Below are 56,697 nucleotides of genomic sequence, written 5' to 3' on the forward strand. Positions count from 1 at the left end.
GCCGCCGGCATCTGGCACAACTGGACCACCGGCGCCAAGATCAAACGATCCCTGATCGCCTTCGACCACTGAGAACATCGGACTCATTCATCTAGTTGACGCATGCGCGGATTCGGGTCGTCGGCGTAGCGCAGGAGGTCACGGCGGGGGAAGTTCGGGTGGCTGTGGGGACGGTCGGGGAAGCTGAAGCTGCCGGTCCACCATTGCCAGACCTCGAGCAGCATCTCGGCGGGCGCGTCGTCGCAGGATTCGGCGAGGAAGAGCTGTACGACACGGTCTTCGTCCCGGGCGAGGCGTTCAACGACGTCGGGCGGGAGGTGCCGGGCGCGGGCGACGCTTCTGCGCACGAGGGGGTGGGAGGAGGCAGCCAGGCGGCGCATGGCGTCGGGATCGTCGTGCAGCGCCATGACCCACCGGAGCGGGGAGCGGTGGCCGTGCGGGTCGATGTTGATACGGATGCCTGCCCGCTGTTCCTCGGTGAGGTCGGGCCTGGTAGCCACTACGGAGCGGACGTCCTCGTCGGGATCCTGAGCAAGGCGCTCGACCACGGCCGGGTCCAAATAGGGGTTACCGGCAAGCGAGCGGCGCTGGGCCGGCTCACCGTGGCGTGCCAGGTCTTCGGCGAGCCCGCGCTCCAGGCGGCAGGTCTCCAGGGCGCATTCTTCGAGATTCTCGGAGTCGAAGACCGCGGGGGGCATCGGGTGGTCCCGATGGTGCTGAAGCAGTGCCTCGGCCCGGACCTTGTCGTGGGGGTCGTTCAGGAGCTTGCGCCGGGCCGGGCCGCCCAAGCGAGGCCAGGCCCTCGGGCAGGCCGCTGCCCGCACGGCCGGGTCAGGGTCGGCGGCCAGGGCGGTCATCATTCGTGCGGGTAGTCCGGGGAGACGAGCGGCCTCTTCGCGAACCTGAGTGGAGGCGTCGGCGGCGAGCTGTTCGTAGGCGGTCTCGGTGAGTTCGGCCTGCCGGTCCGCCGCGAGCATCGTGAGGATCCATCGATGGCGGGAGTCGTGCTCGCCGAGGATCAGGCGAGTCCATTGCTCAGCTGTGAGGTTCGGCTGAGCCTCGGCCAGTACCCCCCGCACTTTCCACTCCGGGTGGATTATCGCCGCCTCCACGACGGCCGTAGGCAACGGGTGCCACACCACGAAATGTGACAGGCCCAGCAGGCCGGCGCGTAGGCCATCGGGCATGGACGGGTTTCGCGCAAGCCCATGCGACCACAATTCGCGCAACCTTCTCGTGGGACCCGGCCCTTGAAGCAGAGATGTCCAGGCTGCGGCCCGCTCCTCGGGGGACTCCTGAGCCTTTGCCCGCGCGGCGGCTTCCTGCCGTTCCCTGATCCGGTCCACTGCGATGAGCCAGACCTCGTATTCCTCGACAGTCGCCCCGAGCAGGGTGCTCCCGTCCGTCGAGAGCGTGACGAACTCCGGCTGGCCGGGCCGCTCCCCCAGTACGCCCGCGAGGTCCCATTGAGTGGCGAGCCGGACCCGCGTCCAGGCCCTGGGCGCGCAGCCCGTCCAGTTGCCGGCGACATCGATGAGGAACACGCCGTCCTTGCCGATGATCCCGGTCTTGACCGCGAGTCGGTGCCACTGGTCGTTCAACTCGGCGACCAGGTCCGGCCGGTCACAGTGCACGGCCACGGTCGGCTCGGCCTCGAAGGACACCAGCGGGCGCCACGCGGCCCAGGGCCGCAGCACCTCTTCGGTCGGCGCGTCCCCCACGATTTCCAACCCGGCACGCTGCAGCAGCTCCGCGAGCTCGTCTCTCCCACCCGTCATGGAACCCCATCCTGCCTGAGCTGCTTCCCGTCTCTCCGGGGCCCCGGTCCTTCGCCTCCTGCCCCATTTTCGCCCTTCGGGGTGATAGCAGCGGCATGGTTTCTCCGCAACGATGCTGGTGGATCGCCACCGAACGGGAGTCCGCTGCCGTGCTCGTCGCGAACACGATCCGCAGGGGCGCCGCCCTCGCGGCCCCCTCCTTCTTCCTCACCGCACCCGCCGGAGTTGCCGTGCCGAAGCCTGATGCCGACGCCTTCGAGCACTTCTGCCTGTATTCGCGCGAGCAGCAGGAGGGCGCCAGGGCCTCCTATACGAAGGGCACCCGGCGCTGCAGAACCCTGCCAAGGGCGGATGGCCCGCGTGGAATCGCACCAGCGAGTACTGGTGTCTTTGGACCAGGCCCGGCTACAAGGACAGCAAGCATTGGCTGAACTCCGGCAAGAAGTTCGGATTCCAACCGCCGATCAGGGCACTTCTGCCGTCGAGCGACTTTCGCTGCTGAGCCGCGGACGGCATGCTGCGGCGTCAGCGGCGCAAGAGTGGTTCAGCAACTGGCGCAGGGCGGTCCCACCGGCGCCGGCCAGAGACGAGTGAGAGACCCGGCCGTGATGCCACCGAAGTGCGTCGGGCATACCGTCCTCAACCACAAAGCAGACCCCCTCCGACCACTTCACCGTGGTGTACTCCCGCTCCACCATTGATTACCCCGACGACTGGACCGGCCACCCCGAAAACGCCGTGTGGTTCTGCGCCGAACACCTCACCCTGGCCGAGGACCTGACCCACCCCACAGCCCTCGAAGCAATCGACCGGATCCGCGCTCAGCAGTCCCACGGCTCCCCTACAGCTTCAGGCCGTACCGGGTGAGGTACCAATTGTGGAACGCGAACAGCCCGCCGAGCATCACCAGCCAGAGCACGGTGCTGGTGAGCGGGAAGGCGTCCAGCGGGATCGTGTACACCAGCACCACCCGCAGCAGCGCGTCGAGCAGGAAGACCGCTCCCCACACCGCCGTGACCAGTCGCAGGTGGTGACGGAACGTCGGCTCCTCGTCCCACCGCGCTTCCCAGGCGGCCAGTCCGGCCTCGCCGACCTTGGCGATGACGATGCCGCGCGAGGCCGTCATGATGAACGGGCGCCGGGTGAGCAGTGTGCCGAGCACCCAGAGCCCGATCGCGGCGGTCAGCCAGCTGTCCCGGATCATCAGCACCCGCGGGCTGCCGGTGATCAGCGACAGCAGTGTGCCGACCACCACCAGGCTCAGCGTGAACACCGCCATCGCCTCGACGCGCCGCTGCCGGACGATGCCGTAGCCGATCCACGGCAGGAGCAGCACACCGCCGATGACCATCGAGAGCCACTGGCCTGCGCCGGCCGCCCGCAGTCCGTAGTAGGAGCCGAGCGGGAGAACGAGCTCGAAGAGCAGTTGCGCGGCGAGCCGCCGGCGCAGCGCCGTCGTGCGACCTCGGGCGGTCGCCTCGGCGGACCCGTCCGTATCGGTCTGCGGTGCCTGGTGCGTTGCCATGGTGTGTGCCCCCGTGTCCGCTGTGGTCATGACGTGTTCCTGGTGGCGCGGTCGAACAGGTCCGCCAGCTCCCGGCCGGCGGCCCGCACATCGAGATCGGGATCGTGGGTGGCGCGGCGCACCACGTCATCGATGGCGGCGCGGATCGCCCGCATCATCACCCAGGGGTCGAAGTCGCAGAACTCGCCCGCGCGCTGCGCCTTGCGGATCTGCTCCACCTGGACGGCGAGGTTCGCCTCCGTCGAGTCGAGGAAGGCGACCATGCCGGGGTCGCCGCCGCGGAGGTTGGCAAGGATCTCGGCGATCGCCGCGAGGTGCTTGGGGTACTCGGCGAACAGGTCGAGGTTGCCCTCGATGGAGGCGCGCAGGCGGGCCGCATAGCTCTCGTGGGCCTCGATGCGGGGGCGGAGGTACCCCTCCGCGAGCCGCATCACCTCGGCGACGACCTCGCGCATCAGGTCGTCCCGCCCGTCGAAGTGGTAGGAGATCATCCCCGTGCTGCTCAGCCCGGCGCGCTCCGCGATCTTCGCGAACGAGGCCCGGTGGTACCCGACATCGGCGATGACATCGATCGCCGCGGCGACGATCTGAGCGCGGCGGCCCGTCTCGGTGAAGGAGGGCTTGGTCTTGCGTGCCGCCTTTTGCTTGGCCGTACTGTCCCTTGCTTGCATGAGCAAGAAGCTAGCAAGGTTTGCTCACCCGAGCAAGGTGGTGGCGGTGGCGCGATTGCCCGCGGGACGGGGCGGTATGGCGCCCGCGGTGCGAATCTCCGCGGTACGGCTCAGCGCTGCCCTCGTTGCTGTTCGGCCTGGGCGCCGGCGTGGCGTTCACACCCCTCACCGTGGCGGCCACCAGCGGCATCGACCCCTCGATGACCGGGCTCGCCTCGGGCCTGCTCAACACGACCCGACGGGTGGCCACGGCACTCGGCATCGCCGTGCTCACCACCCTCGCCGAGGCCCGCGGTGGAGCCCCCTGCTTTGCCCTGGCCTTCGCGGTGGCCGCGGCGCTGTCCCTCCTCGCCTCCCTCGCCGCCGCGGTGTGGATGCCGCCCCGCGTCGCACCTGCGCGTTCCCCGGCCGCTTGAGCCCGGTCGCCCCTGCGGACGCGGACAGGGCGGCGCCGGGCCGGTCTCCCACCCTGCGTCGCGCGGAATGCGCACCTCGGTCAGCTGTTTCAGGCGCGGGCCGGGGAGTCCGGGCCCTGCGCCAGGTGAGCGGCACCTTCGACACGCTGGTCGGGCCGCTCTACCAGGCCGGCTTCCACCTCGCCGACAGGGATGACGACGGCCTGGTCGGCAGGGAGGACTTCGTCACGGTCCTCGCCGCCACCGGGGTCCGGGCGCCGGAGGCCGGGGCGGCCTTCGACCGGCTCACCGACCAGAGCGGACAGCCGGCGAAGGACCGGTTGATGACCGCCGCCACCCATTACCCGTCCGTACTTCCGAGGAGCCCCGTGTCCCTCCTTCCGGGGAGCACCGCCGGCCATGAGCGGTGCGTCCGCCGGTGCCCGCCCAGCGGACGGCGCGTCAGCCGAGGTCCAGCAACTGTTCGTAGAAGCCGCCGATTTCCCGCTCCGTGTCGATGAGGTGGACCTCCAGGATCCAGTGGCAGCGCCGGCCTGCCCTGTCGATGCGCCGCATCGGGGTGTCGTTGGCCGGGGTGATGTAGGACTCGGTGTCGGCACCGTCGATCTTCTCGTGCGGGAATTCTCCGACCAGATGGCCCGCGTGCCACCCTCCCAGGGCCCAGCCGGCTTCCATGGCAAGGTCCTCGACCCGCTCGTACAGCTGCCGGCCGGTGATGTCCGGGGCGGCCTCGAAGGCCTGGCGTCCGGCCGCGAAGATCTTGGGCAGGTCGTCCCGCAGGCGGTGTTTGACGGGGTCGTCGCCCAGGACGTAGGTGCGGCCGAAGTCGGCTTCGTACTCCTCGAAGATCGGGCCGAAGTCGGCGAAGGCGATGTCGTCGGCGCCGATGGTGCGGTCCGGTGGGTTCTCCCGGTACGGGTGGAGGGTGTGGGGCCCGGAGCGGATGATCCGTTTGTGCCAGTGGCGGGTGGTGCCGAACATCTCGTTTGCCAGGTCGCGGACGCGGTCGCTGACCGCACGCTCGCTCTCGCCGGGGGCCACCAGGCCGCGGGCCGCGATCTCGTGGAACAGCGTCTCGGCCTTGGCCTGGGCTTCCAGCAGCCGTTCGGCGCGTACGGATTCATTCGCCATACGACAAAACCCTAAGCGCTGTGCCGTCGTCCCTGGTGGAGCGGCGCACGGCGCCGGACCGCCCTCGGGGCGCGCAATTGGCTGCGCATGCTGCCGGGCGCCCCGCGACGCACGCAGTACATGCCCGTAGCTGCCTGCCCGGCGGCGAGGTGCGGTGGTGGGCCGAGCGCGAGCCGTCAGCGGCGTCGGCCGGCGTTGAGCCGGGCGGCCTGGCGCGTCAGGTGGTCGCGCTCGGCGAGGTTGGGTGCCTTCCGGGCCGCCTCGGCATACAGCCGTGCCGCCGTCGCCAGGTCGCCGTTGCGCTCGTGGAGGTACGCCGCGACCGCGGCGTACCGGGGCACGCGGTACCCCTTGCCCGAAGAGCTGCGGGAGGAGTCGTCCAGCTCCGCGAGTGCCGCAAGGCCCGCGCGCGGTCCGTCGGCCTCGCCGACGGCCACCGCGCGGTTGAGCCGGACGACCGGGCTGTCGGTCAGGCGCGCGAGCTCGTCGTACCACTCGACGATCTGCACCCAGTCGGTCTCCTCGGCCGTGGGCGCGTCGGCGTGGAGTGCCGCGATGGCGGCCTGGGCCTGGAACTCGCCCAGCCGGTCGCGGGCGAGGGCCGCCTGCAGGATCCCGATGCCCTCGGCGATCAACCCGGTGTCCCACCGGCCCCGGTCCTGCTCGGCGAGCGGCACCAGGCTGCCGCCGGGCGCGGTCCGGGCGTCGCGCCGGGCGTGGTGGAGCAGCATGAGGGCGAGGAGCCCCGCCACCTCGGGATGGTCGACCTGCGCCGCGAGCTGCCGGGTGAGCCGGATGGCTTCGGCGGCGAGGTCGACGTCGCCGGAGTAGCCCTCGTTGAAGACCAGGTAGAGAACGCGGAGCACGGTGGCGACGTCGCCGGGCCGGTGGAATGGCGCGCCGGAGACGGTGCGCTTGGCCCGGCTGATGCGCTGCGCCATGGTCGCCTCGGGCACCAGGTAGGCCTGCGCGATCTGGCGGGTGGTCAGCCCGCCGACGGCGCGCAGGGTGAGGGCTACCGCGGATGACGGCGTCAGTGACGGGTGGGCACACAGGAAGTAGAGCTGGAGCGTGTCGTCCACCGCGGGCACGGGGCCGGGCGCCGGCTCCTCCTCGACGCGGTCCTCCCGCCGGCGGCGGGCGGCGTCCGCGCGGGTCGCGTCGAGGAACCGGCGCCAGGCCACGGTGACGAGCCAGCCCTTCGGGTCCCGGGGTGGTTCGGCCGGCCAGGCGCGGACCGCCTCGACCAGCGCGTCCTGCACGGCGTCCTCGGCCGCCGCGAAGTCGGCTCCGCGGCGGACGAGGATCCCGAGCACGCTCGGTGTGAGGCTCCGGAGCAGGACCTCGTTCATCTCAAGGGTCACTCCGTGATGGTGGGGGGCGCGGTCAGGAACGGGCGCAGTTCGAGCCACTCGTGGATCGCCTTGCCGCCCGCCCCGGGGGCGGCCGATAGCTCGCCGGCCAGCTCGACGGCGCGCTCGTAGCTGTCGACGTCGATCACCATCCAGCCGGCGATGAGGTCCTTGGTCTCCGCGAACGGACCGTCGGTGACCGGCGGGCGCCCCTCGCCGTCGTACCGGACCCACGTCCCCTCGGGGGCGAGCGCCTGACCGTCGACGAACTCGCCGGTCTTCTCCAGCCGGGCCGCGAAGTCGTTCATGTACTGCACGTGCGCCGAGATCTCTTCCGGCTTCCACTGGTCCATGGGCACGTCGTTCACCGCAGCCGGTGCGCCGCGGTAGTGCTTGAGCAGCAGGTACTTGGCCATCGTGTTTCTCCTCGGTGCTGGTGCGGCCCATTGTGGTCGCGTTCACTGCGGGGACGGAGCCGGTCACGGGTTCTCGACATCACCGGCCACATTTTTTTCGCTCTCGTAGAGGAGCCTGGATGAGCCGTCCAGGGGGGTGTCTCCGCGATCTCTCCGTGGATCAGCCTGCGGCGCCTGGTGTCACGCCGGTCACCGGCTCTGCCGAGCGACCCATCCGATCACCGTTACGATGATCCCCGCTGCGGCGTCATGTCAGGGGCATGGCGTCCCTTCGGCGTACCGCGTCGGGGCGGGCAGCGCGGAACGAACACACGGGGGATCGATGGCCGGCAATTCCGGATACCACGTCCAGCAGGGCGGCATGGACGCCGAGGCGAAGAAGCTCGACTCGGCGGGAGACGATACCGGCGACATCAAGGCCGCCATAGCCGACGCCGTCTGCTTCGACGACGACGTGCTCGGCGGCTCCGATTCCGGCCCCGCCTACCGGTCGTTCTCCACCGCCTGGCAGGACGAGGCGAAGACCCTGGAGAGCGCGCTCCACGAACTCGCCGACAAGGTCCGGGCGTCCAAGGGCAATTACGACCAGGCCGATCACGAGGTCATCTCCCAGGTCGGCGGAGCGGCCGGCGCGGGGAACCCGTCATGGACGACCCGGCCGGCCCCCGTGACCGACCGGTCCCCCTTCGGCTGAGCCGGGGCCGCGACGGTCCGCCCGGTCCGCACTCTTCTGCCCGACGACACCGCACACAAAGGTCTTTTCATTCTCGATGGCTGAGCAGGGATCCACCACCGAGCGCCGCGCCGCGCTGGAGGCGTGCTACAAGCAGCTCCTCGACTGTGACGACAAGAACGAGATGATCAACCTGATCAACTCCGCCCTCGCGGTCCCGGCCCCGGTCGGCTCCGCCGGGACGCTGGAACTGCTGGGCAAGCGCTACCGCACCCAGTCCAAGAACGCCGATGAGGTCGCCCACAAGGTCGACCAGGTGGCCGGCTCCGGCCTGCCGGAGGTCTGGGTGGGCAAGGCCAGCGTGGGGGCGACCGAGGTCGTCCAGGCCGCCGCCCGGGCGGCCGCGCAGATGGGCGAGGCCCTGCGGAAGGGCGGCAATGCCCTGCTGACCCTGAGTGACGCGGTCAAGGACGCCCAGAAACTGGACGGTACCGGCCGCGGCCAGTTGCACGAGGCGCTGTCCATCCTCGGGCCCGCGGACGGCTTCTTCGACGACATGGTGGACACCGACGAGGAGGACGACGCGATCTTCCGGGCAGGCACGGCGGCCTCCGCCGGCGTCGAGAAGATGCGCTCCGCGGCCCGGTCCGCCGACGACGCGGCCCGCGCGGCCGCCCGCGACCTCAACAAGTTCGCCTCCGAGGCGCGGTCCGGCAAGATGCACACCAGCGGCCTCTCCGCCGCCGACAAGCTCGTCCTCGCCGACACCGCCGGCGTCTACGGCCCGGCGGAGATGAACGAACTGCTCAGTGCGAACGACCTGGAGCGCTCGGGCCGGTACATGGAGAAGATGAACGCCCATGACCGCGCCGAGTTCGACAAGATGCTCGCCCAGTCCAAGTCGCCCCAGGAACGCGCCTACTTGGTGAAGGCCCTGGCCGCGGGCTACGACCTGGATGGGGTGTCGGACTTCCGGGAGAAGATCCACGGCAAGGACCCGGGATGGCTCCAGCGGCACCTCACGCCGGTGTCCACCGCCGCCGACAGCATGGACGACGAGGGACGCGCCAAGGACGGCAGGAACAACAACACCGACGACCAGGCCTTCGGCGACGAACGGTGGTCGCAGGACGGGAACACCTGCGTTCCGTCCTCCACCGTCAGCGCCCGGGCCATGGTCGACCCCGTCTACGCCCTCGGACTGACCGGCGGTCCGTCCGGCCAGGAGGACGACCCCGACGCCTTCCGCGACCGCTTGGGCGCCGAGCAGCAGCGGGTGCACGACGAGGGCGACGGGGACTACGACTACGACTTCCCGTTCTCCCGGCACCCCGACGGCATGGACAACGACGGCAAGACCACCGTGGTCAACAAGGAGATCAGCCCGCACACCGGTGCGTCGTACGACTTCCAGGAGACCAGGAGCGCCGATGCCCGGCGCGATGTGCTGCCGGACATCGAGAAGTCCGTGGCCGACGGCAAGCCGGTGCCGATCGGCGTCGAGGGGTACAAGGACGGTGACCGCAGCGGCCACGCGATGATGATCATCGGCCAGGAGGGCGACAAGCTCCAGGTCTACAACCCCTGGGGCACCACCACCTGGGTCAGTGAGGACGACTTCGTCAACGGCCACATGGACAAGGCCTCCGACAACCGCATGCCCGACGCCTACGCCGTCCACCTGCCCGCCGACTGAAGCGATCCATGATGCGCCCACACCTCCCGAAAGCCGCCCTTCGCCGGGGACTCGTACCGGCACTCACCGCTCTCAGCGCCCTCGCCGCGCTCACCGGATGCGGTCTCCTCGGTCCTGCCACCTACGACCGGGACGAGACCGCCATCGAGGCCGACCCCGGCGAGGAGTTCACCCTGTCCGTGCCCTCCAACGCCTCGCTCGGCGAACGCTGGTACGTGGCCGAACCGAAGCCCGCCGCCGGTGTGCTGCGTGCGACAGGCGAGGAGCAGAAGAACTCGGGGAGCGACGCGGACGGGGCGGACGGCGGCAGCCAGCTCTTCCGCTTCAAGGCCGTCAGCCGGGGAACCACCAAGGTCCGGCTGATCCACTGCCCCGTGCACGCCTGCGTCGACAAGGGCGAGGACTCCGCCACGGCTTCCCCGCCGCCGCCCGCCGGCTCCACGGCCCCGCCGGCATCGAGCCGTCCGACCTACCACACCTACACCGTCACCGTGAAGTGACCGATTCCGAGACAGGTATGCATCCCACCCCTCCCCCAGGCAAGACCGACGACGAACTCGCCACGCTCGATGTCGCGGCACTGCTGCGCTACGGCATCGGATTCGGCGGCTCGCACCGCACCACGCTCTTCGGGGACGGTGCGGTGGGCGCCGCCGTCGTACTCGACCGGCAGGGCGTCCTTCCGCGCGCGGTCGCCTTCCTCGCCGAAGTCGTCCGCAGCGGCGGGACCGGCTACGCCGCGGCGCTCCCCGAGCCGGTGCCGGGCGACGCCGCGGCGCAACTGGTGCGTGGCTGGCTGCAGTCGGCCGCGTCCGTGGTGCGTACCGTCGAGGGCGACCAGGACGTCGCCCGGTGGCTGGAGTCCGTAGCCGCCCTCATGGCGCTCCGGCTCACGTACCGGGCCAGGACCGCGGGACCCGGCACCGGCTGAGACGGCGACGGCCGCCTAGCTTTCGGACTCCACCGGGACGACGGGCTGCGCGGCGACCCGGCTCCGGGGCGCGGCTTCCGGGGCCGGGGCATGCGGCTTCCGCCGCATCCGCGACACCGCGACGCCGGACAGGCACAGGAGGCCGCCGAGGAGCGTCAGCAGGCCGGGGACCTCGCCGAGGAACAGCCACGACAGGAAGACGACGAGCACCGGTACCGCGTAGGTCGTGGTGCCCATCTTCCCGACGGTCGTCCGCGACACCGCGTAGGCCCACGTGGTGAACGCCAGGGCCGTCGGGAAGATGCCCAGGTACACGATCTGCATCGTCGCCGCCACAGGAGCCCGGCTCACCTGTGACACCAGCTGCCCGGCGAACGGCAGGCATGCCACCGTTCCGAAGAGCGCACCGAACGTCGTCACCTGCATCGGTGTGGCGTGCTTCAACGTCGGCTTCTGCAGCACCACGCCCACCGCGTTCGCCAGCGCCGCGCACAGGCACAGCAGTACGCCGATGAGAGAGGACTGTCCTCCGCCGGACAGGGACAGCCCGACCACCACGGCCCCGGTGAACGACACCGCCATGCCCGCCATCAGCTTGCGCGGGAAGCCCTCGTTGAGCAGCCATCCACCCAACAGCGCCATCAGAATCGGCCCGACGTTGATGATCAGGGCAGCCGTTCCGGCGTCCACGCGCTGCTCACCCGAGTTCAACGCCACCATGTACGCGCCGAACCACAGGACTCCCGAGGTGGCGATGCCGGGCCAGGCCTCGCGCGGCGGGAATCCACCACCCCGGACGAGCAGGAGGACGCTCAGCACGACAGACGCCACCAGCAGCCTGCCCAGGGCAAGCGCGCCCGGCCCGAAATACGCAGCGGAGTTGCGGATCACGATGAACGCCGATGCCCACAGCAGCACGGTGACCAGGGCCGCGGCGACCGCGCGGCCGTCCAGCCGGCCCGTGGAGCCGGCCTCGCCGTCCGCTGTCGTTGTTCCCGCCTGTCGGCTCACGACAATGCCCTCCCACAGTCTCTTCCGTGCGCCCTGAGCACGCACGTGACCTGCACGTTTGCAACAATTGACGGTCTTGATGACATACGGGGTGAACCCTCCCCGGGTTCGATGGACTCACGGGCCTCGGCGAGGCGTTGCGAGAGCGGCCGTTCGTCCGATTTCGAGTGGCATCGGCTTCGTCCTGCGGCGCAGCATTCCGACCGCGATACCGAAGACGACAAGAGCTGCGGCACAGAATGTCACCGCGGTCATGCGCTCGCCCTGGGATATCCAGGCGGATGCCAAGCCGAATACCGGCACGAGCAACGAGAACGGCGCAACGGTCGGCGCGTCATAAATCCGCAGGAGATACCCCCAGGTGGCGAATCCGAACAGCGTTGCTCCCCACGCCACATAGAGTGCGGCGCCCAGCCCGCTGAGGTTCACCTGCTGCAGCGCCCGCAGGTCCGCCCTCCCGCCCTCGAAGAGCACGGAGAGGAGCGCGAGCGGGACGGGCGGCACGACACTCACCCAGACCATGAACCGGAAGGCATCCGGCGAACCCGCTCTCCGCATCGCGATGTTCGACAGACCCCAGCACGCCGCGGCGCCCACGACCAGCAGAAATCCGGCAAGCGTGCCGGCCGTCGAGTCCAGCCCCGCCAGCACGATGCCCACCGAGGCGATGGCCGTGCCGACGATCTGCGCCCGCCGGGCGCGCTCCTTCAGCAACACCGCGGCGAACAGCACGGTGAACACCGCCTGTCCCTGGAGGACCAGGGAAGCCAGTCCCGGAGGCAGTCCCGCATGCATGCCGAGGAACAGCATGCCGAATTTCATGATGCCGAGCGTGACCCCGACCGTAATCACCCAGCGCCAGGCGACTCGGGGACGCCCGACGAAGAAAACCGCGGGGAGCGCGGCCAGGAGAAAACGCACGGCGGAGAAGAGAAGTGGCGGAAAATCCCGCAGCCCCACGTCGATCACCACGAAGTTCGCACCCCATACGGCGGCAACTGCCACCGCTAACACAACGTGTACGGGCTTCATTTCCATTGCTCCTGGGGACGCGCTTCTTCGGGATGTCCCATCACAACAGCCGCCGTGCGAAAGGGCCAGCGAAGGTTTCTGAAGGTGGGGTATTAGCATCGCTTCATGTTCGACCTCAATCGCCTGCGTGCCCTGCGTGCCGTGGCCACCCACGGCTCGGTGACGCGTGCGGCCGCCGCGCTGGGCTACACGCCGTCCGCCGTCTCCCAGCAGATCGCCAAGCTGGAGCGCGAGACCGGTTCACCCCTGCTCGACCGGCAGGGCGGCAAGGTCGGGCTCACGCCCGCGGCCTGGCTGCTCGCGGAGGCGACGGACGAGGTCACCGCCGTGCTGGAGCGGACCCGTTCGCGACTGGAGGAACAGCGCGACCAGCCCACCGGTCAGTTGGTGCTCGCCACGTTCCCCACCGCCTGCCGGGGCTTCGTCGCGGCCTCGCTCGCCGATCTCGCCGGGCGCCACCGCGCCCTGGACTGCCGGCTGGTGGAGTGTGACCCCCACCTCGCCATGAGCCTCGTGGTACGGGGTGAGGCGGATCTTGCGGTCGTGCACGACTGGCACAACACCCCGCTGACACTTCCCGGCTCGCTGTCCGTCGCCGAGCTGGGTGAGGACCTCGCCGACATGATCCTGCCCGAAGGGCATCCGCTCGCCGACCGGGACATGGTGACCCCGTACGACCTGCGAGGGGAACGCTGGATCGGGCACGGCCCCGGGGCCATGTGCCATGAGTGGCTGGTGCGTTCCTTCTCCGATCTCGGCATCGAACCGGACCTTGCCTACAAGATCGGGGAGTTCGAGTCCCAAATGGCCTTGCTGGCGGCGGGTCTGGGCGTCGCCATGCTGCCCCGGCTCGGCCGCGGCGCCCTGCCGTCCACCGTCCGTGTCGTCCCGATGCAGCCCGCGCCCTCCCGTCAGGTGTCGGCCGTCTGGCGCTCCCAGGCCGACCGCAGGCCTGCTGTTCACGCCGCCCTGGCATCACTGCGCGGGTGCTGGCCGGGCGCGGGTGCCGACCCCGCGCGGGCCTGATGCGGGAGCGCAAACCAGCACCTGCCGCTTCTTTGCGCACATCGGTCACACCCGAGGTCTCACGCCCGATGACTCACGCCCGATGACTCACGCCCGATGACTCATTCCCGAGGTCTCGCGTCTGAGGACTCTCACGCCCGAGGTCTCCCCTCCGCTGCCCTCACGGACGGCGGTGTGCCTCGTCGGCGCGGCCACCGGCGCCCAGGAGTCCGGTCGCCTCGAAGGGGGTGCGGGCAGCCAGCCGAGGAAGCTCCCGCCGTGAGAGCCGGGTGACGACGGCCGGCAGGGCGGCCCGCACCACCTGTGCCGCACGGAGCCAGGCCGGGACGTAGACGGCAACGGCACGGCGTTCCACGGCGGTGACCATCCGGGCGGCGACCCACTCGGCCGAGTGGACCTTCCTCGCGGGCGGGGGCATGTGGGCACGGAGTTCGCGCAGCACAGGGTGCTGGTCCACGTCCCGGATCATGTCGGTGTCGGTCCAGTTCAGATAGGCGATTCCGACGTCCACGCACTGAGGGGCGAATTCGGCACGCAGCGAGTGCGCGAAGGATTCCACCCCGGCCTTGGAAGCGCAGTAGGCACTCATCAGGGGCGCGGCTCCGATGGAGGCCGTTGAGGCGATCTGCAGGAAGTATCCGTGTGCGGCGAGCAGGTCCGGCAGGAAGGAGCGCGCGGTGATCGCACTGCCGGTCAGGTTGACCTCGATCACCCGGCGCCAGGTTGCCGGATCGGACTCGGCGAAGGGCCCGCCCTCGGCGATCCCGGCGTTCGCCACGACGACGGACACCGGTCCCAGGCGGTCGCTGACCTCCTCCGCCACCTGCCGCATGGCCTCGTCGTCGGTGACATCGACCGCCCAGCAGCAGCACGCTGTTGCCGGAAGGGACGACGCCACTCGGCGCAGTGCCGCTTCCTCCCGCCCCAGCAGTGCCACCCGCGCCCCTCGCCGGGCCAGCTCGCGGGCGATTTCCCTTCCCAGACCGCGGGCCGCTCCGGTCACCACCGCGGTGCGTCCGTGCAGAGCGTGCGGTCGCCGCGAGCCGGCCCTCGCACGCGGTCGCGGTGAGCGCGGTGAGCGCGGTGAGCAGGACATCGAGATCTCCCCACTCCGGACGACGAACGGTCGGGCTCCTTTCACGGTAGGCGCGGCGGGGCACCGGCGCGCGCCAGGCAGCGGGCTGGCCGCGGTGCTCGGGCCGCACCTCCGCCGGGCATCCCGTCCGGCTGCTCCGCCTGGCATCCCGTCCGGCTGCTCGACCAGGTATCCCGTCCGGCTGCTCCACCAGGCATCCCGTCCGGCTCCACCGGGAGGGCCGTCCGGCTCCGCAGGCACGCACTCGGTTCCGCACCATGGTCGTCCCGTCCGGCGGACCGCTTTTCGGTACCTTGCACGAACGGGTGGCACGTTGTGCGTACGCATGCCAACCTTCTGTAATCAGTCGGCGGCTGCCGTTGCCGTCGCCGGCATCACAGCGACTGTCATCCAGTCGCCGGCTGCACAGTCGCCGCCTGCAGATCCGCTGTCTGCACCGTCGCTGTCTTCACGGGGGGCCGAACAGCGTGAAGGAACGTCCGTTGGGGATACAGGGCATCGAGGCCCTGTACGAGGAGTGCCGGACTCGGCTGCAGGACGGCAAAACCGCTGCCGGCGGGCGCGGGCTTCCGACCGTCGTCCTCGCCGGACCGCGTGGCAGCGGCAAGACCACCACACTGAACTGGCTCGGCTACCTCGGATCACGACGCCCGCACGCGTACTTCGACTTCGGCTCCGCCACGCCCCGCAGGCCCCATGAGGTCGCCGGCCGCCTGGCGTACGGGCTGTCGCACCGCTTTCCCCGGCAGACCCCCCTGGTCTTCCCGCGGCTGACCCTGGGCCTGGCCGTGGTGGCCCCCGAGCTGTCGCTGGACGCGACGGACCCCGAGCGGGCCAAGAAGCAGTTGCGCCAGGCGCTGCGCGGCCCCCAGGAGCCCAACGCCGCAGGCGACCGGGTCGCCGCGGTGGCCGGGTTGCTGCAGGACCTCAACCTGGTCCGGATCCCCGGCGTCAGCCTGCTGGCCAGCCTCATCCGGCAGCCGCCCAGCATGCCGCTGCGGGTGACCCGGCACACCGGATTCGCCTGGTACGCCGGTCCGTTGGCCGCCCTGGACGCGCTTGTCGAACTCAACCAGCTGAGCAAGAGCGAGGAGCCGGCGGACCGGGCCGCGGTGGACCGGCGGCTGTGCGAGGCGTTCCTGGCCGATCTGCGCGGCGAGTACGCGCGCCGCCAGCGCGACCGCAACTGCGTCGTGCTGCTGGACAACATCGATGCTCCCGGCGGGCGCGAATTCCTGGACCTGCTCATGGAACTCCGGGACGCCGGCGGGCAACCGGATCCGCTCCTGACCGTGGCCGCGGCGTCGAACGTCGGCCGGGTGCCGGCGATGTTCGCCGCAGGCCCGGCAGGGGTACGGCTCCGCTCCCCCGAGCAGGCCTGCTACGCCGACTGGGAACAGGCCATCCCTGACCCGCCGCCGGACCGGTCCTGGCGCTGGTACTGCGTCCAACTGCGCGGCCTGACCGCCGGCGAGACCGCCCAGCTCGGCACCAACATCGCCGCTCGGCTGCCGGAGGCGCCACTGCTCGCCCACCGGCTGACCGACGGCCATCCGTGGAGCGTCCGGCAACTGCTCACCGCCTCGGCACGCCTCGTGGGCCGCGAGGATCCCGAGAAGCTGCTGCGCGCGGTGCTCTCCGGCACCGCGCCGTCCGCGGAAGGCGCCGACGAGGGACCGCTGCTGGAAGAGGAGGCGCGGCAGTACCTGCTGCGCGACCTGACCGACGACCAGCACCGTGCGCTCGTCGAGTGCTGTGCCGCCCGCGAGTTCGATGCCGCCTGCGACGCGGGACTCCTCGACCGCTTCCAGTTGCACACCCGCGATTCGCTGGCCCGGGTGGTCGCGACCAGGTTATGGCTGACCGATCCGGTGCCCCAGGATGCCGAGGCCCGCGGCGGCCGGGGCGGCGGATATCTGGAAGGCGTCCATCCGCACCCGTTGCGCGGCAGCTCCGTCCTGCATCCGTGGCTGCGCCTGCTGCTGTTGCAGGAGCTGGCCGCACGCCCGGACCGCTGGACGGCCGTCCACGGACAGTTGCGCACCTGGCACGCCCACCACGGCCATCCGCTGGAAGTGCTGTACCACTCCCTGGCGCTGCACCGGGTGGACGACGTCATCGAACATCTCGCCCGGCGTCTGGCCGAACTCTCCGACACGGACATCTGGTTGTACGAGCTGTACACGATCACCGCCGCACCCCTTCGTGAACCGGTGCTGCCGGAACAGCCGGCCACGCTGCGTCTGGAGCAGTTGGCCGCCGACCTCGCGCCCCGCTCGTTCGCCGAGCACACGCCCCTGACCCTGCTGGTGGTCGGGCTGTGGCTGGCGTCCGATCCACGCAACCGGCTGCCCGGCACGAATCCCGAGCTCAACCGGACCATCAACGCGATGCTCCAGGACCTTGCCATGCGCTCCGTCCCCCGCCGGATCGGGCTCATGCACGAGGCCGCGAAGTACGTGTGAGGCCACCGCAGCACCCCGTCCCTAGGAGCCGGCACCATGCATCTGCCCCCGCAACCCGCCGACGCACTCCCCCCGTGGTGGAAGGGGTGGCGAGGAATCGCCGCCCTCGTACTCGCACTGGCGCTGATAGCCGGCGGGCTCTGGTTCCTGTGGCCGGCGAAGGAGGACACCAGCTGCGCCGCGGACCAGCCGGGGCTGCACTGGGACGGCACCGGCCCGCAGCGGGAGTGCGTCGGCATCACGGAGGAGAAGGCCTTCGCTTTCGACCCCCGCCTCAAGGGGATCACCGACCGGATCGCCCAGGAGAACCGACGCGTCCGCGCCCAGTGGGAGAAGCCCGCCTCCGGAAACAGCCGTCTGCCCTACGTCAGGGTCGGCGTTCTGATGCCGATGACGGAGAGCGACACCAGCGCGCTGCCCCTCGCGGAGATCCGCGCGAGCCTGGAGGGCGCCTTCATCGCGCAGTGCCGGGCGAACGCCTGCCCCGAACTGTCCACGACCAGCTCCACCGGCATCCAGGGCAAGACGCCGCTGATCCAGCTCGTCCTGGCCCATGAGGGCCGCAATGAGACGCATTGGAGGCCGGTGGTACGGCAGTTGGCCGACCTGGTCGACGACGAGCACCCCCTGGTCGCCGTCACCGGCATGGGCGTCAGCATCCCGGAGACCCAGGCAGCGGCCACCGAACTCAGCCGGCTGAAGATCCCCGCGATCGGTGCGGTCCTGACCGCCACCGACCTCAACTCACCACGTCTGTTCAAGGTGTCGCCGTCCAACGTCGACTACGCCAAGGCGCTCCGCCGGTACCTGGACCACTCTCCGCTGTCGGGGCGCCGCGGCTACCTCGTCTTCGACAGCAGGGACGACAACTACGTCAAGACCATGCGCAAGGCGTTCGACGAGGAATTCAGAGACTACGTCGGCCGGCGGCGCGCCTCGTTCGTCGGCACGACCGGCCACAACCCCGCGGGCCTCCCCCGGCTCTTCTACAACGCCGTCAACAACATCTGCCTGACCAAGGCGCAAGTGATCTTCTACGCCGGGCGCGACCGCGATCTCGCCGATCTCATCCGTGCCCTGTCCACCCGCAGTCAGTGCGGTCACGACGCGCCGATCACGGTGATGACCGGGGCCACCGGGGCGTTCGCACAGGGGAAGCAGGTACAGAGCCTGCTCAGGGACAACAAGATCACCATTCTGGACGTCTCGGCGACGAGTCCCGCCCAGTGGGTCCGTGGCGTCCACGCCCCGTCCGGCTTCAAACCGTTCCACCAGGCCCTGCGGGACCTGCAGTTCCCCGACTCGGTGATGGATGACGGATACGCGATCATGCACCACGACGCCGTGCTGACCGCGATCTGGGCCACCCGAAATGTCACCGGCCAGACCGGCAAGGAAGCGCCCGACGTTCAGGACGTATACAACGAAATCACCAATCTGCATGACGCGAGCACCGTTCCCGCGGCCGGCGGAGAGCTCAGCTTCGACGACGCCTCCCACGGCTGGCCACACAACAAACCGGTTCCCGTGATCCGGCTGCCCGAGCCCCTCAAGGATCCCGGTCCGCCCTACCTGGTGCCCTGACGTGGGTCTGGGTCTGGGTCTGGGTCTGGGTGTGGGTCTGGGCCTGGGCCTGGGTCTGGACAGTCCTTGATCCGTACGTACCCGAACTGCCGTACGTACCCGAGTCTCCGTACGCATCCAGGCCTCCGTACGTCACCAAGTCTCCGTATGCATCCACGTCTCCCTACGCACCCGAACCATCTCAGCCAAGGGGAAGGCCGCCGTGTCGTTGATGCTGCCGGACGCACTTGAGTGGGTCCTGGAAATGCTGGGGTTCAACTGGCCCACGGCGGACGAAGACGGGAGAAGTTCGCTGGCGGCTCGGGCTACTGCGCCGACGCCCGTAGTGCCGCGAACGTCATCGCCACCGCTCTCGACGCCACGGCCATCGCGGCTCAAGCAGCGGCACCCTTCACCTTCGGGGGGTCCGAGGCAGCGGCCGTGGCGGCGACCGCCGCGACCCGGGCGATCGTGCGGGAGATCATCAAGGAGGCCGCCAAGCAACTGCTCGACGCGACCCTAAAGACGGCGAAGGAACCCGCCGTCTCGGCGCTGCAGGCCGTGATCTCGGACGTCATCGCGCAGTCCGTGAACATGAACCTCGATGCGCAGAACGGCTTCGACGTCGGCCGTACGGTGCACAAGGGCGCCGGGGAAGGCGCTGGTTCTCGACCCGCATCAGGCCGACGGCACCCGGCCGACGGCACCCGGCCGACGGCACCGGGGTGGCGGCACCGGGCCGACGGCCGGCCGTCGAAGTGCTCGGCCGGGGTGGCGGCACCGGAGTCGCGATCCGTTCCACGCCGCCCGGGCCCTCAGATGTCCAGCGCGCCCCTGAACCTGCCGTGTCCGACGTCCGGGCTGGTCACAGCGAGCCAGCCATGGCCCACCCGGTCGAGCACTTCGACGGCCGTCGGCTGGATGGCGATCCACGACGCCGCCTCCTCCGGATCGCGGACACCTTCGGCGTACTCCTCGGCCTCTTCCGGGTCGTACGGTTCGTCGTCCTCGTCCTGCATGAGGTCCCGCTCGAACTCCATGGGCTCGCCAACCCATTCGGGATCGCCGTACGTGCGGTAGCCACGCTTGTCCTGCCCGTTCTCCGCGACCCACCACACCCGTGCGCCGTTGTGGTCATCCACTGCGTAGAAATGAGCTTCCCGGCACCGGGCGCTGAGCCTTTCGACGGCCTGTGCCCAGTTGTCGTTGAGATAGTCGGAACCGTAGACGAGCCGCCAGCCGTCGAATTCGGGCGTGATGAACACGCGGTATTCCGTGGTGGTGGTGCCGTCAGCGCAACGATGGTCGAGTGAATTCTCCTCGTGGACGGCGGCGGACACACCCAGAGCCGTGGTGACGGGGCGCGCGTCGCACAGCCCCAACGCCCGGACGATGTGCGGCACTTCCGCCCGTGGCACCGCGAGCCAGGCCCCGGCCGGAAGGTCGCCGGGCGTTTCGTCCAGCAGCTTGATCCGTACGAGTCGCTCGACGGCCGCCCGGTCGGCGGGGGCCAGGGCATCGGCGCCGCCGACACTCGCGAGCAGGCGGAGTGCGGCCGGCCGCAGGCGGCCGGGACCTTCGCTGCGCACCCTCCTCAGGGGCTCGATCGCCACGGTGCCAAGGCGCTCCATGCACGCCTCCGCGGCCGATCGCCGGGTCCCTTCACCGTCGACGATCAGCGGCAGAAGGTGCACCACGGCCGGGGCACCGACCGCGACCAGCCGGTCCGTCGCCGCCCTGCGCTCGTCCCGTGCCACGACGCCCAGTTGACGTACCAGCGCGGCGATGTCCTCACTCATGGGAACGACCCTAGCCGAGCAGGTAATGCCCGGCCGATCAGATGCCGCCCGGCCGAGCAGGTAATGCCTGGGCTGAACGGTAGTGCCCCCGGCTGAACAGGGAGCGGGCACTCCGGGGCCGGGGCGGCTCCCGGAGTGCGCAGCGGCGCGATTTCATGAAAAGCGAGCGCTACCCACTGCGGGAGAGATAGTTTCTCTAGGTCACCCTGCGGCTTTCCTGACCCTGACGCCAATGCCTCGCACGCGATCATCGCAATGTGCCAGGCGGCGGGCGCCGCGCAGAGGGAGGCTCCCGATTTCCCTAATGCACCCGGTCAAGTACCGGGCGCTCAGTGCTGCGAAAAGCTTGTCCCGGCCGAGCCTTTCCCGTGGACTCGAACTTTCCTATGTTCCCCCGGGGACCGCCGTACCCCGACCACCGCACACCGCACACCGGATACCCGCCGCCGGTCACCGCTCACCGACCACCGACCACCGACCACCGACCACCTCAGCATCCCTCCCGGAGGACCGCACCTTGCACAGCAACACCACCGTGAACTCCACGCAGGCCATCAGCCCCGCTCACACAGCCAACTCCACACAAGCAGGGAATTCCACACAAGCCGGGAACTCAGCACAAGCCGGGAACTGCACCGACTCCACGGATTTTCCAAGCCAGTTCGCCCGCAGCCGCCGCTTCTCCCTCGGAGTGCCGCGGCATTTCACCCTCTCCCCCGACGGCAGCCGGGTGCTCTTCGTCCGCACGCTCTCGGGCACCGATCCCGTCGGCCGACTGTGGCAGTACGAGGACGGGGCAGAACGGCTGCTCGCCGATCCGGCACTCCTGGTGGGGGCCGGTGCCGGGGTGGTCCCCGAGGAGGAGCGGCTGCGCCGGGAGCGCGCCCGTGAGCGGTCCGTGGGCGTGGTGTCCTATGCGACCGACAGCGCCGCCCGCCTCGTGGCGTTCGCGCTGTCCGGAGCCCTGTGGGCGGTGCGCACCGACGGTGGCGCACCGTTCTCCGTCCCGGCAGCAGGTCCGGTCGTCGACCCACGCCCCTCCCCCGACGGGCAGCACATCGCCTATGTGAGCCGCCGTTGCTTCCACGTCGTCGATCTGAGCGGCGCCGACCGCCGACTGGCCGCCGCGGAAGGCCCGGACGTCTCCTACGGGCTCGCCGAATACGTGGCTGCCGAGTCCATGAACCGGATGCGCGGCTACTGGTGGGCACCGGACAGCCGCCACGTCCTGGTGGCCAGGGTCGACACCAGCCTCGTGGAGCGGCGTTATATCGGTGACCCGGCTGATCCGACGAAGCCGCCGCGGGCGATTCCGTACCCGGCGGCCGGTACGCCCAATGCTGAGGTCACCCTGCGGATCCTCTCCCTGGAGGGGGCTTGGGTCGACGTGGAGTGGGACCACGCGGCGTACGAGTACCTTGTGGACGCCGGCTGGGATGCCCACGGTCCGTACCTTGCCGTCCAGAGCCGCGACCAGCGGATCGTGCGCACGCTCTCGGTCGATCCGGCGACCGGTGCCACCACCGTGCTGCATGAGCGGACCGATCCGGCATGGGTGGAGCTCGTTGACGGCACCCCGGCCCGTACGGCATCGGGTGCCCTGGTGCTCGCCGAGGACGACGGCGACACCCGGTATCTGACCGTCGGCGGCCACCGGGCCACCCCCGAGGGGCTGCAGCTGTGCGCGGTCCTCGGGGTCGAGGGCGAGCGGGTGCTGTTCACCGCGAGCGAGGACCCGCTGGAGACCCATGTGTGGTCCCGTGATCCCGACCACGGCTGCCGCCGGCTGAGCCGCGGCCCCGGCCGGTACACCGGTGTGGGACGGGCTGACACGGTCGTCCTGGCGGGAGTGACACCGCGGGGCAATGAAGTCGGTGTGCTGCGGGGAACGGGAGCGGCGCCGGGAACGGGCGCGGGGAAGGTACCGGGAACGGGTACCGGCACAGAGGCGGCAACGGTACCGGCGCCGATACCGGGGACGGTGACGGACACGAGCACTGGGACTGCGACCGGGACCGGAACCGGGACTGAGACCGGGACCGGAACCGGAACCGGGACTGAGACCGGGACCGGAACCGGAACCGGGACTGAGACCGGGACCGGGACCGGGACCGGGACGCACAACGACGCGTCCCCTCAGGTCATCGCCTCGCTCGCCGAAGAGCCTTCGGTCACTCCGCGCCCTCTCCATCTCCTCCTCGGGGAACGGCAGTTGCGTGGCGCGCTCTTCCTGCCTTCGTGGCACGAGGAGGGAGCCGGGAAGCTGCCGGTGCTCCTCGACCCGTACGGGGGCCCCGGCATGCAGCAGGTGGGACGGGCCCGCGAGTGGCCCAGCTGTGTGTCGCAGTGGTTCGCCGAGCAGGGGTTCGCGGTGCTGGTGGTCGACGGGCGCGGGACACCGAACCGCGGCCCGGCCTGGGAAAAGGCCATCCTCGGCGACCAGCTCACGCCCGCGCTGGAGGACCAGGTGGAAGCGCTGCGGGCGGCCGGGGCGCGCTTCGAAGACCTGGACCTGACGCGGGTGGCGATCCGCGGCTGGTCGTTCGGCGGCTTCCTGGCCGCGGCCGCGGTGCTGCATCATCCCGAGGTATTCCACGCGGCGGTCGCCGGCGCCCCGCCCACCGACCATCGCCTGTACGACACCCACTGGAAGGAACGGTACCTGGGCCACCCGGAGGAGCACCCGGAGAACTACGAGCGCTCCTCACTGGCCGGCCACGGCCATCTGTTGCGCCGTCCCCTGCTGCTGATCCACGGGCTCGCGGACGACAATGTGGCCGCCGCGCACACCCTGCGTTTCTCGACGGAACTGCTCGCGGCGGGCAAACCGCACAGTGTGCTCCCGCTCCCCGGCGCCACCCATATGCCGGCCGACGACACGGTCAACGCGCAGTTGCTGCACTTCCAGCGGGACTTCCTGCTGGATGCGCTGGCGGCGCGCGTCAACGGGGACTGAGGGGCCCTTCGAGTTCGGCTCGGTAGTCACTCAGCTCGACGGTCGCTCGGCTCGGTGGACGCTCGGCTCGGTGGACGCTCGGCCGAACGGCGGTGGATCGGCTCGGCGGTTCCCTCAGGTACAGGGCATATCGACGGTTCCCTCAGCCGGGTCCTCCAGGGGGTTCCCTTCAAGAATCAAGTCCCCTTCGAGGGCCCCTCCGGGCCTCACCTTCTGACCTCCTGCCCGGCCGCCCGGCCTCCTGGCCGCCTGGCCGCCCGGCCACCCGGCCGCCCGGCCTGGAGGTTCCCCCTCACCCCCGCACTTCCGCAAAGGGATCACGCCCCGCATTGAACACGCCGGGCGGCCCCTCCGTATGGACCTTGTGCAACGTCCATGGAGCACGGAGCACGGAGCACAACGCGCACCGCAGGCACCCCCCTGAACCGGAGGCACACGATGGCTCGACAGGCAGCGTCGCAGCAGACGGAGACCGAAGCGACGACCGCGGAGGAGGAGACCGGACAGGCGACGGCAGGTCGCGGGGCGGCGCGGCGAACCGTCGTCGCGGCGGTCGGCGCAGCCGGGCTGACGGCGGCGCTCGCGGCCTGCGGAGGCAGCATGGAAGACGCGGGCAGCGGCGATTCCAAGGCCGAGGGCGGCGGCCAGGCCGGCAGCTCGGGGGCGAGCGGTGGGGGCGACGGCGCGGCGGGTGGTGACGCCGCCGGTGGGGGCGGCGGCACCATCCTCGCCAAGACCTCGGAGATCCCCAAGGGCGGCGGCAAGATCTTCAAAGCCGACAAGGTCGTCGTCACTCAGCCGCAGGACGGCGACATCAAGGCGTTCTCCGCGATCTGCACCCACGCGGGCTGCGTCGTCGGCGAGGTCTCCGGCGGCACCATCAACTGCATGTGCCATGGCAGCAAGTTCGACATCACCGATGGCAGCGTGAAGAAGGGCCCCGCCACCAAGGGGCTGGCACCGGCCAAGGTGAACGTCAAGGGCGGTTCGGTCGCACTCGGCTGACAGCACGCACGTGACACCGGCCCGCCGCGGCTGCAGTCCCGGCGGGCCGGTGTCACGTGCGCCGCTCCAGCCCTGATGTCCCGGGCCGGCCATGGCAGCGGGGCCGGCCCGGGGCGCCCGGGGCCGGCTCAGCAGGTCAGCGGCCACCACGCAGTCGTCGCCATATGGCCAGGACATCATCGGTGGTGGTGACGGTGGCTACCAGAGCGAGGGTGTTGCGGACCATCGCGGTGGTGTAGTCGGCGGGCACTCCCGCGATGGCGTCCGCGGGCACCACGGCCGTGTAGCCGAGATTGACCGCATCGAACACGGCGTTGGGGATGGCCACGTTCGCCGACACCCCGGTGACGACGAGCGTCCGGCATCCGAAGTTACGCAGCAGCGCATCCACTTCGGTGCCGGCGACCGGCGAAAGGCCGTGCAGTCTGCGCACCACCAGATCGTCCTCCGAGACGGGGATCGGATCGGCGATGCGTACTGCGGCGGATCCGGTGAGCTGCTGGACGGACAGCCGCTCGGCCGCCCGGAAGAGGCGGGCATTGTGGCTGGCGCCGCGGCCGTCGGGACGGCGTTCGGCCACGGCATGCAGCACCTGGACGCCGGTGTCGTGGGCGGCCGCCACCAGCCGGGCCACCCGCGCCAGCACGCCCGACTTGTGGGCCGCGTCCGCCAGTTCGGGCAGCGCGCCGTCCGGGCCGACCACGCCGCGCTGGCACTCGACGGTGAGCAGCACCGCCGAGGCCGGGTCCAGTTGCTCGATGAGCTGTGCAGCGCCCGAAGACATGGCATTCCCCTCTGACGGACGTGTTTCCCTGCCGACCTGACTCCGTCCTGCCTTCCCCCCTGGCTCCGGCCGGACGGACCTGGCGCCTGAGCCGCACGGACCTGACCTGACACCTGCCGGACCCGGCCACTGCTCCGATCCGGCTTCAGCCGGGCCCGACGCCCGCCGGGCCGATGCCCGCCGGACCGATGCCTGGCGGACCTGGTTCGTCCCCCTGCCCGGGCCGGGCGAGGGTACCGGGCATTGCGTACGCCAGGAAGAGCTCGCATGATTTCTGACACCTCGTCAGGTAGTTACGAGGCCGGTTCCGGGCAAGCGGGTCAGTTCAGTGCCGCCCCATGAGCGGGGGCACACGGCGGAGGGCGATGAGGGATGGCCGACACACAGCGGCGCGGGCGCCGGATCATGATGACGCGGGGCGAGCTCGACGCGTTCCTCGCGGCGCAGCGCACCTGCCGGGTCGCGACGGTTAGCGGCGACGGCGCGCCGCACGTCGGAGCGCTCTGGTTCGTCTGGGACGGTGCGGCGCTGTGGCTGTATTCGATCACCCGCAGCAAGCGGTGGGCACAGCTGCGCAGGGACCCGCGGCTCGCGGTGGTCGTCGACGACGGGCACGAGTACGGCGAGCTGCGCGGGGCCGAGCTGACGGGTCGCGCGGTCTTCGTCGGCGAGTCGCCACGCACCGGTGAGCCGTGTCCCGGGCTCGCCGCCCCGGAGCGGCTTTTCGCGGAGAAATACTTCGGGATGTCCGTGATGCCGCACGACGGCCGCCATGCGTGGCTGCGCCTGACGCCGGAGTCGGTCGCGTCGTGGGACTTCCGCAAGATCCCGGGGTGAGCGGGTCAGGGCACAGGCGGGTTGTGCGGGTTGGGGTGGGGCTGTCTGGGGTGGCATGGGGTCGAGCACCGCGCACGGAGGGGATCGGGCCCCGGGATCTGATCGCGTTGTCAGTGGTCTCTGCGAGAGTGGTAGGGGTCAGCCCGCTTCGGTACCGGCAGGTGCGGGAGCGGGACGGTCCGGCCGGGACGGCCGGGCGCCGACGAGGACGAAGGAGATCCGGTGAACGTGCTCTTCCCCGCGCTGCGCGACGCTCCGCCCACACCCGCGCTGCGCTTCGGTGACCGTACCCTCAGCTACCGCCAATTGGCTTCGGTGGCGGGCGCGGTCGCCGAGCGGATCGCCGGTGAGACCCGTATCGCCGTGTGGGCGACGCCGACGCTGGAGACCTCGGTCGGTGTGGTGGGCGCGCTGCTCGCCGGAGTGGCCGTGGTGCCGCTGAATCCGAAGGTCGGCGAATACGAGCTGACGCATATCGTGACGGACAGTGCGCCGTCGCTCGTCCTTGCCGAACCGGGCGCCGAACTGCCGGGCCCGCTCGCCGCGCTGCCCCGTGTCGACATCGAGGCGGCCCAGCCGCCCGAGGACGCCGAGCCGGGCCCGCTGCCGACCGAACCGGGCGACGAGGCACCGGCCCTGATCGTCTACACCTCCGGCACGACCGGCCCGCCCAAGGGCGTGGTCCTCCCCCGGCGCGCCATTGCGCACACCCTCGACGCCCTGGAGGACGCCTGGCAGTGGACCGCCGACGACGTCCTCGTCCACGCCCTGCCGCTCTTCCATGTTCACGGCCTGATTCTCGGCATCCTCGGACCACTGCGCCGCGGTGGCTGTGTCCACCACCTGGGGCGCTTCAGCACCGACGCGGTGGCCCGTGAGCTCTCCGCGGACGGCACCATGCTGTTCGGCGTGCCGACGATGTATCACCGCCTGGCCACCGAGGCCGGCCGTGACCCCGCACTCGCCAAGGCGCTCTCCCGCGCCCGGCTGCTGGTCTCCGGCTCGGCCGCACTGCCGCTGACCGATCATGAGCGGATCGCGGCGGCCTCAGGCCGACGGGTGATCGAGCGCTACGGCATGACGGAAACGCTGATGAACACCAGCGTGCGGGCGGACGGCCCCGATGCCACGGGCACGGTGGGCGTGCCGCTGCCGGGGGTGTACGTCCGGCTCGTCGACGACGCGGGCCGGGCCATCGAGGAGAACGACGGCGAGACGGTGGGCGAGATCCAGGTCCGCGGCCCGAACCTCTTCGTCGAATACCTCAACCGCCCCGATGCCACCGCCGCCGCCTTCGACGGGGGATGGTTCCGCACCGGCGACATGGCGATCCGGGACGGCGCAGGGAATTACCGCATCGTGGGCCGCAAGGCCACCGACCTGATCAAAAGCGGTGGCTACAAAATCGGGGCGGGCGAGATCGAGAATGCGCTGCTGGCGCACCCCGGGGTCGCCGAGGCCGCCGTGACCGGCGCGCCGGACGAAGACCTCGGCGAGCGGATCGTCGCCTGGGTCGTGGCGGAGACCGGTGCGGACGCCGGCCCGGCACCCTCGGGCCAGGAGCTCGCCGATCATGTCGCCCGCCAGCTCGCGCCGCACAAGCGCCCGCGCACCGTGCACTTCCTGGACGCCCTGCCGCGCAATGACATGGGCAAGATCCTCAAGCGTGAGCTCCGTGCGTAACGACGGCAGGGACGCGGCTGGGGCCAGGGCAGGGGCCGAAGGCAGGACGGGGGCCGGGACCGGAGACGGACGCCGCGGCGCGGACGACGACCGGGGCGCGAGGGGCGCGGACGCGGGCCACGAGTCAGCGGACGACAACCGGACACCGACCGCCCCCACCACTGCTGGCACGACTGCCACGACTGCCACGACTGCCACAACCAAGCCATGCGCCCGGCTGACGGCGCGTCAAGCCATAGCAGCGGTGGCGGATACGTACACCGAGACGACCGTGACGGCCGTTCCCGCCGGCCACGAAACGCCGGCTGCGCCATCGGTCCCACCGGACGGCCCGCTCGGCTGGCGCGGGTACGACGATGCCCGGGCCCTGGCGCGCGCTCGGACCGGCGAGGAGGAGTCCGTGGTCACCGCCCTGGCCACGATAGGCGGCACGGAGAGTGTCGTGCTCTCCTTCGAGTTCCGCTATCTGGGCGGCTCCCTCGGCGAACGCACCGGCGACCGTCTGGAGGCCGCCTATGCGCACGCCCGCGAGCACGGTCTGCCGGTCGTGTCGCTGATCGCCACGGGCGGCAGCCGGATGCAGGAGGGGATGCGGGCGCTGACCCAACTCCAGCGGGTGGCCCGGCAGTCGGCGCTGAACCGCGCCGCGGGGCTGCCGCAGATCGCTGTGCTGCGCGATCCGACGACCGGCGGCGGCTGGGCCACCCTCGGCGCGGCTGCCGATGTGATCCTCGCGCTTCCCGGGGCACAGGTCGGCTTCGCGGGCTCGCGGGTGCGCCCCTCGGATGCCGACCCGTTCGCCTACTCCGCCGAGGGGCAGCTCGCCTCCGGCCAGATCGATGCCGTTGTGCCGCCGGACCAGCTGCGGGGCACGCTCCAGCGGTGGATGCGCCTGCTGTGCCCACCCCCGGAGTCCCGCACACGCACCGTGGAGCCCGCGCCTCCGCCGTACGCCCTCGGGGCTTCCGGGCTGCCGGAGACCGGCTGGGGTGCGGTGGTCCGCGCCCGCGAGCCCGGGCGGCCGCGTGCCGAGGCCTATCTGCGCGCGTACTTCGATGACCGCGAGGAGATCAGCGGCGACCGCTGTGGCGGCGTCGACCCAGGGATACGGTGCGGTTTCGGCCGTCGTGAGGGGCGCACGGTCGCCTTCGCCGCCCAATGCGGCACGGCCACCCGCCCGGCCGGATTCCGTACCGCCGCGCGTCTGGTCCGGCTCGCCGGCCGGCTGGGCATCCCGGTCCTCACCCTCGTGGACACCCCGGGCGCCGCCAACGATGCCGCGGCCGAGCGGGCGGGTGCCGGCGCGGCCATCGCCGATGCCTTCACGGCGCTCGCCACGGCCGAGGTACCGGTCACCTCCCTGCTCATCGGTGAGGGCGGTTCGGGCGGTGCACTGGCCCTCGCCGCACCGGGCAGGCTGTGGGCCACCCCGGACAGCTACTTCTCCGTGATCGCCCCGGAGCTGGCCGCAGCCATCCTCAAACGCGAGGAAACGCAGATCCACGACACCGCTGACCAACTGCGCATCCGCCCGCAGGACTTGCTGGAACTGGGCGTCATCCACGGCATCGTCCCCCCGCTCTGAGCGGAGCGGGGCGGGAGGCAGGAGGCGGCCGACGGCAGGCGACCGGCGACAGTCTGCAGACGACCGGCGACCGGCGACCGGCGACCGGCGACCGGCGACAGATAACAGGCGGCAGGCGGCAGGCGGCGAACAGCCCGCGGCAGGCTCCGGTCTCAGCGGGTCTCCACGTCCTTCCCGGCCGCGCGGAGCGCCCCCACAGCAGCACGGATCGAGGGCCTGCGGTCAGCGTCCGCGCGCCAGATGGCATAGACATGACGGCGCATCGAATGGCGCACGGGCACCACACTCACCCCCTCCGGTACCGGCCCACGGCCGAGGCGGGGAGCCACCGCGACGCCCAGCCCGGATGCGATCAGGGCCAGCTGGGTGTGGTGCTCCTCGGCCATGTGCGCGATACGCGGTTCGATGCCGTTGCTGCGCAGCGTGAACATCAGCCACTCATTGCAGAACTCCCCCTGTGGCCAGGAGATCCACTCATCGTCCGCGAATTCCTCCAGCTCCACGGACCGCCGTCCGGCGAGCGGATGGGTGGACGGCATCGCCAGATCGGCCGGATCGTCCAGGAGCGGGGCCTTCGCCAGCCCTTCGGGCAGCGACAGCGGCCGGTTGTACCAGTCGAGGACGACAGCCAGATCGATATCGCCGCGCACCACGCCGCGTACCGCTTCGCCCGGTTCCATTTCCGTCAGCCGCGCCCGTAGCTGCGGGTGTTCGGCCCGGAGGGCGACCAGCGCGGCGGGGAAGAGCCCCCGTGCCGCGGTGGGAAACGCGCCCAGCCGCAGCTCGCCCACCGCCTGGCCGCGATGCGCTTCCAGTTCGGCCTGGGCCAGCTCGACCTGGGAGAGGATGCGCATCGCATGGTCGGCGAGCAGCCGCCCGGCGTCGGTCAGCCGGACCCCGCGCCCGTTCTTCGCCAGCAGTTGCTGTCCGGTCTCCCGCTCGAGCTTGGCGATCTGCTGCGAGACGGCAGAGGTCGTCACATGCAGTCCGTCGGCGGCCGCGCTCACCGAGCCGTGCCGGGCAACCGCGCTCAGCGTCCGTAGGCGATCAAGGTTCAACATATAAGCAATGCTAAGCGATACCGGCCACGAATTCTCGCTTGTGCTACGAAGTTGTACGCCGCATCGTGGTCGTCATGAGCACCACCACCGGCGCAGCCACCACCTCCTCCGCCACCACCACGAACCCTTCGACCACGAACGCGCCCCGCGCTACCGACGCGCACACCCCGGCAGGCGCGACCGCCCCAGCTCGCTCCGGCGAATTTCGGGGCCGCGGGGCCGGTGAGACCCCGAAGTCCCCCGGCCGGGCCCTCGGTTGGCCGCTCCGCTTCGCGGTCCTCTCCCTGATCTGGGGCTTCAGCTTCCTCTTCATCAAGGTGGGCACCCAGGGCTTCGCCCCACTGCAGTTCACGCTGGGCCGGGTGGCGTTCGGGGCGCTGGTGCTGCTGATCATCGTCGTGCTCAAGCGGGAGCGCCTTCCCCGCTCCCCCCGTATCTGGGCCCACCTCACCGTCGCCGCGTTCTTCCTCAACGCGCTGCCGTTCTCCCTCTTCGCCTACGCCGAGCTGACCATCCCCTCCACACTGGCCGGCATCTGCAATGCCACCTCCCCGCTGTGGGGCATGGCGCTGTCGGTCATCGCCCTCGCCGAGGACCGCCCCAGCCGGCGCCGGGTCGCGGGGCTCGGGCTCGGATTCCTGGGTGTGCTCACCGTGCTCGGCGCCTGGCAGGGCTTCGCCGGCACGGATCTCGCAGGCACCGCGATGGCGCTGGGCGGCTCGCTCAGCTACGCCATCGGCTGGACCTATGTGCGCCGCACCCTGGCGGGCGTCCCGCACTCCCACCTGTCCATGTCCAGTGCCCAGCTACTGCTGGCAACCGTCCAACTGGTGGTGGTGACACCCCTGTTCACCACAGCACCGACCGGCTACCCGGTCATCCCGCTGCTCGCCGTCTTCGCCCTCGGCGCCCTGGGCACCGGCCTCGCCTTCCTGATCCAGTACGGGCTGGTCGCCGAGATCGGTCCCACCACCGCACAGATGGTCACCTATGTCGTCCCCGTGATCGCCACCGCGGCCGGAGTGGCCCTCCTGCACGAACAGCTGAGCTGGAACACACCCGTCGGCGCCCTTGTCGTCCTGGCCGGCGCCGCCCTCACACAGAGCAAGCCCCGCCCGAGCACCCCCTCACTACCCCGGCCCGGTTCCACCACCGGCTGAGGCACCGTCCGGGCATCGAGCCCAGGCTCCTGAGCCCCGCTCCCGGTCCCCGCGCTCCCGAACCCTCGCGCCCCGAGCCCCCGCGCCCCGGCGCGGGGGCTTCCACACCTCCACGCGAGGGCACCCCGCACTCGGCTCGGTGGCTCCGGCACCTCGGCCGGGCCCCCTCACTCGTACCGCCGCGCCTCCCCCACGCCCCGTGCCGCGGCAACGGCGTCCGCCACAGGGGCGATGTCGTCATCGGTCAGGGCGGAGACGGTGATGCGGACGCCGGGCGGGGAGTGCAACCGGAAGCGGGCACCGGGCGCCACCGCCCAGCCGGAGTGCAGGAGCCGGGCCACCGCACCGGTCTCATCCGGGACCGGCACCCACACGTTCATTCCGCTGCGCCCCCGGGCGAGGACTCCGCGCTCCGCCAGGGCCCGTATCAGCGCATCCCGCCGCCGTCCGTACGCTCCGGCCACCGCCTTCGGGTCGACCGCGGACGTCCGCCAGAGGTGGACGACCGCGTCCTGGAGCAGATGGCTGATCCAGCCCGGGCCGAGGCCCTGGCGGCCCCGCACCCGGTCGACGGTCAGCGCGTCTCCGGTGAGCACCGCCAGGCGCAGATCGGGGCCGTATGCCTTGGCCGTCGAGCGGACCAGGACCCAGTGGTCGGTGACGCCGGAGAGCGGATGAAGCGGGAGGTCGACGATGCCGTGGCCGTGGTCGTCCTCGATGAGCAGGACACCGGGGTGAGCGGCCAGGAGGGTGCGGAGCTCAGTGGCGCGGGCGCGACTGACCGCGGCTCCGGTGGGATTCTGCGCCCGGTCGGTGACGACAACGGCACGGGCGCCGTCCCGGAGCGCGCCTGCCAGCTGCTCCGGCAGCGGGCCTTCGTCGTCCACCCCGACCGGGGCGGGGCGCAGCCCGAGCGCCGGGATGAGATCCAGCAGGCTGCCCCACCCCGGGTCCTCCACCGCCACGGTGTCGCCGGGCCGCAGATGGGCGGCCAGCACCCGTTCGATGGCGTCCAGTGCGCCACTGGTGACGGCTACGGGGCCGGCCGGCACGCCGTCGCCGTCGAACGCCGCACGGGCGAGGGCCGCAAGGTCGTCGTCCACCGCCGGCGTGCCGTAGAGCACGGGGCGCCGCGCGCTGCGCGCCGCGGCCTGTGCCAGCGCCCGTTCGAGCGGGGGCAGCAGGGCCGGGTCGGGGTTCCCGTCGGAGGCGTCACGGACGCCGGGCGGGACCTCCACCCGCAGCGCCTCCCGGGGCGTGCTCGCCGGACGGGGGCGCACCCGGCTGCCCCGCCGGCCCGCCGTTTCGATCACCCCGCGGTCGCGGAGCGTGCGGTACGCGGCCGCGACCGTATTCGGATTGACTTCGAGATAGACAGCCAACTCCCGTAGCGGGGGCAGGACTTCGCCCGGTAGGAGCTCACCGGCACCGACGGCTCGCTCGACACTGGCGGCAATCTCCGATGCGCGCCGCCCTTCAATCCGATACTCTCCTAGCACAAACATGATTATGCACTAGTGCAATGGAGTTGGCAATGCCCCGAGGCGAGGCGTACGAACCCACCACACGCACGACCCCCACCCGCGCCCGTGACCGCGCCGCCTACGACCACGAAACGGTGCACGCCATCCTCGACTCGGGATACGTCTGCCATCTGGGCTTCGTGCGCGACGGCTCCCCCGTCGTCCTGCCGACCCTCTACGGCCGCGTCGGCGACCGCCTCTATCTGCACGGATCGTCCGGTTCCCGTCCGCTGCGGATGGCAGGTGAAGCACCGAACCCCGGCCTGGAGGTGTGTGTCACGGTCACCCACGTCGACGGTCTGGTGCTGGCCAGGTCCGCGTTCCACCACTCCATCAACTACCGCTGCGTCGTGGTCCACGGCACGGCGCACGAAGTCACCGACCCGGAGGAGAAGAAGGCCGCCCTCGACGCGCTCGTCGATCATGTGGTGCCGGGACGTGCCGCGGACTCCCGGCCGGGCAATGCCAAGGAACTGGCCGCGACCGCCGTGATCCGTCTCGACCTGCGCGAGGTCTCCGCCAAGATCCGCAGCGGCGGCCCCAACGACGAGCCGGAGGACCTGGCGCTGCCGTACTGGAGCGGCGTCCTCCCCGTGGCACCCGCGTACGGCGCGCCCATACCCTCCGACGATCTCGCGCCCGGCACGCCCGAGCCGGCGTACCTCTCCGCCCGCTGAGGAGCGACCGTGCTGATCCATCCCTGGGACGCCCCCACCGACGATGCCGAATGGCAACAGTGGCTCGCGCTGCACGACTTCGGCCAGCTGGCCGCCAACGGACGCTCCGGTGAGCCTCCGATGCTGCAACCGCTGCACTTCGCCTACGCCCCCTCCCGCCGCGAGGCCGTCACCCATCTCGCCCGCCCCAACCCCCTCTGGGACGCGCTGGAGGACCGGCCGACGGTGCTGCTGAGCGTGGTGGACGACTACACCTTCATCCCCGGCCCCTGGCAGGCGGCCGAGGACCAGCCGCCCGAGCACGGCGTGCCCACCAGCTTCTACACCGCGGTCCAGCTGACCTGCACCGCCCATGTGGTGGACGATCCGGAGGAGAAAGCCGAGCTGCTGCAGCGGCAGATGGGCCACTTCCAGCCGGACGGCGGCTCGGCCCCCGTCGCCGCGGGCGCGGCTCCGTACGGACGGATGCTGTCCGGCATCCGCGGTCTGCGTCTCGAAGTGCACGAGGTCCGTGCCAAGTTCAAGTACGGAGGCAAGCGGAGCGAAGCCGTCCAGCAGCGCATCTCGGAACGCCTCACCGAACGGGACGGCCCCGGGGACGCGGCGGCCCGCACCCACCAGCAGCGGCGGCTGGCAGCACTCGGCACACCCGCCGGTCCCGCCTCCCTCCCCTCCTGAACGGCGCCCCTGACCCGCCGCGGGACAGCCCCTAAGAGGTCGGGGATGCCGAGGTCGGGGATGCCGGGGAGACACCGCTTCCCGGCACGCCGGCCCCCGCCCCGTCCTCCACTCCCGTGCCCGGCCCGGCGCCGGCGCCTGCCACCCGCACGGTCTCCGTCGCCTTCGGCTTGGCCGACTGCGCGATGAAGGCGCCGGCCAGCACCACCACTCCACCGAGGATCTGCGGCACGGAGAGGTGTTCGCCGAGCAGGACCCAGGCAAGGACCGTCGCGATGACCGCCTCCAGGCAGGCAACCACCCCGGCCACCTGCGGCGAGAGCCGGCGGATCGAGATCACTCCGGTGAGGTACGCGGCCACCGTCGCGATCAGCACGATCCAGGCGAGCAGCAGGACAGCGGGCACCCGGGTGCCGTTCATCTCCGCGCCGCCGCCGAGCACCGACCAGTCCATGCCCCAGGGCCGGGCAATCACGGTGAGGACGACGGCGCCGGTCAGGAGGCCGTGGGCGATCACGCCGAGCGGGTCCACCGTGTCGTCGCCGTCGGTGCCGTGATCGGAGAGCACGAAGTAGCCGACCTGGCAGCAGGCCGCGCCGAGCGCGAGAGCGATCCCGAGGGCGTCGAAGCTCAGCCCGGACCAGACCTCGACGACGCAGGCCAGGCCGCCGACGGCCAGCACCACACCGACCGCGGCGGCACGGGTGACCGGCCGTTTCTGAACGAACCGCACCCAGCCCAGCACAAGGGCGGGCGCCAGATATTCGATGAGCAGCGCCACACCGACGGGGATTCGGGAGAGCGCGGCGAAGTAACAGGCCTGCACCCCCGCGACGGCGAACAGTCCGTAGCCCGCGAGCAGCGCGGGGCGGCGGCGCGGCAGGTCCCGGTGGCGCCAGGCGAGGGGCAGCATGACCAGCGCGGCACCGGCGACCCGCAGCCAGGTGACGTGCAGCGGTTCGAGACCGGCGGATATCAGCGGCTTGGCGGCAACGCCCGAACCGCCGAAGGCGAGGGCGGACAGCAAGGCGATCCCGAGGCCGGCGCCGCGCCCTCGGGGCGAGGCGCCACGACTCGCCCCAGGAGCGGGTGGTGACGGCTGGGCCTCCCAGGACCCGGACATTCCCTGGCCCGGACCGGTCGATGGACCTGCCGGGCTCCCCGATGACGCGTGCATCGGGTCATCATGGCAGCCGCCGTCAGCAGTGACACCCCCGATGCCCCTGTCCTTGACGTGCGGGGCGTTCCCCGTCAGTCGCAGCCCGCGCGCTCCCCGTCCAGACGGGAGGCGAGACGGCCGGTGTCGACGGAGGCCCGGCGCAGCACTTCGACGGCCCGGGATTCGGGGTCGTCCACCAAAGCGGCGAGCAGGTCGAGGCAGTCCGCACGGGTGGCGTAGCGGGCGTGGGCACGGTCCAGGGCGCCGTCCATGGCAGCGGCCGCGGCCGGTGACCAGCCGGGAACCCCGCCCTCGGCCACCAGGGGGACCGCGCCGGAGTCCTCGATGGTGCCGTGCCATTGGAGTCCGTAGCCGATGCTGCGCTGGACGAGGTAGCCCAGCAGCCGGGCGATCTGCGGGGCACCGTCGAAGGCGTCGCGTACGGCGGGGTCCGATTCCAGGAGGCCGTGCAGCAGATGGGCGGTGTCGACCTGCCGGTCGCCGTCGCGGGTGGCCCGCCTGCGGGCGGCGGAGACGACCGTCGCGAGTTCGACGGTGAGCGAGTTGTCGAGCTCCTCCTGGGCGAGCCCGTCGCCACCACTGTACGCAGTACGGTTTTGCACACCACCCACCCCACCAGCCCCCGAGCGCCGGGGCATCCCCGGCGAGAAGCATTTACGCATCCCACGATGGTTGGGCACGGCCGCACACCATCTCATCCTTACGGAGGAGATGTGCGGAAATCGTGGAGGCCGGACATCCGAGCCCGGGGCGGCCGCCGTTACATCGCGGCCGCCCCGGACGGCCCCCTCCCCGATTACTGACGCCCCATCAGCAAAAGCCTTCATCGGTATTGAACCTTCACCCCCGTGCGGCTACGTTCCGCGGCATCAGCCAGGGACCGTCACCGAAGGGGTGATCGCATGGCCGAAGTGTCCGCGCAGGCCCGTATCGAAGCGCCGGCCGAGAAGCTCTGGGACCGGCTCACCGACTTCGACTCGTACGGGGAATGGAACGCCACCCACACCGCCTTCCCCAAAGGCGGGCCGGAATCGCTCGAGGTCGGCGCGGGCTACGAGGAGAACATGAAGCTGATGGGCTTCCCCGCCGAAGTCGTGTGGACCGTACGGGAACTGGAGCCCGGCCGCCTCCTCGACATCCAGGGCAAGGGCCCGATGGGGGTCAGCCTGGAGATGCGCTACGAGCTCGTTCCGGACGGCGGGGCGACGGCCGTGCGGATCGACGGGGCGTTCACCGGCGCCGCGGTCTCGCTGATGGCCGGCAAACTCAGGGACTCGGCGGGCGCCGCGCTGAACGAGTCACTGCGCAGGCTCACCGGCCTGGTCACCTGAACTCCGGGAGCCGCCCACGCGCTCCGGCCCCCGAAGCCCCCGCCGCCCGCAGCGACCGCCACGCGCCGCTCAGTCCTCCTCGGCGAGGATCAGGTACAGCTCCTTGCGTGCCCTGTTGACCACCGCCATCGCCTTCTCCCGCTGAGCGGGGCTGCCCGTGGCCCACACCTGGCGGAAGGCCTCGACCAGGCCGCTGCCGGCCTTGCGGATCTCGTTCATCGCCTCCCAGTCGACGCCGCGGCCGGCGTCCTCCCAGGGGGCGTCCGAGCCGCTGTCGGCCTCGGTGCGCCCCGCGTCGGTCAGCGAGAACAGCTTCTTGCCGCCCTCACTGGCACTGGTGATCAGCCCCTCGTCCTCCAGGAGCTGCAGCGTCGGGTAGACCGAGCCGGGGCTGGGCTTCCACGCCCCGCCGCTGCGCTCGGCGATCTCCTGGATCATTTCGTAGCCGTGCATCGGGCGGTCCTTGAGCAGCGCCAGTATCGAGGCACGCACATCGCCGCGCCGCGCCCGGCCGCGCGGTCCGCCGCGCCCCCGTCCACCCATGGGCGGCCCACCGAAGGGCGGGCCCCCGAACGGCGGGCCGAACGGGCCGAAGGGGGAACGCCTCCGCTCCCCGCCACCCCCGAAGTCGCCACGGCCGCCGTGGCGTCCGGGGCCGCAGTGCTCATGTCCGTGCTCGTGTCCGTGGGAACGCATGATGGCGTCCTCCCTTTCTCTCGTTGATCGGTCGCGATACCTCAACGATATATCGGGACTGTTCGTAGAAGCAAGCCCCCGAGTGGAGTAGGCGGATGTACGTCTTGTGCCGGCCGTGCGCCACGGGCAGCCGTGACCGGCCCGGCGCCCCATGGCCAATTCCCTCGAATTGGCCTTGGCCTGGGGCTTTGCGGCACCTCTACGCTCGCGACCATGAGGATTCGTATCGTCGACGCCTTCAGTGCGCGTCCGTTCGCCGGAAACCCCGCGGGAGTCGTGCTCCTCGACTCCGCCGCCTTCCCCGACACGGCCTGGCTGCAGCAGGTCGCCACCGAGGTCAACCTCTCCGAGACCGCCTTTGCGCACCCGCTGCCCGAGGGCGAGGACGCCGACTGGGCGCTGCGCTGGCTGACCCCGGCCGCCGAGGTGAACATGTGCGGGCACGCCACACTGGCCACCGCACATGTGCTGCACACCACCGGGACGGCCACCGGGACGGTCCGCTTCCGCACCCGGAGCGGGGTGCTGACCACGACGGCCGGCTCCGGCGGGGCGATCACCATGGACTTCCCGACCGCCCCGCTCACGCCCGTCGAGGTGCCGCCGCTCGTCGCGGGCGCCCTGGGCACCGAGATCCGCTCGGTGCACGAGACCGGCCCCGCTGTCGGGGATCTCCTGGTGGAGCTGGCCGACGAGAAGTCCGTACGGGCGCTCGCCCCGGATCTCAAGGCGCTGGCCGGACACGGCGGCCGCGGCGTGATCACCACGGCGCGCGCCGAAAACCCCGGCGGCGGCTATGACTTCGTCTCGCGCTGCTTCTTCCCCGGAGTGGGTATCGACGAGGACCCGGTCACGGGCAGCGCGCACACCGCGCTCGCCCCGTTCTGGTCGGCACGCCTGGGCCGTGACGCGCTCGTCGGCCTGCAGGGCGCCGCCCGCACCGGCTTCGTACGCACCGAGCTGCGCGGCGACCGTACGCTGCTGACCGGCTCGGCGGTCACGGTCATCGACGGGGAGCTGCTGGTCACCGGCTGAGCCGGACCGCGCAACAGCAGCTTCCGAACGCTGTCCCGAAACCCCTGGCGGGCGCAGGGGTTACGGGACGGCCCTCAGGGGTGGGCGGCCGGCCCGGCGCCGCCCCACGCCTCATCCGTCTCACGCCGTCGGCAGCCAGCTCACGTGCCCCGCGAGCACCGCATAGCCGACGAACGCCACGGTGTCGATCAGGGCATGGGCGGCGACCAGCGGCCCGACCCGCCCCCATCGCCGGTAGAGCAGGACGAAGATCACGCCCATCACCATGTTGCCGACGAAGCCGCCGACGCCCTGGTAGAGGTGGTAGGAACCGCGCAGCAACGAACTGGCCGCGAGCGCCGCCATCGGGGACCATCCCAACTGCCCCAGCCTGCGCAGCAGATACCCGACGACGATGACCTCCTCCAGGACGGCGTTCTGTACCGCGGAGGCGATCAGCACCGGGATCTTCCACCACACCGCGGGCAGCGCCTCGGGGACCACCGTCAGATTGAATCCGGCCGCCCGCGCGCCCAGATAGAGCAGCAGCCCGCTGCCGCCGATGACGGCGGCCAGCCCGAGCCCCCGGCTCAGGTCGAAGCCGGGCCGCCGCCGGTCGAAGCCGATCGCCCGCAGCCCCCCGGCCCGTTCACGCAGCAGAAAATGTGCCACCAGCACCACGGGGACGAGGGCAGTCGCGATACCGAACAGCTGCCAGGCGAGATCCAGCCAGGGCCGGCCTGGCGCATGCGAGCCGTTGAGCGTCGCCGCCTGGTGCTTGAGGCCGCCGGTTTTGGTCAGCGATCCGATGAAGCTGATCAGCGCCGACACCGCGCTGGCGCCCAGCGAGAGGGCCAGGACGATCAGCGTCTCGCTCCGCAGGATGCTCCGGGACGGCTCCTCGGCCACTCCCGTCCCCGGCCCCGCACCGGGCCCTTTACCGGGAACGTCCGCATCAGCCGCGGGACTTGTATCCGACTGCACGCTTCCTCCACTTCCGCATTACCGCCTCTTCGCCACCACCGCCCCGCTAGGGTCTCGGCAGCAGGTACGAAGATCGCGCGCGACAGGCCGGGGACGGGCGCCATCCACGTGGCGCGCTTCCCCTCTCCCCATCGAATCCCGATCGAGCTCCGAGAAGGAGAGGCGCTACCGCAATGGGACGACACAGCTTGCCCGACGGCTCCGCACCGGAGCGCACGGGGGCCCGCTCAGGTACACGCCGGCGCACCCTCGTCATCTCCACCGGCCTCGCGCTGACCGTCGTCGCGGGCTCGGTGGTGGCGCTGCGCAGCGGTCTGCTCCCGTTCGGGGGTCCGTGCAACGGCCGGTCGGCGCGGCTCGACGTGGCCGCCTCGCCCGATATCGCCCCGGCGCTCGACGCGGTGGCCAAGACTGCCCGCGAGGACGCGACCCGCACCGACGGCAGATGTCTGGACGTGAGGATCACCGCGCGCGCCCCGGGCGACGTCGCCGACGCCTTCGGACAGCGGCCGGTCAACCCCGAATTCCAGGTATGGATACCGGATTCGAGCCTGTGGGTGGACCGGGTCGACGCGGAGCGTGGCACTCCGCTGACCGCCGCGAGCACCATCGCCTCGTCCCCGATCACCCTGGGCGCCGTCCCCGGAACCGCCGGCTCGCTGGGCTGGCCCGGGAAGACCTACTCCTGGACGAAGCTGATCAGGGCCGCGACCTCCGGCGACACGCCGCGCCTGGGCGTCGCCGACCCGGCGCGCAGCGCCACCGGGCTGCTCGCCCTGGACCGGATAGGCGCCGCCAACGCCAAGGACACCCAGGACAGCGGCGAGGCCGGCACCCGCACCGCCGCGACGGCCAAGCTTCTCCACCAGCGGACCGCGGACAGCGACGGTCAGGCACTGGCCACCCTGCCGCGTGACGGCTCCGGTGCGGAGCAGGGCAATCCGCGCCGCAACCAGGCGCTGTTGCTGTCGGAACAGGCCGCGTACGCCCACAACGCCGCGGCGGGCGGCGGCCCCCGGCTGAACCTGTTCTACCCCCAGGACGGCACGGCCCGGCTCGACTACCCGTACACCTTGGTCGACGACGTGGCGCTGAGCCCCGAGCAGACCCGCGCCGCCAGCCGTTTCATGACGCTGCTGGGCGAGGCCGACGGACAGCGCACGCTGCGCCGGCACGGCTTCCGGGCCGGCAACGGCGCGGCGGACCCGAAGGTCGTCACCGGGGCCGGCGGGCGCGCCCCGCAGCCGTACTCCGCCGCCCCCGCCGATCCGCCGACCGTCAAGGAACTCCAGGCAGTGATGGGCAGGTGGACGGTCACCGTCCAGAACATCCGCCTGACCACGGTCGTGGACGCCACGGCGTCGATGGGCACCACCGTCCCGGGTGGTGGCGGCCGGTCCCGGATGGATCTCGCCAGGCAATCCCTGCTCCAGGCGCTGGCCACCTTCACTCCCGAGGACGAGATCGGGCTGTGGAAGTTCGCCACCTTCCTGGACGGCGCCAAGGACTATGTGGAGCTGTCCCCCACCGGCCGCCTCGGCGACCGGGACCCGGCCGGCGGCACCCACCGGGACGCCCTCACCAGCGCGTTCGGCTCGCTGGCCCCGGTGCCCCGTGGCGGCGGCGGCCTGTACGACACCACGCTCGCGGCGTACCGGGAAGCCTGCACCACGTACACGAGCGGGAAGCTCAACTCCCTGGTCATCGTCACCGACGGGGCCAACGACGACGCCGGCCTCGGCCTCGACGCCCTGGTCGACAAGGTCAAGGAGCTCTCCGACCCCAAGAGACCGGTGCCGGTGATCGCTTTCGCGATCGGCCCGGCCGCCGACACCGCGGCCCTGGACCGCATCGTGGCGCCGACCGGCGGATCGGCCCACCGCCTCGGCGACCCGTCGCAGATCCACCAGGTGCTCCTCAAGGCCCTGATGACGGCGGGCGGCAAGGGTCCGCGCTGAGCACCGCGCGCGAGGGACGGGCCGTCCCGCCGCCCCGGCACCCACCGGGCACGCCCCGCTACATCCCCTCGCTCGCCGCCTCCTGTGGCTCCCGTACGACGGGCCGCCGGCCGACCGACCAGGCGACCGGCCAGGTGTGCACCGGCTCCCCGGTGTGCATCAGCTCGCTGTAGCGCCGGGTCATCGCGGCGAGCGCGGCCTCCCGGTCCAGACCCTGGCGCCGGGCGTGATGGCAGGCCGCGGCCTGCCAGGACGCGCCGTTGACCCGGCGCCGGCAGCGTTCCTCGATGATGCTGAGGTAGTGGTCACGGTCGGCCGGTTCCACCCCCCAGGCGTCCAGCCCGCGAGCCGCCAGGGGCAGCAGTTCCCGGCGCACCAGCCGTACGGCCGGGATCTCGGCGATCCCGCCGGCCCGTCCGGGGCGGGGCCAGTCAAGGGTGGCGTCGATGCCGTACCGGCAGGCGGCGTCGAAATTACGGGCCGCGGCGGCGAACGGGAGCCGCGACCAGAGGGGGCGCGGCTCCTCGGCCAGCGCGCGTACCAGTCCGTAGTAGAAGGCGGTGTTGGCGATGACGTCGGCGACGGTGGGGCCGGCCGGCAGCACCCGGTTCTCGACCCTGAGATGCGCGACACCGTCGGCGACCGCGTAGACCGGGCGGTTCCAGCGGTAGATCGTGCCGTTGTGCAGTACCAGTTCGTCCAGGTCTGGGGCCCCGCCCTCGTCGAGGACCCGCAGCGGCTCCTGCGGTCCGCACAACGGCAGCAGCGGCTGGAAATAGCGCAGATTCTCCTCGAACAGGTCGTATGCGGACTCGATCCAGCGCTCGCCGAACCAGGTGCGGGGGCGTACCCCCTGGGCCTGCAGCTCGGGCGCCCGGGTATCGGTGGCCTGCTGGAAGACCGGCGGCCGGGACTCGCGCCACAGCTCACGGCCGAAGAGAAACGGTGAGTTGGCGCCGACGGCCACCTGCACGGCGGCAATGGCCTGTGCCGCGTTCCAGACCGCCGCGAAGCGGCCCGGTGTCACCTGGAGGTGCAGCTGGACCGAGGTACAGGCGGCCTCCGGCGCGATGGAGGGCGAGCGGGAGACCAGGTGCTCGACGCCCCGGATGTCCAGTGCGAAGTCCTCGCCGCGGGCCGCCCGCATCTGGTCGTTGAGCAGGACATAGCGGTCGTTCTCGGAGAGGCTGGCGGCCGTGAGGTCGGTGGCGTGCAGGGTGGGCAGGATGCCGATCATCACGATCCGGGCGGCGACCTCGCGTGCCTTCCTTTCGGCATAGGCGAGTCCCGTACGGAGTTCTTCGGCGAGCTGGTCCAGGACCCGGCCGCTCAATCGGTGCGGCAGGATGTTGACCTCAAGATTGCACTGGGCGAGTTCGGTCTGGAAATCACCGCTGGCGATGCGCTCAAGAACTTGAGAGTTCATCATCCGGGGCAGCCCGTCGGCGCCCGCAAGATTGAGTTCGATCTCCAGCCCCATGAGATTTTTGGGCCGGTCGAACCTCTCCTCCTCCAGGAGCCTCCGCAATGCCTCAAGACACTCGTGGAGCTTTCTTCGATAACGCTCCCGGTCCGCCAGGTCGATCCCGTCCGCGGCGACCTTCTCCCCCATCGAAGGGTCCCTCCTCGAGTGAACGGCCCGCTACCACGGGCCGCTTGGGGCCTTCCCCGACTGCGGCGGGGCTCACGCTACGGTCGATGATGCCCCGGCAATCTGATCGATAACGCCACGGGGGCACGCCGGTACCGATAGGCTCGAATCGGACCGGCCTCCGGCACCTCCCTCAGGCATATCTCGGCGGCGAGCGCCTTCAGCATTTCCATCACGAGAAATACCGGCGAGATCCGGCCTACCGCGCCGCCGAAGGAATACGAGGTGGCGCCGTAAAAGCGAGGAACAAAGCGGAAGAAAGTGTCTCAGGCAGGGGTCTGGATTTCCCCTTGCCCGAAATCCACAAGGCCGGTAGTCGAAACACTTTCAGAACATACGTCGTATAAACTCCGCTTACGAGGCAGAGACTTGGCGCCCAGCGTCCCGGTGTTCCCACCGGCACGGGGGCACAGCGACTGACCTCGCCGGGCCGCAGCCCCGGCCGGCCACGCTCTGACCCCGCACGCAGACAGCGTCGTTTGCACCTGCCCGGCTCCACCGTGTCTCCGAAGTGAGAGGCGACCCACCATGCCGCTGCACCTTCCCCCTGCCCCCACGCCTGCCCTGCGCTGCGTTCTCGCCGCCCTCGGCTCCCCCACGGCGGTCCGCGAGGCCCCGGTCTCCGCGCTGCGCGCCCATCAGGGCCCGCTCAGCCCCGACCACGCGCTGCCCGTCCACGTCTGGGAGGACGTCAGCCGGACCGGCGGTATGCCGCGGACCCGCCTGGCCGGCTGGCGTTTCCTGGTCCGCGGCGGGGAGCGGGCCGTGGCGACCGCCGAAGTGGCGCTCACCGCGGACGGCTGGACTTTCGCACGGTTCTGCGGCGGCCCCTACGTCGCCGCGACCGAGCAGGCACTGGCACAGGCCGAGTCGCTCGCGACCCCCTACCAGCCGCGGCTGCTGTCCGTACCCGAGCTCTACATGCTCACCCTGTGGCTGCACCACGACCTCACCTCGGACGGCACCGAAGGACTGGCCGCGCCCGGTGACCTGCTGGTGCCGCTGGCGCCCGCCCCGCCGGGGATCGCCGCGCACCGCCCGCAGCGCATCGCCGACCTGCTCCCCCGGCTCACGCTGCGCCTCACACCGGCCGCCCCGCTCCTCGCCGAACCCGCCTGAACCCGCACACCGGCTCCGGTTCTCCCCGGCGGACACCGGTGCCCGTCACCCGGCATGAGCATGCCCCGCGGCCCCTTCGGGCCACGGGGCGCTCTGTCGCGCTCACCCACGCGGGCTAGTCCGCGGCTACCACTCCCAACCCTCTTGGGGAGGAGTGCAATTGGGAGCAACCGCCCGCATGGGTGACGCGTCCCTACCGAGTGAGTACCGCTGCTGCGAAATCCCTGCGGAATCCCGCCCGTGGGGCAACACTGGGACCGACCGATGGAAACGGGGGAGCGGCCATGCACACCTCATCGCGCCGCACAACGACGTTCACCACACCGCAGCGAAAGACAACTTCCATGTGCCAGCACCAACCGCCATGCCCGTCAGCCGACTCCACCGACCGGGAGGCCGCACACCCTGTGGCGCACCACCCGGAGCAGGGCTGGAGCCTGCTCTGCAACGGCGTCCTGCTCTTCGAGGACACCGGTGAGCTGCTGCCGGACGGGCAGGTCATCGCCCCGCACCGCGCTCGCGCCACCGCCGCCGCCTGACCCGCGAGCGCGGCACGCACCACAGGGCCCCCGGCAGATCTGCCGAGGGCCCTTGAATGTTGCGGTGAATCCGGCGCGGTGCGTCCTCGCCGTGACTCGGTTGCCGTGACTCAGTTGTCGTACGCGTCCAGCGGCGGGCAGGAGCAGACGAGGTTACGGTCGCCGAAGGCACCGTCGATGCGGCGCACCGGCGGCCAGTACTTCTCCGAGGCCTCGACGCCGGCCGGGAAGACGGCCTCCTCGCGGGTGTACGGGTGCGACCACTCGCCACCGAGCGCGCCCGCGGTGTGCGGGGCGTTGCGCAGCGGGTTGTCGTCCTTGTCCCACTCCCCCTTGCCGACCTTCTCGATCTCCGCACGGATGGCGATCATCGCGTCGCAGAACCGGTCCAGCTCGCCGAGGTCCTCGCTCTCGGTCGGCTCGATCATGAGCGTGCCGGCCACCGGGAACGACATCGTCGGCGCGTGGAAGCCGTAGTCGATGAGCCGCTTGGCGACGTCGTCGATGCTCACACCGGTCGCCTTGGTCAGCGGCCGCACGTCGATGATGCACTCGTGCGCGACCAGACCGCCGGGGCCGGTGTAGAGCACCGGGTAGTGCGGCTCCAGGCGCTTGGCGATGTAGTTGGCGCTCAGCACCGCCACCTGGGTGGCGCGCTTGAGGCCCTCGCCGCCCATCAGGCGGACGTACGCCCAGGAGATCGGCAGGATGCCGGCCGAGCCCCAGGGCGCCGCGGAGATCGGTCCCACGCCCGTCTCGGGACCCGCGCCGGGCTGCAGCGGGTGGTTGGGCAGGTACGGCGCCAGGTGGGCGCGCACGCCGACCGGGCCGACGCCCGGGCCACCGCCGCCGTGCGGGATGCAGAACGTCTTGTGCAGGTTGAGGTGCGAGACATCCCCGCCGAACTTGCCGGGCTCGGCGAGGCCGACCAGCGCATTGAGGTTGGCGCCGTCGACGTAGACCTGGCCGCCGGCCTCGTGCACCGTCGCGCAGATCTGGGTGATGTGCTCCTCGAACACGCCGTGGGTGGAGGGGTAGGTGACCATCAGGACCGCGAGCTCGTCACGGTGCTTCTCGATCTTGGCGTGCAGATCGCCGGCGTCGACTTCGCCGTCCTCACCGGTCTTGACGACGACGACCTTCATCCCGGCCATCACCGCACTGGCGGCGTTGGTGCCGTGCGCGGAGGACGGGATCAGGCAGACCGTGCGCTGCTCGTCGCCGTTGGCACGGTGGTAGGCACGCACCGCCAGCAGACCGGCCAGCTCGCCCTGCGATCCGGCGTTGGGCTGGATGGAGACCTTGTCGTAGCCGGTGACGGTGGCCAGCCGCTCCTCCAGCTCCTGGATCAGCGTGAGGTAGCCCTGGGCCTGGGCGGCCGGCGCGAAGGGGTGCAGCTGCCCGAAGGCGGGCCAGGTGACCGGCTCCATCTCGGTGGTCGCGTTCAGCTTCATCGTGCAGGAGCCGAGCGGGATCATGCCGCGGTCCAGCGCGTAGTCCTTGTCGGCGAGGGTGCGCAGGTAGCGCAGCATCGCGGTCTCGGAGCGGTACTGGTGGAAGACCGGGTGGGCGAGGTAGTCGTCGCTGCGCAGCAGGGCCTGCGGCAGCGTTTCGGCGGCGTCCGCGTCCAGCTGCTCGACGTCGCCGTGCACCCCGAAGGCGCCCCAGACACCGGCCAGCTGCGCACGCCCGGTGGTCTCGTCGCACGCGATACCGACGAGGTCGGCGTCGACCTGCCGGAGGTTGACACCGGCCTCGCGGGCGGCGGCGACGACCTCGGCGGCCCGGCCGGGCACCCGCGCGGTCAGCGTGTCGAAGTACGCGTCGTGGACGATCTCCACCCCGCCGGCCCGCAGGCCCTCGGCGAGGACCGCGGCGTAGCGGTGGGTGCGCCGGGCGATCGTCCGCAGACCCTCGGGGCCGTGGTAGACCGCGTACATCCCGGCCATGACGGCGAGCAGCACCTGCGCGGTGCAGATGTTGCTGGTGGCCTTCTCCCGGCGGATGTGCTGCTCGCGGGTCTGCAGCGCGAGGCGGTAGGCCTTGTTGCCGTCGGCGTCGACGGAGACGCCCACCAGACGCCCGGGCAGGCTCCGGGCGAACTGGTCGCGGACGGCCATGAAGCCGGCGTGCGGCCCGCCGAAGCCCATCGGGACGCCGAAGCGCTGGGTGGTGCCGACGGCGATGTCCGCGCCGAGCTCGCCGGGCGAGGTCAGCAGCGTGAGGGCGAGCAGATCGGCGGCGACGGTGACGACCGCGCCCAGCTCGTGGGCCTGCTCGATCACGGCGCGCGGGTCGCGGACCGCACCGGAGGCGCCGGGGTACTGCAGCAGCACACCGAACACACCACGCTCGGCGATCCCGGCCGGGATGCCGTCGGACAGGTCGGCGACCACGACCTCGACGCCGGTGGGCTCCGCACGGGTCTCGATCACGGCGATGGTCTGCGGCAGACAGTCGGCGTCGACCAGGAAGATTCCCTGCTTGACCTTGCCGACCCTGCGGGAGAGCGCCATCGCCTCGGCGGCCGCGGTGCCCTCGTCCAGCAGCGAGGAGCCGGAGGTGGGCAGACCGGTCAGGTCGGCGACCATCGTCTGGAAGTTCAGCAGCGCCTCGAGGCGGCCCTGCGAGATCTCCGGCTGGTAGGGGGTGTAGGCCGTGTACCAGGCCGGGTTCTCCATGACATTGCGCAGGATCACCGGCGGGGTGAACGTGCCGTGGTAACCGAGCCCGATCATGGACGCCAGCACCTGGTTACGGTCCGCGAGGCCGTGCAGCTCCTGCAGCACCTCGGCCTCGGTACGGGCCTGCGGCAGCCCGAGCGCCTCCGCGCTCTTGATCACATCGGGAACGGCGGTGTCGGTGAGCTCATCCAGCGATCCGAACCCGATGTGCGCGAGCATCTTCGCCTGCGCCTCGTGGTCGGGACCGATGTGCCGGTGCTCGAAGGGGGTGCCGCGTTCCAGCTCGGTCAAGGAGATGCGATTGGTGGTCATCTGCGGGGGCCTCCTGGTCGTACGACCTACGAGGGGCACCACGGCGCGGGTGCCCGGACGGCCTCCCCCTCTGTCATCTCAACCTGAGAGCTTCACCGGCCCGCGCGAGGCGGCCCGGCTTTCACCGTCGGTGAGGAGGGGCCCCGGAGCTGTGCCTTCCGTGGCCCGCCCTGCTTTCCAGAGTGACCTCGCCCACGCGGTACGTGTGCCTGAGAGATTCCGGGGAGGATTTGCTCCTTCGGCGCCCTCGTCGCGAACGACAAAGGACTCTCCCGCACGGGGTCTGCGGCCATTGGCCAGCCTACCAGCGCCGCACTCGAAGGATCCTTCGAGTGGCCAGGGCATGAAATGTGCCGTTTGGTTGTTGTCAGAGGGCAGTTGCGACCAATTGGAGGGACCGTGCAAACCGATATCGATCCCCGGAGCCTGATCGGCCGCAAAGCGTTCGACCGTAACGGCGCCAAAATAGGCACGATCGACGAGGTGTATCTCGACGACGCGACGGGGGAACCGGAGTGGGCGGCCGTGCGCACCGGACTCTTCAGCCGGGACGCGTTCGTCCCCCTCGAACCCAGCAAGATGGTCGGTGAGGGCCTGCACATTCCTTACGACCGCAAGCTGATCAAGGACGCGCCGGACTTCGGCGTCGGCCGCCACCTCTCCCCCGAGCAGGAACTTCAGCTCTATCACCACTACCGCCTGGATATCTCCTCCCCGGCCTCCGACCCTGCGGTGTCGTCGCCCGGCTCCGGTGACAAGGACTTCGGCAGGATCGCCGGCTCGGACGACTGACCGTCCGCCGGTCCCCCGCCCACCAGCGGCAGGGGCTCCCCCGGCCGCAGCGCCGGATCCTCGACAGCAAAGGTCCGCACCCTCCCCGGTGCGGACCACGGCGTTTCGAAGCGCACGGTCACCCGTCCCACCCCGCTCCCCTGCACCCAGCCCGGGCCGTACTCGTCGTGCACCACGTCCAGTCCGGGATGCCAGCGCCGCGGCCGGTCCTCCTCGGCCTCCCGCGCCGCCGCCACGCCCCCGGACAGCTCCGCCGCCGCTCTCGCGGCCTTCTCCGCCTCCTCCGCCTCGCGCTCCGTCGCCACCTGGGCGAACAGATCCTCCTGTGTGAAGTCGGCCAGGCCGCTGACCCCCACGCCCAGCAGCCGGACCCCGCCGGTGGTGTCCACCATCTCCAGCAACCGCACGGCGGCCTCCCGTATCACCGCGGGGTCGTCGGTGGGCCCTCGGAGCGTCTCGGAGCGGGTCAGCGTCGAGAAGTCGTAGTTGCGCACCTTGATGACCACCGTCCGCCCGGAGCGCCCGGCGGCCCGCAGCCGCTGCACGCAGCGGTCCGCCAGCCGCAGTACCTCGCTCCGCACCCGCGCCCGGTCGGTCAGATCGACCTCGAAGGTGTCCTCGACCGAGATGGACTTCGCGTCCCGCTCGGCCACCACAGGACGGTCGTCCCGGCCCAGCGCCATCGCATACAGCCCGGCACCGTGCGCCTTGCCCAGCAGCCGCACCAGCTCGGCCTCACCGGCCTCCGCGGTCTCCGCGACGGTATGGATCCCGGCCCGGCGCAGCGCCTCGGCCGTCGCGGGCCCCACCCCGGGCAGCGTCCGCACCGTCATCGGGCCCAGCAGCTCACGCTCGGTACCGGGCTCGATCACCACCAGCCCGTTCGGCTTGGCCACCTCGGACGCGATCTTCGCCAGCATCTTGGCGCCGGCCAGCCCCACCGAGCCGGTCAGACCCGTGGCGGATCGGATCTCGCGGCGCAGCCGCTCCCCCACGGCCCGCGCGGCAGCCGTCCGAGGCGGCACCCCGCCCGCTTCCAGGTCGACGAAGGCCTCGTCCAGGCTCAGCGGCTCCACCAGCGGCGACAGCGCGTGCAGCAGCTCCATCACCGTCTCGCTCACCTGGCGGTACAGCGAGAAGCGCGGGGTGAGATAAGCGGCGTTGGGGCACAGCCGACGTGCCTGGGCCGTGGGCATCGCGGACCGGATGCCGAACACCCGGGCTTCGTACGACGCCGTGGAGACCACCCCGCGCACGCCGATCCCGCCGACCACCACGGGCTTGCCGCGAAGGCTCGGCTTGGCCGCCTGCTCGGCGGCCGCGAAGAACGCATCCATGTCGAGATGCAGGATCGTCGGCGCGGGTCTCACATCTCCGATGCTGCCCCATGCCACTGACAATCGGCCCGTGCCGGGCCGGTGATGCCGCCTCGGACTCAGCCCGCCCGGTTACGCCGCCGCGCCAGCTCGTCGTGCGGGTTCTTCCCGATCAGGGTCTCGCCGGTGTCCACGCGCTCCCCGTGGAGCTGTGACAGCACGCCCTCCACGTCCCGCCACACCACGCCCACGGCGATCCCGAAGACGCCCTGGCCGCCCTGGAGCAGATCCACGACCTGGTCGGGCGAGGTGCACTCGTAGACCGTCGCACCGTCGCTCATGAGCGTCATCCGCGTCAGGTCCGCCAGCCCGCGCGCCCGCAGGTGCTGGACGGCGGTGCGGATGTTCTGCAGCGACACCCCGGTGTCCAGCAGCCGCTTGACGATCTTCAGGACCACGACGTCCCGGAAGCTGTAGAGCCGCTGGGTTCCGGACCCGTACGCCGGCCGGATGCTCGGCTCCACCAGGCCCGTACGCGCCCAGTAGTCGAGCTGCCGATAGGTGATGCCCGCTGCCGCACAGGCGGTCGGGCCGCGATAGCCGATGTTCTGAGCCTCGCAGTCCCCCGACACCGCCGCGGCCGGTGCCGGGGCAGGGTTCGCTGCTGCGCCCGAGTGGAGCGGCAACGCCCCTTCCGCCGCCATACCGTCGCCGGTGATTGCCACGCCGCCCTCCGTCCTCCACGTCCCGGACGGGACCTGCCACATCGACGGTATGCAGTCACTCGGGGTGCGTCAACGATCGCCGCGCTCGCCACGCCGAGTGATAATCACCCTACGAGTGGTTTCTCGTGACCCCGCACGGGGAACAGCTAGAGGTTTGGCCGGAAACAGACCGTTCGCCTGGCCGGTATTACTGGCTGTTGGTCCCGAAGTCCTCGGGCGAGATCTGGTCGAGGAACTCGCGGAACTTCTCCACCTCGTCCTCCTGCTCGTCCGGGATGGCGATCCCCGCGTCGTCCAGCACACCGTCGGTACCGAAGATCGGCGTCCCCGTGCGCAGAGCCAGCGCTATCGCGTCGGACGGACGCGCGCTGACCTCGACTCCGCTCGCGAAGACAAGTTCGGCATAGAAAACCCCCTCGCGCAGATCCGTGATGCGGACCTGCGTCAGCTCCTGGCCCACCGCTTCGAGCACATCCTTGAAAAGGTCGTGCGTCAGCGGCCTGGCAGGGACCATGCCCTGCTGGGCAAAGGCGATGGCGGTGGCCTCCCCTGGCCCGATCCAAATGGGCAAGTATCGGTCGCCTCCCACCTCCCGCAGGAGCACGATCGGTTGGCTGGAAGGCATTTCCACCCGGACACCCACGACGTCGAGCTCGTTCACACAGCAACCCTAGGACGTGCCCGGCCGGTTTGGGTAGTCGGGCACTCGTTTGCTCACTACAGCCGGACCCGCAAAGCACTCTGCACCAGTGCCGCGTGCAGCCGTACGGACAGCGTTGCCAGCTCTCTGGCGGTGGCTTCGGCATGGGCCCTGGTCTGCGGGTTACGGTGCCGCCGAAGGGGTGCAACGACCTGCTCGACCAGGCCCGCCTCGCGCTCGGCGGCCGCCTTCACGGCACGCAGATGCCGCGGTTCCAGACCGAAACGGCCCAGGTCCGCAACGAGCTTGGCCACCGTGACGGCCTCGATGTCGTATCCGCCCTCCGCATGAGGGACGATGAGTCCGTAGGACTCCCAGTCGGCGAGGGCCGCCTCGTCCACCTCCGCGGCGGCCAGCAGCTCCGCCCGGCCGATGCGGGCAGCCGTCGGGCGCTCCTCGCCCGGCTCGTGCATGCCTTCGACGAGGTCGCGGGAGGGTGTGGCCGGAGCGGGCAGCTGCACCCGCTCACCGCGCTCCAGGGCGTCCAGATGCTCCCGGATGACCTTCAGCGGCAGATAGTGGTCCCGCTGCATCCGCAGGACGGCGGCCAGCCGCTCGACGTCCGCCGCCGTGAATTTGCGGTATCCGGAAGGCGTGCGCTTCGGCTCGACCAGTCCCTCGGCCTCCAGGAAGCGGATCTTGGAGATGGTGACCTCGGGAAACTCCTCGCGCAGCAGGGTGAGCACCGTGCCGATGCTCACCGGCTTGCCGTCCGAGGAGGCGGCGCCGGCAAAGCCGGCACCGCCTTTCGGTGTATCGCGCATATGCCTTCCCCGGCCGGTCAGATACCGGCGCCTCGCTGGCTGGCGTAGAAGACCAGGCGGAACTTGCCGATCTGGACCTCGTCGCCGTTGGCAAGGGTGACGGAGTCGATCCGCTCGCGGTTGACGTAGGTGCCGTTCAGGCTGCCGACGTCGGCGACCGTGAAGAGCCCGTCCGGGCCCCGGCGGAATTCCACGTGACGGCGCGAGACCGTCACGTCGTCGAGGAAGATGTCGCCCTGCGGATGCCGGCCCGCAGTCGTCAGCTCACTGTCGAGAAGGAAGCGGCTGCCCGAATTCGGACCCCGGCGGACGACCAGCAGCGCCGACCCCAACGGAAGGGCGTCGACAGCCGCCTGGGCCTCGGGGGACAGCGACGGCGACAGATTCTGGCCCGTCGCTTCCGAGTCGTACGCCTCCAGCCCCGAAATGGAGATGGTCGACGTCGTCTCGGATGGCCGCTCGGGCTGACCGCCCGTGCGCAGCGGTGCACCACAGTTGGAACAGAACCGGCTCGCCTCGGCATTCCGGTTCCCGCACCTCGTACAAACCGGCAAGGCCGACCCTCCACCCGTGCGTGCGGCTGATGGTTCCTGGGAACCTATGCGGCCGGCACCGGAGGGGTCAACAGAACCCGCGCCGGACCCCCCGGACGGGCCGCTGACCTCGTCACGGAAGAGCGGACGGTCCTCCGCCGCGCCGCTCTCGTCGGGCCGGCCCGACGCACGGTGCCGCGCGGAGCCGCTGCCGCCATCCTGGCGCGCGCTCTTGCCGAACAGCTTTCCAAACAACTTCACGGGCGATTCCCCTTGAACGACATAGACCCGCCCGTGGGGCAGGACGAACCCTCGATGCACACACCGGCCGATCCGGACATCCTGTGAACGTCCGTGGCCTTCAGACAGTTTCCACCACACACCACACGCACGGTGCGTCGACCCCCCGCTACCTCATGCCCTCGCCGGGCACTCGACATACGTGTACGCCTCACTGCGATGACGACCGAGCGTAGTCAGGCCGCTTCGCCTCTCGCAAGGCGTTCACAATGATCTTCTCCTCACGGGTCACAGACACCTTGGCCTGCTCCTTTTCCAGCGTCTGGACCACTCCGCCGGGGATGTTCAGCGCCGGTTCCAGATCCTGCGGCTTACCGATGACCTTGAAGCGGTACGGCTGCACGACACGCTTACCGTCGATCGCCACGCCACCCCGGAGATCCGAAAGAGAAGTGTTGGCGACGACCCGGACATCATTGACCTGGATGGCCTCGGCGCCGGCCGCCCGCAGCTCCTGGATGGTGTCCAGCAGCTTGTCCGCCTCGACGGAGTGCGCCGGGTCGTCGATGGTCAGGTTGATGCCGGGCCCTTGCGCCGCGACGGTCCCGGCCAGCACACCCAGCTGCTGTTCCTTCTCCACGGTCTGCTTACGGGCCTCCTCGGCCTGGTCCGAGCTGTTCGCCAGCTCGGTCTTCTGCCCTTCCAGACGCCGCTGTTCGTCTGTCAACCGCTGGGAGCGATTGTCCAGCTCGTCCAGAATGCGCACCAAGTCCTCCTGACGCGCACCCCGCAGCGCACTGCTGTCACTTGTGGAACGTACCTGAATCGCCAGGCCGAGGCCGAGAATGAACAGGAGCAACGCAACGATCAGTTGAGCCCGGGTCAGCCGCGGCGGCCACAGGCTCGCCACCAGCCGCTCCCGACCGCTCTTCGGGCGCTCCGCACTCCCGCCATCGGCAACCGCCTCCGGAGTCGAGGAGTCTGCCCCTTTGTCGGCCTTCTGTCCAGCACTGTCCGGTTCCGGAGCTTCGGTATCTTCCTCGGCTTCCGCCCGCTCCGGGATACTCCGGCTCTCGGGCGGCATCGGCCACCGGCCGGCCGGGCCGCTGTCCGGCTCCCGCTCCGGCCGCTTCAGCTCGGTCTCCGCCTCGGTCTCCGAATCGCTCTCCGGATCGGTCGTCTTCTCGGGCGGTGGCGCCTTCCCGAGGTCCGGCTGCTTCTCGGGCACCGGCGCCTTCTCGGGCTCCGGCTGCTCCGACTGATCCGCCCGCGTGGGCTGCTCCGCCTGCCCTGGCTGCGCCGGCTTCTTCTCCGGCTCCGGGATCTCGTCCGTCGACATCCGCCTCACGCCCGGAAGACGTGCCGGCGAATCGCGGCGGCGTTGGAGAAGATCCGGATACCCAGCACCACGACGACGCCGGTGGAGAGTTGGGCACCGACGCCCAACTTGTCACCGAGGAAGACGATCAGCGCGGCGACGACGACGTTCGACAGGAAGGAGACCACGAAGACCTTGTCGTCGAAGATGCCGTCCAGCATCGCGCGCAGACCGCCGAACACGGCATCCAGCGCCGCGACGACAGCGATCGGCAAGTAGGGCTCGACCACCGTCGGCACCACGGGTCGGACGACAAGCCCGACCACGACTCCCACGATGAGGCCCAATACGGCGATCACGATGTGCCCTTCCCTGTGTCGGTGCCGTCCGCCTTGGCGGCACCGGCCTGCGGCTTTGCGGTACGTACGATCAAACTGGGCGCGGGCGTCAGCCTGACCTCGTTCTCCACGGAAATCCTGGTGCGCACGCCATAGTTCTCCTGCAGCACATGAAGGTACTGACCGTCGGCGCTGTCCTGGAAAGCGGTGCTCAGCCGTTGCCCGTCCCCCACCGCCAGCACCGTATAAGGCGGCACCAGTGGCTTGTTGTCGACCAGTATGGCGTCTCCTGCGGCTCTGATCGCCGAGAGTGACGTAAGCCGCTGTCCATTGACGGAGATGGCCTCAGCGCCGGACGCCCACAGGCCGTTGACCACGCGCTGCATGTCTCTGTCGCGTACCCGCCCGGTGTCCGAGAAACCACTGCTCTCGCGCGGTCCGCCGCCGCTGGACTCCGCGTCCTTGGCATCGTCCACGACCAGTTTCACGCCAGGTCCGGAGACCTGGGTCGAACCGGACAGCAGGGCCAGCAGTTCGGCCTTGTCTCCGCCGTGCTGCTTCAGCGCCTCGCGCTGCATCTTGCTGACGTCGTCCCGGAGGGCGTCGACCCGCTGCTGCTGCCGGTCCGCCTCGCCGGTGCCCTTCTGGATGCGGTTGATCAGCTCTTCGCGCTCCTTGGCGAGCGTCGGTGCCGATATCCGCGCCTGCGCCGCCCCCACCGTCACCACGAGCGCGGCGAGCACCAGACCTGCCGCGAGACCCAACTTCGCCCGCAGGGTACGCGGCAGACCACGTACCCCGGCCTCGGACTTCCGGGCGGCCGCCTCGGCGTATCCGTCATCGAGACTGTGATCCATCACATTGGTCAGCAGCGACATGGACGCATCGGGGCGCGCGGCCGCGGTGTTCGTGTTGCTCCGATCGGGGCGCTGCTGCGACATGCCGCACATCGTCGCACGTCGGCCGCGCGGTCTCCCAATGGCCCCACCGGCGTGCCGAGGCACGGGCCGCCGGTGGGGTCAGGTCAGCGTCCTGCGCTGTCCACCACTGCGGACCACTCGTCCAGCAGCTGCTGGGCCGAGGCATCGTCCGGCCCTTCCGCCCACAGGTGGGTGACCGCCTCAGCGGGGTCGGGCAGCACCAGGACCCAGCGACCGTCCGGCTCCACGACCCGTACGCCGTCGGTGGTGTCCACGTCCCGGTCGCCGGCCGCCTCGACGACATGCCGCATGACGAGTCCCTTGACCGCCCAGGGGGTGGCCAGGTCACGGCGCTGGACGTGCGCCCGCGGGATCCGTGCGTCGATCTGGCTCAGCGTGAGCTGAGTGCGGGCCACCAGGCCGATCAGCCGGACGAAGGCGGCAGCACCGTCGAAGACGCTGCTGAACTCGGGGATGATGAATCCGCCTCTGCCGTCCCCGCCGAAGACGGTGCTGTCTTCGCGCCCCACCCGGGTCAGGTCGTCGGGCGAGGTCGTCGTCCACTCCACCTGTGTCCCGTGGTAGGCAGCCACCTGCTCCGCGATCCGGGTCGTGGTGACCGGCAGCGCCACCCGCCCGGCGCGGCGCTCGGCCGCCACCAGATCCAGCATGACCAGGAGTGCGCGGTCGTCCTCGATGATCCGGCCGCGCTCGTCCACGAGGGAGAGCCGTTCGCCCACGGGATCGAAGCGCACGCCGAAGGCGGCCCGGGCCGATGCCACGATCTCGCCCAGCCGGACGAGCCCCGAGCGCCGCGCGTCGGGCGTCTCGGTCGGCCGGGACTCGTCGAGCCCGGGGTTGATCGTCAGGGAGTCCACGCCGAGCCGTCCGAGCAGGCTGGGCAGCACCAGGCCCGCGCTGCCGTTCGAGGCGTCCACCACGACCTTCAGCCCGGACTCGCTGATGCCCGTGATGTCCACGGCCCGCAGCAGGGACCCGGTGTAGGAGTCGAAGACACTGGCCGGGAAGATCAGATCGCCGATCTCGCCGGGG

52 protein-coding genes and 1 riboswitch (1 of these 53 only partly in view) are annotated in these 56,697 nt (G+C 70.9%); of the genes, 23 read left to right on the forward strand and 29 right to left on the reverse strand.

Going from position 1 to position 56,697, the window contains the following annotated elements:
* Positions 1–83 precede the first annotated feature (83 nt).
* Entirely contained in the window at positions 84–1,778 is a 1,695-nt protein-coding gene (locus ACGFR7_RS34370) for a PE-PGRS family protein (protein WP_393327066.1), read from the reverse strand.
* A gap of 675 nt (positions 1,779–2,453) precedes the next feature.
* Between ACGFR7_RS34370 and ACGFR7_RS34375 the strand changes: the two genes are divergently transcribed.
* Positions 2,454–2,645, forward strand: a complete 192-nt coding sequence (locus tag ACGFR7_RS34375) for a hypothetical protein (RefSeq protein WP_393327069.1) — start codon at positions 2,454–2,456, stop codon at positions 2,643–2,645.
* Here the strand turns inward: ACGFR7_RS34375 and ACGFR7_RS34380 are convergent.
* Positions 2,620–3,333 (reverse strand): VC0807 family protein, encoded by a 714-nt coding sequence (locus tag ACGFR7_RS34380; RefSeq protein WP_393327072.1) that lies wholly within the window; start codon positions 3,331–3,333, stop codon positions 2,620–2,622. The two genes, ACGFR7_RS34375 and ACGFR7_RS34380, sit on opposite strands and share 26 nt — an antisense overlap.
* Positions 3,330–3,974, reverse strand: a complete 645-nt coding sequence (locus tag ACGFR7_RS34385) for a TetR family transcriptional regulator (protein ID WP_393327075.1) — start codon at positions 3,972–3,974, stop codon at positions 3,330–3,332. The genes ACGFR7_RS34380 and ACGFR7_RS34385 overlap by 4 nt, the downstream gene beginning before the upstream one ends.
* Positions 3,975–4,123: 149 nt before the next feature.
* Here ACGFR7_RS34385 and ACGFR7_RS34390 point away from each other — a divergent pair, with 149 nt between their 5' ends.
* Positions 4,124–4,390: a hypothetical protein gene (locus ACGFR7_RS34390; protein WP_393327077.1), complete on the forward strand. Its 267-nt coding sequence runs from the start codon at positions 4,124–4,126 to the stop codon at positions 4,388–4,390.
* A gap of 89 nt (positions 4,391–4,479) precedes the next feature.
* Here the strand turns inward: ACGFR7_RS34390 and ACGFR7_RS34395 are convergent, their stop codons facing one another.
* The 4 genes from ACGFR7_RS34395 to ACGFR7_RS34410 all read right to left on the reverse strand — a co-directional run bounded on the left by ACGFR7_RS34395 (position 4,480) and on the right by ACGFR7_RS34410 (position 7,289).
* The gene (locus tag ACGFR7_RS34395) at positions 4,480–4,731 is read right to left on the reverse strand and encodes a hypothetical protein (RefSeq protein ID WP_393327080.1); all 252 of its coding nucleotides are present in this window, start codon (positions 4,729–4,731) and stop codon (positions 4,480–4,482) included.
* 100 nt (positions 4,732–4,831) lie between these two features.
* Positions 4,832–5,521: a M24 family metallopeptidase gene (locus ACGFR7_RS34400; RefSeq protein ID WP_393327083.1), complete on the reverse strand. Its 690-nt coding sequence runs from the start codon at positions 5,519–5,521 to the stop codon at positions 4,832–4,834.
* 176 nt (positions 5,522–5,697) lie between these two features.
* Positions 5,698–6,873, reverse strand: coding sequence for an RNA polymerase sigma factor (locus tag ACGFR7_RS34405; protein WP_393327197.1), 1,176 nt, complete (start codon positions 6,871–6,873; stop codon positions 5,698–5,700).
* Between the two features lie 8 nt (positions 6,874–6,881).
* Entirely contained in the window at positions 6,882–7,289 is a 408-nt protein-coding gene (locus ACGFR7_RS34410) for a YciI family protein (protein ID WP_393327086.1), read from the reverse strand.
* A 322-nt stretch (positions 7,290–7,611) separates the two neighbouring features.
* On the opposite strand from ACGFR7_RS34410, the gene ACGFR7_RS34415 reads away from it, so the two are divergent.
* The 4 genes from ACGFR7_RS34415 (at position 7,612) to ACGFR7_RS34430 (ending at position 10,589) form a co-directional block, all read left to right on the forward strand.
* Positions 7,612–7,983, forward strand: a complete 372-nt coding sequence (locus ACGFR7_RS34415; RefSeq protein ID WP_393327089.1) for a WXG100 family type VII secretion target — start codon at positions 7,612–7,614, stop codon at positions 7,981–7,983.
* 76 nt (positions 7,984–8,059) lie between these two features.
* Positions 8,060–9,658, forward strand: coding sequence for a peptidoglycan-binding protein (locus ACGFR7_RS34420; RefSeq protein ID WP_393327092.1), 1,599 nt, complete (start codon positions 8,060–8,062; stop codon positions 9,656–9,658).
* A gap of 8 nt (positions 9,659–9,666) precedes the next feature.
* On the forward strand, positions 9,667–10,158 hold the full coding sequence (locus tag ACGFR7_RS34425) for a protease inhibitor I42 family protein (protein ID WP_393327095.1): 492 nt from the start codon (positions 9,667–9,669) through the stop codon (positions 10,156–10,158).
* Positions 10,155–10,589, forward strand: coding sequence for a hypothetical protein (locus tag ACGFR7_RS34430; RefSeq protein WP_393327098.1), 435 nt, complete (start codon positions 10,155–10,157; stop codon positions 10,587–10,589). Before ACGFR7_RS34425 ends, ACGFR7_RS34430 begins: the two co-directional genes overlap by 4 nt.
* 15 nt (positions 10,590–10,604) lie before the next feature.
* On the opposite strand, the gene ACGFR7_RS34435 is transcribed toward ACGFR7_RS34430, so the two are convergent.
* Both ACGFR7_RS34435 and ACGFR7_RS34440 read right to left on the reverse strand, forming a co-directional pair.
* Entirely contained in the window at positions 10,605–11,600 is a 996-nt protein-coding gene (locus ACGFR7_RS34435) for a DMT family transporter (RefSeq protein WP_393327100.1), read from the reverse strand.
* Between the two features lie 117 nt (positions 11,601–11,717).
* Entirely contained in the window at positions 11,718–12,632 is a 915-nt protein-coding gene (locus tag ACGFR7_RS34440; RefSeq protein ID WP_393327102.1) for an EamA family transporter, read from the reverse strand.
* A 105-nt stretch (positions 12,633–12,737) separates the two neighbouring features.
* On the opposite strand from ACGFR7_RS34440, the gene ACGFR7_RS34445 reads away from it, so the two are divergent.
* Positions 12,738–13,658 carry a LysR family transcriptional regulator gene (locus ACGFR7_RS34445; protein WP_393327104.1) on the forward strand — a complete coding sequence of 307 codons (921 nt, stop codon included), beginning with the start codon at positions 12,738–12,740 and terminating at the stop codon, positions 13,656–13,658.
* A 160-nt stretch (positions 13,659–13,818) separates the two neighbouring features.
* Here ACGFR7_RS34445 and ACGFR7_RS34450 read toward each other — a convergent pair whose 3' ends face one another.
* Positions 13,819–14,754, reverse strand: coding sequence for an SDR family oxidoreductase (locus tag ACGFR7_RS34450; RefSeq protein WP_393327107.1), 936 nt, complete (start codon positions 14,752–14,754; stop codon positions 13,819–13,821).
* Positions 14,755–15,236: 482 nt separating this feature from the next.
* Here ACGFR7_RS34450 and ACGFR7_RS34455 point away from each other — a divergent pair, with 482 nt between their 5' ends.
* Both ACGFR7_RS34455 and ACGFR7_RS34460 read left to right on the forward strand, forming a co-directional pair.
* A complete protein-coding gene (locus ACGFR7_RS34455) occupies positions 15,237–17,219 on the forward strand; it encodes a hypothetical protein (RefSeq protein ID WP_393327110.1) in 1,983 nt (660 codons plus the stop codon).
* A gap of 36 nt (positions 17,220–17,255) precedes the next feature.
* The gene (locus ACGFR7_RS34460) at positions 17,256–18,803 is read left to right on the forward strand and encodes an ABC transporter substrate-binding protein (protein ID WP_393327113.1); all 1,548 of its coding nucleotides are present in this window, start codon (positions 17,256–17,258) and stop codon (positions 18,801–18,803) included.
* A gap of 794 nt (positions 18,804–19,597) precedes the next feature.
* Here the strand turns inward: ACGFR7_RS34460 and ACGFR7_RS34465 are convergent.
* Entirely contained in the window at positions 19,598–20,581 is a 984-nt protein-coding gene (locus tag ACGFR7_RS34465; RefSeq protein WP_393327116.1) for a hypothetical protein, read from the reverse strand.
* 691 nt (positions 20,582–21,272) lie between these two features.
* Here ACGFR7_RS34465 and ACGFR7_RS34470 point away from each other — a divergent pair.
* Together ACGFR7_RS34470 and ACGFR7_RS34475 are read left to right on the forward strand one after the other, a co-directional pair.
* A complete protein-coding gene (locus ACGFR7_RS34470) occupies positions 21,273–23,537 on the forward strand; it encodes a prolyl oligopeptidase family serine peptidase (RefSeq protein WP_393327118.1) in 2,265 nt (754 codons plus the stop codon).
* A gap of 438 nt (positions 23,538–23,975) precedes the next feature.
* Complete coding sequence (locus ACGFR7_RS34475; RefSeq protein ID WP_393327120.1) at positions 23,976–24,542, forward strand: Rieske (2Fe-2S) protein; 567 nt, start codon at positions 23,976–23,978, stop codon at positions 24,540–24,542.
* A gap of 136 nt (positions 24,543–24,678) precedes the next feature.
* Here ACGFR7_RS34475 and ACGFR7_RS34480 read toward each other — a convergent pair whose 3' ends face one another.
* A complete protein-coding gene (locus ACGFR7_RS34480) occupies positions 24,679–25,326 on the reverse strand; it encodes an isochorismatase family protein (protein WP_393327123.1) in 648 nt (215 codons plus the stop codon).
* Between the two features lie 372 nt (positions 25,327–25,698).
* Here ACGFR7_RS34480 and ACGFR7_RS34485 point away from each other — a divergent pair, with 372 nt between their 5' ends.
* The 3 genes from ACGFR7_RS34485 (at position 25,699) to ACGFR7_RS34495 (ending at position 29,431) form a co-directional block, all read left to right on the forward strand.
* The gene (locus tag ACGFR7_RS34485) at positions 25,699–26,163 is read left to right on the forward strand and encodes a pyridoxamine 5'-phosphate oxidase family protein (RefSeq protein WP_393327126.1); all 465 of its coding nucleotides are present in this window, start codon (positions 25,699–25,701) and stop codon (positions 26,161–26,163) included.
* Between the two features lie 222 nt (positions 26,164–26,385).
* Positions 26,386–27,846: an acyl-CoA synthetase gene (locus ACGFR7_RS34490; protein ID WP_393327128.1), complete on the forward strand. Its 1,461-nt coding sequence runs from the start codon at positions 26,386–26,388 to the stop codon at positions 27,844–27,846.
* Between the two features lie 235 nt (positions 27,847–28,081).
* Positions 28,082–29,431, forward strand: coding sequence for a carboxyl transferase domain-containing protein (locus tag ACGFR7_RS34495; RefSeq protein WP_393327200.1), 1,350 nt, complete (start codon positions 28,082–28,084; stop codon positions 29,429–29,431).
* A gap of 152 nt (positions 29,432–29,583) precedes the next feature.
* Here ACGFR7_RS34495 and ACGFR7_RS34500 read toward each other — a convergent pair whose 3' ends face one another.
* Entirely contained in the window at positions 29,584–30,492 is a 909-nt protein-coding gene (locus ACGFR7_RS34500) for a LysR family transcriptional regulator (RefSeq protein ID WP_393327131.1), read from the reverse strand.
* Between the two features lie 74 nt (positions 30,493–30,566).
* Here ACGFR7_RS34500 and ACGFR7_RS34505 point away from each other — a divergent pair, with 74 nt between their 5' ends.
* Positions 30,567–31,652, forward strand: coding sequence for a DMT family transporter (locus tag ACGFR7_RS34505; RefSeq protein WP_393327134.1), 1,086 nt, complete (start codon positions 30,567–30,569; stop codon positions 31,650–31,652).
* Positions 31,653–31,819: 167 nt separating this feature from the next.
* Here the strand turns inward: ACGFR7_RS34505 and ACGFR7_RS34510 are convergent, their stop codons facing one another.
* Entirely contained in the window at positions 31,820–33,151 is a 1,332-nt protein-coding gene (locus ACGFR7_RS34510; protein WP_393327137.1) for an aminotransferase class I/II-fold pyridoxal phosphate-dependent enzyme, read from the reverse strand.
* 35 nt (positions 33,152–33,186) lie between these two features.
* On the opposite strand from ACGFR7_RS34510, the gene ACGFR7_RS34515 reads away from it, so the two are divergent.
* A complete protein-coding gene (locus ACGFR7_RS34515) occupies positions 33,187–33,852 on the forward strand; it encodes a pyridoxamine 5'-phosphate oxidase family protein (protein ID WP_393327140.1) in 666 nt (221 codons plus the stop codon).
* Positions 33,853–33,861: 9 nt separating this feature from the next.
* On the forward strand, positions 33,862–34,530 hold the full coding sequence (locus ACGFR7_RS34520; RefSeq protein ID WP_393327143.1) for an FMN-binding negative transcriptional regulator: 669 nt from the start codon (positions 33,862–33,864) through the stop codon (positions 34,528–34,530).
* Positions 34,531–34,561: 31 nt separating this feature from the next.
* Here ACGFR7_RS34520 and ACGFR7_RS34525 read toward each other — a convergent pair whose 3' ends face one another.
* Together ACGFR7_RS34525 and ACGFR7_RS34530 are read right to left on the reverse strand one after the other, a co-directional pair.
* The gene (locus ACGFR7_RS34525) at positions 34,562–35,653 is read right to left on the reverse strand and encodes a DMT family transporter (protein ID WP_393327146.1); all 1,092 of its coding nucleotides are present in this window, start codon (positions 35,651–35,653) and stop codon (positions 34,562–34,564) included.
* Positions 35,654–35,781: 128 nt separating this feature from the next.
* The gene (locus ACGFR7_RS34530) at positions 35,782–36,312 is read right to left on the reverse strand and encodes a Clp protease N-terminal domain-containing protein (RefSeq protein WP_393327149.1); all 531 of its coding nucleotides are present in this window, start codon (positions 36,310–36,312) and stop codon (positions 35,782–35,784) included.
* A 300-nt stretch (positions 36,313–36,612) separates the two neighbouring features.
* Here ACGFR7_RS34530 and ACGFR7_RS34535 point away from each other — a divergent pair, with 300 nt between their 5' ends.
* Entirely contained in the window at positions 36,613–37,041 is a 429-nt protein-coding gene (locus tag ACGFR7_RS34535; protein WP_393327152.1) for an SRPBCC family protein, read from the forward strand.
* Positions 37,042–37,110: 69 nt separating this feature from the next.
* Here the strand turns inward: ACGFR7_RS34535 and ACGFR7_RS34540 are convergent, their stop codons facing one another.
* Positions 37,111–37,737 (reverse strand): PadR family transcriptional regulator, encoded by a 627-nt coding sequence (locus tag ACGFR7_RS34540; RefSeq protein WP_393327154.1) that lies wholly within the window; start codon positions 37,735–37,737, stop codon positions 37,111–37,113.
* 213 nt (positions 37,738–37,950) lie between these two features.
* Between ACGFR7_RS34540 and ACGFR7_RS34545 the strand changes: the two genes are divergently transcribed.
* Positions 37,951–38,772: a PhzF family phenazine biosynthesis protein gene (locus tag ACGFR7_RS34545; protein WP_393327157.1), complete on the forward strand. Its 822-nt coding sequence runs from the start codon at positions 37,951–37,953 to the stop codon at positions 38,770–38,772.
* A gap of 120 nt (positions 38,773–38,892) precedes the next feature.
* Here ACGFR7_RS34545 and ACGFR7_RS34550 read toward each other — a convergent pair whose 3' ends face one another.
* Complete coding sequence (locus tag ACGFR7_RS34550) at positions 38,893–39,660, reverse strand: CPBP family intramembrane glutamic endopeptidase (RefSeq protein WP_393327160.1); 768 nt, start codon at positions 39,658–39,660, stop codon at positions 38,893–38,895.
* A 248-nt stretch (positions 39,661–39,908) separates the two neighbouring features.
* Between ACGFR7_RS34550 and ACGFR7_RS34555 the strand changes: the two genes are divergently transcribed.
* The gene (locus tag ACGFR7_RS34555) at positions 39,909–41,693 is read left to right on the forward strand and encodes a substrate-binding domain-containing protein (RefSeq protein ID WP_393327163.1); all 1,785 of its coding nucleotides are present in this window, start codon (positions 39,909–39,911) and stop codon (positions 41,691–41,693) included.
* Positions 41,694–41,751: 58 nt separating this feature from the next.
* On the opposite strand, the gene ACGFR7_RS34560 is transcribed toward ACGFR7_RS34555, so the two are convergent.
* Entirely contained in the window at positions 41,752–43,305 is a 1,554-nt protein-coding gene (locus ACGFR7_RS34560) for a glutamate-cysteine ligase family protein (protein ID WP_393327166.1), read from the reverse strand.
* A gap of 567 nt (positions 43,306–43,872) precedes the next feature.
* On the opposite strand from ACGFR7_RS34560, the gene ACGFR7_RS34565 reads away from it, so the two are divergent.
* Together ACGFR7_RS34565 and ACGFR7_RS34570 are read left to right on the forward strand one after the other, a co-directional pair.
* Positions 43,873–44,463 carry a hypothetical protein gene (locus ACGFR7_RS34565; RefSeq protein WP_393327167.1) on the forward strand — a complete coding sequence of 197 codons (591 nt, stop codon included), beginning with the start codon at positions 43,873–43,875 and terminating at the stop codon, positions 44,461–44,463.
* A 344-nt stretch (positions 44,464–44,807) separates the two neighbouring features.
* Positions 44,808–45,002 (forward strand): DUF5999 family protein, encoded by a 195-nt coding sequence (locus ACGFR7_RS34570; RefSeq protein WP_393327170.1) that lies wholly within the window; start codon positions 44,808–44,810, stop codon positions 45,000–45,002.
* A gap of 110 nt (positions 45,003–45,112) precedes the next feature.
* On the opposite strand, the gene gcvP is transcribed toward ACGFR7_RS34570, so the two are convergent.
* On the reverse strand, positions 45,113–47,998 hold the full coding sequence (gene gcvP, locus ACGFR7_RS34575) for an aminomethyl-transferring glycine dehydrogenase (RefSeq protein WP_393327172.1): 2,886 nt from the start codon (positions 47,996–47,998) through the stop codon (positions 45,113–45,115).
* 187 nt (positions 47,999–48,185) lie between these two features.
* Positions 48,186–48,283, reverse strand: a riboswitch (glycine riboswitch).
* A 114-nt stretch (positions 48,284–48,397) separates the two neighbouring features.
* On the opposite strand from gcvP, the gene ACGFR7_RS34580 reads away from it, so the two are divergent.
* Entirely contained in the window at positions 48,398–48,790 is a 393-nt protein-coding gene (locus tag ACGFR7_RS34580; RefSeq protein ID WP_393327174.1) for a PRC-barrel domain-containing protein, read from the forward strand.
* On the opposite strand, the gene ACGFR7_RS34585 is transcribed toward ACGFR7_RS34580, so the two are convergent.
* From ACGFR7_RS34585 to ACGFR7_RS34625, 9 genes are all read right to left on the reverse strand, one after another.
* On the reverse strand, positions 48,691–50,160 hold the full coding sequence (locus ACGFR7_RS34585) for a DNA polymerase IV (protein ID WP_393327178.1): 1,470 nt from the start codon (positions 50,158–50,160) through the stop codon (positions 48,691–48,693). The genes ACGFR7_RS34580 and ACGFR7_RS34585 overlap by 100 nt on opposite strands.
* A gap of 65 nt (positions 50,161–50,225) precedes the next feature.
* On the reverse strand, positions 50,226–50,831 hold the full coding sequence (locus tag ACGFR7_RS34590; RefSeq protein ID WP_088796467.1) for a MerR family transcriptional regulator: 606 nt from the start codon (positions 50,829–50,831) through the stop codon (positions 50,226–50,228).
* Positions 50,832–51,018: 187 nt separating this feature from the next.
* Entirely contained in the window at positions 51,019–51,492 is a 474-nt protein-coding gene (locus tag ACGFR7_RS34595) for a bifunctional nuclease family protein (RefSeq protein ID WP_006606439.1), read from the reverse strand.
* Between the two features lie 56 nt (positions 51,493–51,548).
* Positions 51,549–52,295: a MerR family transcriptional regulator gene (locus tag ACGFR7_RS34600; protein WP_393327182.1), complete on the reverse strand. Its 747-nt coding sequence runs from the start codon at positions 52,293–52,295 to the stop codon at positions 51,549–51,551.
* 17 nt (positions 52,296–52,312) lie between these two features.
* Positions 52,313–53,089, reverse strand: coding sequence for an FHA domain-containing protein (locus ACGFR7_RS34605; protein ID WP_393327185.1), 777 nt, complete (start codon positions 53,087–53,089; stop codon positions 52,313–52,315).
* Positions 53,090–53,279: 190 nt separating this feature from the next.
* Positions 53,280–54,152, reverse strand: coding sequence for a DUF881 domain-containing protein (locus ACGFR7_RS34610; RefSeq protein ID WP_393327203.1), 873 nt, complete (start codon positions 54,150–54,152; stop codon positions 53,280–53,282).
* Between the two features lie 260 nt (positions 54,153–54,412).
* On the reverse strand, positions 54,413–54,745 hold the full coding sequence (locus ACGFR7_RS34615) for a small basic family protein (RefSeq protein WP_003984969.1): 333 nt from the start codon (positions 54,743–54,745) through the stop codon (positions 54,413–54,415).
* Positions 54,742–55,674, reverse strand: a complete 933-nt coding sequence (locus ACGFR7_RS34620; protein WP_393327188.1) for a DUF881 domain-containing protein — start codon at positions 55,672–55,674, stop codon at positions 54,742–54,744. Before ACGFR7_RS34620 ends, ACGFR7_RS34615 begins: the two co-directional genes overlap by 4 nt.
* Positions 55,675–55,748: 74 nt before the next feature.
* On the reverse strand, positions 55,749–56,697 hold the final stretch of the coding sequence (locus ACGFR7_RS34625; protein WP_393327191.1) for a sugar phosphate nucleotidyltransferase. The gene runs 1,547 nt beyond the window's last position; only the last 949 of its 2,496 coding nucleotides appear in the window; its start codon lies beyond the right edge, outside the window — the gene reads right to left on this strand; it ends in the stop codon at positions 55,749–55,751.

It is taken from the genome of Streptomyces sp. NPDC048516 (genome assembly GCF_043199875.1).
GTDB lineage: Bacteria > Actinomycetota > Actinomycetes > Streptomycetales > Streptomycetaceae > Streptomyces.

Excerpts from the sequence above, each read along its gene's own strand:
- ACGFR7_RS34370 (WP_393327066.1), bottom strand. The coding sequence starts at position 1,778 with ATGACGGGTGGGAGAGACGAGCTCGCGGAGCTGCTGCAGCGTGCCGGG.
- ACGFR7_RS34380 (WP_393327072.1), bottom strand. The coding sequence starts at position 3,333 with ATGACCACAGCGGACACGGGGGCACACACCATGGCAACGCACCAGGCA.
- ACGFR7_RS34385 (WP_393327075.1), bottom strand. The coding sequence starts at position 3,974 with ATGCAAGCAAGGGACAGTACGGCCAAGCAAAAGGCGGCACGCAAGACC.
- ACGFR7_RS34395 (WP_393327080.1), bottom strand. The coding sequence starts at position 4,731 with ATGGGTGGCGGCGGTCATCAACCGGTCCTTCGCCGGCTGTCCGCTCTG.
- ACGFR7_RS34400 (WP_393327083.1), bottom strand. The coding sequence starts at position 5,521 with ATGGCGAATGAATCCGTACGCGCCGAACGGCTGCTGGAAGCCCAGGCC.
- ACGFR7_RS34405 (WP_393327197.1), bottom strand. The coding sequence starts at position 6,873 with ATGAACGAGGTCCTGCTCCGGAGCCTCACACCGAGCGTGCTCGGGATC.
- ACGFR7_RS34410 (WP_393327086.1), bottom strand. The coding sequence starts at position 7,289 with ATGGCCAAGTACCTGCTGCTCAAGCACTACCGCGGCGCACCGGCTGCG.
- ACGFR7_RS34415 (WP_393327089.1), top strand. The coding sequence starts at position 7,612 with ATGGCCGGCAATTCCGGATACCACGTCCAGCAGGGCGGCATGGACGCC.
- ACGFR7_RS34420 (WP_393327092.1), top strand. The coding sequence starts at position 8,060 with ATGGCTGAGCAGGGATCCACCACCGAGCGCCGCGCCGCGCTGGAGGCG.
- ACGFR7_RS34425 (WP_393327095.1), top strand. The coding sequence starts at position 9,667 with ATGATGCGCCCACACCTCCCGAAAGCCGCCCTTCGCCGGGGACTCGTA.
- ACGFR7_RS34440 (WP_393327102.1), bottom strand. The coding sequence starts at position 12,632 with ATGAAGCCCGTACACGTTGTGTTAGCGGTGGCAGTTGCCGCCGTATGG.
- ACGFR7_RS34445 (WP_393327104.1), top strand. The coding sequence starts at position 12,738 with ATGTTCGACCTCAATCGCCTGCGTGCCCTGCGTGCCGTGGCCACCCAC.
- ACGFR7_RS34450 (WP_393327107.1), bottom strand. The coding sequence starts at position 14,754 with ATGTCCTGCTCACCGCGCTCACCGCGCTCACCGCGACCGCGTGCGAGG.
- ACGFR7_RS34460 (WP_393327113.1), top strand. The coding sequence starts at position 17,256 with ATGCATCTGCCCCCGCAACCCGCCGACGCACTCCCCCCGTGGTGGAAG.
- ACGFR7_RS34465 (WP_393327116.1), bottom strand. The coding sequence starts at position 20,581 with ATGAGTGAGGACATCGCCGCGCTGGTACGTCAACTGGGCGTCGTGGCA.
- ACGFR7_RS34475 (WP_393327120.1), top strand. The coding sequence starts at position 23,976 with ATGGCTCGACAGGCAGCGTCGCAGCAGACGGAGACCGAAGCGACGACC.
- ACGFR7_RS34480 (WP_393327123.1), bottom strand. The coding sequence starts at position 25,326 with ATGTCTTCGGGCGCTGCACAGCTCATCGAGCAACTGGACCCGGCCTCG.
- ACGFR7_RS34485 (WP_393327126.1), top strand. The coding sequence starts at position 25,699 with ATGGCCGACACACAGCGGCGCGGGCGCCGGATCATGATGACGCGGGGC.
- ACGFR7_RS34500 (WP_393327131.1), bottom strand. The coding sequence starts at position 30,492 with ATGTTGAACCTTGATCGCCTACGGACGCTGAGCGCGGTTGCCCGGCAC.
- ACGFR7_RS34505 (WP_393327134.1), top strand. The coding sequence starts at position 30,567 with ATGAGCACCACCACCGGCGCAGCCACCACCTCCTCCGCCACCACCACG.
- ACGFR7_RS34515 (WP_393327140.1), top strand. The coding sequence starts at position 33,187 with ATGCCCCGAGGCGAGGCGTACGAACCCACCACACGCACGACCCCCACC.
- ACGFR7_RS34525 (WP_393327146.1), bottom strand. The coding sequence starts at position 35,653 with ATGTCCGGGTCCTGGGAGGCCCAGCCGTCACCACCCGCTCCTGGGGCG.
- ACGFR7_RS34535 (WP_393327152.1), top strand. The coding sequence starts at position 36,613 with ATGGCCGAAGTGTCCGCGCAGGCCCGTATCGAAGCGCCGGCCGAGAAG.
- ACGFR7_RS34540 (WP_393327154.1), bottom strand. The coding sequence starts at position 37,737 with ATGCGTTCCCACGGACACGAGCACGGACATGAGCACTGCGGCCCCGGA.
- ACGFR7_RS34545 (WP_393327157.1), top strand. The coding sequence starts at position 37,951 with ATGAGGATTCGTATCGTCGACGCCTTCAGTGCGCGTCCGTTCGCCGGA.
- ACGFR7_RS34555 (WP_393327163.1), top strand. The coding sequence starts at position 39,909 with ATGGGACGACACAGCTTGCCCGACGGCTCCGCACCGGAGCGCACGGGG.
- ACGFR7_RS34560 (WP_393327166.1), bottom strand. The coding sequence starts at position 43,305 with ATGGGGGAGAAGGTCGCCGCGGACGGGATCGACCTGGCGGACCGGGAG.
- ACGFR7_RS34565 (WP_393327167.1), top strand. The coding sequence starts at position 43,873 with ATGCCGCTGCACCTTCCCCCTGCCCCCACGCCTGCCCTGCGCTGCGTT.
- ACGFR7_RS34570 (WP_393327170.1), top strand. The coding sequence starts at position 44,808 with ATGTGCCAGCACCAACCGCCATGCCCGTCAGCCGACTCCACCGACCGG.
- gcvP (WP_393327172.1), bottom strand. The coding sequence starts at position 47,998 with ATGACCACCAATCGCATCTCCTTGACCGAGCTGGAACGCGGCACCCCC.
- ACGFR7_RS34600 (WP_393327182.1), bottom strand. The coding sequence starts at position 52,295 with ATGCGCGATACACCGAAAGGCGGTGCCGGCTTTGCCGGCGCCGCCTCC.
- ACGFR7_RS34610 (WP_393327203.1), bottom strand. The coding sequence starts at position 54,152 with ATGCCGCCCGAGAGCCGGAGTATCCCGGAGCGGGCGGAAGCCGAGGAA.
- ACGFR7_RS34620 (WP_393327188.1), bottom strand. The coding sequence starts at position 55,674 with ATGTGCGGCATGTCGCAGCAGCGCCCCGATCGGAGCAACACGAACACC.